Genomic DNA, 57671 nt, shown 5'->3' with positions numbered 1-57671 from the left:
TTCTGGGATATCTGAAAATAGAGCACACATCTCATCTTCGGTACGCAAATATTGTTGAGCACTGTAATTTTTAGGTCTTCGCGGATCGACCAGAGTAAATCCATCATGTATCGCGACACGAATTTCATGTGCATCAAACTGCTCGGTATGCAGGAACACAACTTCATTCGTCGCGACCACTGGCAGTCCTACATTATCAGCTAATTCGAGCGAAAAATGTAAATAACTCTCTTCGTCTGCTCTTCCCGTTCGCGACAGTTCTAAATAAAAATGATCGGGAAAATGGGTATTGTAAAACTCAACACAGCGATCGACCAAGGGTTGATTACCTTTGAGTAACGCTCTACCTATTTCGCCATTTTTACCGCCGGATAGAATGATCAGCCCTTCTTTATGGTTCACTAACCAATCTTTATCAATAACAGGTTGATGTTGTACGTGACCTCTTTGATATGCCTCAGATATAAGCAATGTAAGGTTGTTATATCCCTTATTATCTTTAGCAATAACCGTTATCTGCGTTAACTCATCACCAAAGAGATCGGACTGCATCGCAAAATCTGCACCAATTATTGGCTTTATTCCGCAGGCGTGCGCAGTATTGTAAAATTTCACTAACCCGCATAAGTTAGTAAAGTCAGTGAGCGCCATTGCTGGCATTCCAAGCTCGGCAACCTTTTTCACCAATGGCGGGACTTTAGACAGTCCATCAACCATGGAATAATCACTGTGCACTCTTAGGTGTATAAACTTTGGATCAGACATTATTTTTGGTTACTCGTTCAAGGTTTAGGACTCACAGAGACCTAACGCTTTTTTAACTGGCTTAAAGCTCTTTCTATGCTGTTCTATCACACCATATTTATCAATAGCTTCAAAATGCGCTTTAGTTGGGTAGCCTTTGTGCTTAGCAAAGCCAAATTCTGGATATTGATTATCCAACTCTTCCATCTCTTTGTCTCGTACTACCTTCGCCAATATGGAAGCGGCACTGATTTCCGCTACTCGTAAATCACCTTTCACAATGGCTTGAGCCTGCATTACTATATCAGGTACCCGGTTTCCATCAATCAATACAAAATCGGGTTGAATATGTAACCCTTCTACCGCTCTAGACATAGCAAGCATTGTGGCATGTAAAATATTGAGTTGATCTATTTCAACAGGAGAGCAACGCCCAATAGACCAAGCGAGCGACTTCTCTTTAATCTCAGGAAAAAGTGCTAATCGTTTCTTTTCTGAAAGCTTTTTTGAGTCAGTTAAGCCTTCAATAGGATTATTGGGGTCGAGAATAACGGCGGCGGTGACGACATTACCGACAAGGGGCCCACGACCCACTTCATCAACACCTGCGAATAGACGGAACCCTTGTGGATATTCAAATGGAGGAAATTCTTTAATCATTCAATCTGCCCATTAATTTCAATACTGCCGTTGCGGCTTGTTGATCGGCCCCTTTACGAATCCAATGGTGCATCTCTGTGAATTTTTCTAACATCTCAACATTGTCATCAGAGAGCAACCTATCAACCTCATTGAAGAGATTTTCAGCATGACACTGCTCTAAAATAAATTCTTTCACCATCTCTTTACCCGCAAGGATGTTGGGTAGAGAAACAAATTCACTTTTAACTAAACGTTTAGCGATAAACGCAGTGATAGGATTAACATTATAAGCGACAACCATTGGTCTTTTAACTAGCATGCATTCTAGTGCCACCGTTCCTGAAGCTAACATCACCACATCAGATGCTTGAATCACATTTCTAGCGGTATCATCAACTAAGGTAAATTCCAATTCAGGCGCCAGAGTCTTCCACACTTGTTCAAACTGTTGCCGTCTTTTTTCGTTGACTAACGCAACAACAAAACCGAGGTTGGGATGTTTTTGGTGGAGTTTTTTGCACGTTTCGACAAATGGTTGTGCCAACATTTTCAGTTCTGCACCACGGCTTCCCGGCAATACTGCGAGCCATTTTTTGTCTTGATTCAAGCCAAGTGTTTCTCTGGCTTGCTCTTTGGGGTTTTCTAAAGGGATGGCATCCGCAAGAGTATGGCCAATAAACTCGCATGGTACGTCAAACTTATCGTAAAACGCTTTTTCAAATGGTAAAAATGCCAGCACAAGATTGGTCGCTGCTTCGATTTTAAAAATTCGTTTTTGACGCCAAGCCCATACGGAAGGGCTCACGTAATGGACCGTTTTAATACCCGAATCTTTAAGGTTTTTCTCTAAACGCAGATTAAAGTCAGGCGCATCAATACCAATAAATACATCCGGGGGATTTAATGTATAGTACTTTACTAATTCAGCCTTCACTTTCAAAAGCCTAGGTAATCGGCCTAACACTTCCACCAACCCCATGACCGCAAGCTCTTCCATATCAAACAACGACTGGCAACCTAGCGCATTCATTTTAGGGCCGCCAATGCCAACGAATTGCGCATCAGGCACCTGCTGTTTGATTGCTTTAATAAAGCCTTCGCCCAGAGTATCTCCTGATAGTTCACCAGCAACAATGCCGATAACAAGAGGACGAGATTGAGGCATAAATTCCATTCCCTATAACTGTATAAACAAAAAGTGTATCAACAAAGAAACTGTAAAGACAAAAAAGACCGTAACCAGTGTTACGATCTTTTAAAATGTTCGCCATTTAATATTAATAACTAACGGATAATTCCTCGAGATGAATTCTCTAAAAATTCTAAGAATAGTTTAACACCCGCAAACTCTTCCGCTTCTTTCGCTATCTCTATTTTTGCTTCTTCAACGGTGTTACCGTTACGATATAACGCTTTATATGCTCTGCGTATCGCGTGGATCTCTTTCTTTTCAAAACCACGTCTTTTAAGACCTTCGATATTTATACCGAAAGGCGCGCAATGATTACCTTGCGCCATCACATAAGGCGGTACGTCTTGCACAACGATAGAACCACCACCAAGCATCGCATGGTCTCCTACGTGACAGAACTGGTGGATAGCACACATGCCGCCAATGATTGCTTGCTGACCAATAGTCACATGCCCTGCAAGCGTCGCATTATTAGCAAAAATACAGCGATCACCGACAATACAATCATGCGCAATATGCGCGTTGATCATAAACAGGTTATCATTACCAACTTTAGTAATACCCTTGTCTTGAATCGTACCTCGATGCATGGTCACGCTCTCACGAATTGTGTTGCGATCGCCAATTTCAAGGCGAGTGTCTTCCCCCGCAAACTTGAGATCTTGGCACTCTTCACCTATAGAGGCGAACTGAAAGATACGATTGTCTTTACCTATTCTCGTCGGGCCTTTTACCACTACATGTGATAAAAGCTCGGTTCCTTCGCCAATCTCTACCTTACTATCAACGGTACAAAATGGGCCAATTTTAACATTTGCACCAATAACTGCGCCATCTTCTACGATTGCGCTTGGATGAATCTGAGCAGTTTCATGGATCATAATTGGAATTCTCTACGTGCACATTTTAGGTCAGCAGAACAGACTACAGCGCCATCTACTTTCGCAACGCCAGTAAACACCGCAATGCCTCTGCGTTCTTTTAAAAACTCAACTTCAATAACCAATTGATCACCTGGAACAACGGGTTTACGAAACTTTGCTTTATCAATACTAGCAAAATAATACAATTCGTTCTCTTTTGGCGCACCAAACGTGGCAAAAGCAAGTAAACCTGTGGCTTGTGCCATTGCTTCTAAAATAAGTACACCGGGAAAAATAGGCATCTTTGGAAAGTGGCCGGTGAACTGAGGTTCATTTACTGATACATTTTTCAAGCCAATAAGATATTTGCCTTCTACATACTCAGTCACTCTATCTATCAGTAAAAATGGATAACGATGTGGAAGCAATTCCTGAATTCTTGTGATATCCATTGTTTTCTTTTCAGTAGTCAAAACCATATTCCTATTAACAATTCAATTGGTTGTAATTATAAACGAAAAAGATCCGCTATTTGCAGACCTTTTCAGTAATGAGTAGAGATTGATGGTGATTATGATTCCAACGTCTTCTCTACTGCTTTCAGTCTTTTATTTAGTTCATCGATACGATGCACTCGAGCCGCTGTTTTTCGCCACTCTCTATTGGGTTGCACTGGTATGCCGGACGAAAACATCCCCTTCTCTGGTATGCTTCTCATCACCATACCCATACCCGTTATCGTTACCTGATCTGCAATCTGTATATGACCATTGATAACACTACCACCACCAATAATGCAGTATTTACCAATAGAAGTACTGCCAGCAATGATTGTACCACCCGCAATGGCGGTGCCATATCCGATCTGCACATTATGAGCAATTTGCAGTTGATTATCTAGAATGACATTATCTTCAATAACGGTATCATCTAGTGCACCCCTATCAATAGTAGTACATGCTCCAATTTCTACCCGATTGCCGATCCTAACCGAGCCGACTTGAGGGATTTTAATCCACTCACCTTTGTTATTCGCATAACCAAATCCGTCCGAACCTATCACTGTATTTGATTGGATTAAACATAAGTCACCAATCTGAACACCATGATAAATCGATACATTTGCCCAGAGCTTGCTTCCCTTACCAATCACGCTGTTTTTACCGACAAAACAACCGGCACCAATAGAAGCACTGTCTCCAAGCGTGACTCCGGATTCAATCGTTGCATTGGCACCAATCGTTACCCCTTCCCCCAACGTCACATCGTCTGCGACAACCGCGGACGCATGGATGTCACTCGCCGGATTAGGTGTCGAGTCTAAGGCCTGAGCAACAAGAGCATAGGCTAGATACGGGTCGGATACGACCAATACGTTAGTCTTGCAAAGCTCTAACTCCGACTCTTTCACCATTATCGCAGAAGCTTGGCATTCGCCTAAATGCTTGCGATATTTCACATTAGAAAGAAAGGTAATCTGACCGTCACCGGACGTATCCATCGGGGCAACAGAGGTCACAACGACATCGCCATCACCATGTAATGCACCGCCGGTAATCGCGGCTAATTCAGCAAGCGTCACTCTAGGCATAATATTATTTAAGCTCTGCTAGTACTTTTTCAGTTAGGTTTGATTCTTCATTTGAATAAAGAAGTATTTGGCTATCTATAACCATGTCATAGCCTTCTTTTTCGGCAATTTTAGTGGTCGCTTTTTGAATAACGGCAACCATCTGCTGTCTAGATTTAACGTCTAAAGATTGTGCTTTTTTCTTATAAGCATCTTGCTTAATTTGACCTTCAGCATTGAGTTGGCTGATTTCAATTTTTAGCTTCTGAATACCTTCTTCACCAAGTAGAGCGCCATTACGTTCAATCTCTTGACTTTTTTTGGTCATCGATGCCTGAAGTCGCTCTAACTCAGCTCTATCATCTTTTAATTCTGCCTGAAGTTTCTTCACAATAGCTTCGCGCTGAGGAAACTTACTGATGATATAGCCCGTGCTAACATAACCAATTTTTTGCGCGGCTTCGGCTGCGTTAACAAAAAATGCAGAGCTTGCAACAACAAGACTAAGACCAACAGTTCTAACTAATTTATTCAAAACATTTTCCTTTTAAAAGGTTCTACCTATTGTGAAAGTGAAAAACTCTTCGTCATCACCTTCATAAATTTCAATTGGTTTCGCAACGGAGAATACTAATGGCCCCATCGGAGACATCCATTGTACCGCTGCACCATAAGACGCACGATAATTCATTGGGTCAGAATAATCATAATAATATTTCTCTCCATAAGAAATATTATTCTCTAAATAATTAAACTCTGTATCCCATACACTCGCCATATCAAAAAATACACTAGTGCGAATTTGGGTTTGCATCTCTTCAGAGGCAAAAGGGGTTGGAACAATCAACTCAACACTCGCGAGCGCGACCGCATTACCACCAACCGCATCGTCAGTTGCAGCGTAATTAGGGTTATTACCTACACCTTCATCGTACACTGCTTTTGGCCCCGCAGAGTTAGAACCAAAGCCTCGGAGCGTAGTAAAACCACCCGCATAATAGTTTTCATAGAATGGAAACAGGTTATCATTTCCGTCATCGGAAGCCCCATAACCATTGCCATAGCCAAGGCGTCCTCTAAGGAGCAGTGTGAACTCATGTTTCTTCGTCAATGGATAGTACTGACGAACATCATACTGAGCCTTAAAGTACTGTACATCTGATCCTGGTACTGTCGCTTTATAAGACGCTCTCTGATGATTACCAGCCGTTGGGAAGTACCCTCGGTTTAGATTATTACGCGTCCATGTCAGAGTAATATCAAAATCATCAACTTCTAACTCACCAGAACTACTTATGTTATCTTCTTGAGCTTTCAAAAATTGTTCTATTTGGACATAAGAATCTAGGTTAGAAATTTTGTTGTGTGTATAACCCAAACCTATTTCAAAGAAATTGAGCTCATCAAAAGGGAAACCCCAGGTCAAACTTGTACCATAACTTTGGTTAGTATAATCAACAATACCCGCTTCAGAGGCTTCAAATTCATTATAGAAAACCTTGCCACCCAAACTCACACCATCTAAATTCCAGTATGGGTCTCGGTACTCTAAGGTTATGTTTTTCTGATAGTCATTCATCATTGCATTGATGCCAACACGATTACCAGAACCCGCAAAGTTATCTTGTTGTAAGCCAACCTGGAAGCTAATACCAGATTCGGTACCATAACCAACACCAAAATTGATACTTCCGGAGTTCGCTTCTTTAACCGTATAAACCAAATCGACTTGGTCATCCGTACCCGGTACACGCACGGTCTGTACGTTCACCGTCTCGAAAAAACCCAAACGGTTGAGTCGAGATTTACTGGTCTCGATCGCTTTTGAGTTTAACCAGCTACCTTCCATTTGGCGCATTTCACGTCGAAGGACTTCGTCTTTTGTCGAGTTATTACCCGTAAAACGAATATCTCGAACATAAATACGATTACCAGCCTCAACATTAATGGTTAGGTTTACGGTTTGATTCTCGTCATCGAATTCAGGCTGTGTAAAAACGTTGGGATAAGCATAACCGGCTTCACCCATGGTCTTTTTAACGTTTTCTTCTAATCCCGTTACCAATGCGCCGTTATAGAGATCACCATCTTCAAATGGAACCATCTGTTCGAATTCAGACTCTTTACCAATCAATTCGCCTTTGAAAACGACATTTTCAATGGTATACGGCTTGCCTTCATCCAAGTTTAAAGTGATGTACACGCCTTTTTTATCTGGCGATATTGCTACCTGAGTCGCATCCACTTTAAACTTCAAATAACCCTGATTTAGATAAAATGACTTGAGCGCTTCTAAATCGGCCGCCAGCACTTGTTTCTGATATTTATCGTCGGCAAGAAAATTCCACCAAGAGATATCAACATTCAGATCGAAACGAGATAAAAGTTGTTCGTCATCGTAAACCTCATTACCAATGAAGTTAATCTGCTGAATTTTTGCAGACACCCCTTCAGAAAAGACGAACTTTAGGTCCGCTCGGTTTCGAGGGAGTGGCGTCACTACAGCTTGTACGGTCGCGTTATACTTACCAACGCTGTAGTAGAAATCCTCTAAACCTTTCTCAATTTGACTTAAGGTTGTTCGATCAAGAGCCTCGCCTACCCTTACGCCTGAAGCGTCTAGGTTTTGCTGCAGTTGCTCTTCTTTAATCGCACTATTACCTGAAAACGAGATGTTCGCTACCGTCGGCCTCTCTTGCACTTGAATAACAAGTACACCATCGTCTCTCAATACTTTGACGTTCTCAAAGTTACCGGAGTTGTATAGCGCTTTTATGATATCGGCGACATCTTGTTGATTGATATTATCACCAACACGAACGGGAATCTTCAACAGAGCCGCACCTAATGCAACACGTTGTAATCCTTCCACCTTGATATCTTTCACTGTGAACTGCTCTGCGCTACTCACTGTTGAACTTGCGACTAAAAGAGTAGCGAGTAGTAATTGCTTAATTGCCATACCGGTTCTGACTATTCCTTGATACTTCTGATTGCTTTCTGCTTGGTTGTATTCTCAGGAAAACGCTAAGTAAATCACTTTGCCTTTTCTTGAGTATATCGATATCACAAACGCATAAAATCATTAAAAACAGCTATCGCCATTAGGGAGAAAATAATTGCTCCACCAATTCGAAAGCCCATTTCCTGTACTTTTTCTGGTACAGGTCTTCGGATAACAGCTTCAATAGCATAAAATAGCAGATGGCCACCATCTAAAATAGGTAATGGCATCAAATTAATTATGCCTAGATTCACACTTATCAGCGCTAAAAACCCTAAAAAATAGACAAGGCCATAACCCGCTGTCGCTCCAGCACCCTTGGCGATGGAAATTGGTCCACTTAAGTTATTTAAACCAACATCACCAACCACAAGCTTCTTAAGCATGCTAAATGTAAGAGCGATGACTTGCTCTGTTTTATCAAACGCTTTTCCAACAGATTCAAACACACCATATTGTAGATCAAATCTGTATTCATCAGGCCAGTCTGCCACTTTGGGTCCGATGCCAGCGTAGCCGATTACCTTACCGCTAGACAACTCTTTACTTGCTGGCGTCAATTGTAATGAAGTAGAAACGCCGTTTCGTTCAACAATTAACTCTAGTATCTGGTTCGGTGAAGAACTAATTTCATCAACGACTTGCTGCCAGTCTTGGATTAGCACGCCACCAATCGACACGATTTTGTCACCAACCTCTATTCCAGCCGATTCAGCGGCACTAGCATCCGCGACATTAGCAATAGAGGTGAAAATTTCTGGTCGATAAGGCAAGAAACCCAGCGTTTGCATCGCCGATTCTTTTTCGGGATCATACTTCCAGTTTCTAATATCTAATATTTTGGTCTCTTCGACTCCGTATCCTTTGCTTGGAACCAACGTCATGACCATTTGATCATCCCCGATGTGAGAGACCAGTCTCATATTGACTGATTCCCAATCTAAGGTTTCGGTACCTGCAATAGAAATAAGTTCCATTCCTGGTTCTATCCCTGCCTGTGCAACAATAGAATTTGGAGTAACCTCACCAATAACGGGTTTAATCGCGGGAACACCAATAAGGAATACTAGCCAATAAGCGAAAATCGCGAATAAGAAATTGAATAGTGGTCCCGCGGAGACAACAGCGGTTCTTTGCCAAAGTGGCTTACGATCAAAGGCCTGCGGCAACATTGATTCGGGAACATCATCTACTCGACTATCCAACATTTTGACGTACCCACCTAATGGGATAGCTGATATGTTGTATTCCGTGCCGTCTGCTCCTGTTTTTTTCCAAAGAGACTTACCAAAACCAATGGAAAATTTCTCGACTTTTACTCCGCACTTACGTGCAACCCAAAAGTGACCAAACTCATGTACAGCAACTAAAATGCCTAAAGCAATTATAAAGCTGCCGAAGTTCCATAAAATATCATTCATAATGAGCGTTCTCTAACCACTTCCTGAGCAAGACGACGAGCCATTCTATCTAGCTCAAGCAAGCTTTCCAAGTTATCCGTAACCAAGTGTTGCGATTCTGAACAAACCTTAGAAAGTACTCGTTCATTGACAACAGCAATATCAGTAAAGTTCAGTTGTTTATTCAAAAATGCGCTGACTGCAATTTCGTTTGCTGCATTTATCGCCGTTGTCGCATGTTGCCCTTCATAACAAGCATCAATAGCAAGTTTAAGACAAGGGTATCGGGCATAATCAGGTTCTAAAAATGTTAACTCGCCAACCTTCGTAAAATCGAGTGGCGAAACACCGGAGGATATTCTATCAGGATAAGACATGGTCAGCGCGATAGGAGTACACATGTCCGGTTCCCCCATCTGTGCCAAAACAGAACCATCTCTGTATTGAACCATGGAGTGGATCACCGATTGAGGATGAATAATCACTTTTAACTGCTCTCGTTGGCAATTAAATAACCACTTAGCTTCAATGAACTCCAACCCCTTATTCATCATGGTAGCGGAATCGACAGAGATTTTTGGTCCCATAGACCAGTTGGGATGTGCAATGGCCTGTTGAGGCGTCACTAGTTGTAGTTTATCTACATCGGTATAGCGAAATGGACCACCAGATCCGGTAAGCAAAATCGCATCTATCCCATACTTATCAAGATCACATCGACCAACACTTTTTTGGACTTGCTCTGGTAAACATTGAAAAATAGCGTTGTGTTCACTATCAACGGGAAGTAGTTCTGCACCATATTGCTCAACGGCATCGATGAACAACCTGCCTGACATAACTAATGCTTCTTTGTTTGCCAATAGAATACGTTTGCCCGCTTTGACTGCCGACATTGTAGGCGCTAACCCGGCAGCGCCTACAATGGCCGCCATAACACTATCGACCTCATCTAAAGAAGCAACAAAACTTAAACCCGCTTCACCCGCAACAACCACTGTCGACAAATTAAGAGACTTAAGTTCTTTCTCTAATAAGCTGGCTGCCTTCAGATCAGACATTGCAGCAAACTTAGGTTTCCATTTGATACAAAGCGCCTTCATTGCACTCACATTTGTACCGGCGGTAAGCGCTATGATAGAAAACTTGTCTGGGTTTTCAGAAATAACCTTAAGCGTACTACTACCTATTGAACCTGTTGCACCCAAAATCGTTATGTTTTGCATCAAGAAAAAACCGCCGTAAATAGAATGGTAAGTAGATTACTCAAGAGGTATTTAGAATACCTCTTGAAGCGGCTAAATTGTGAAATAGAGCAGTGTAAATACTGGAAAAGCAGCCGTTAAACTATCAATTCTATCCAGAACACCACCGTGCCCAGGGATAATATTGCTGCTGTCTTTAATTCCAGACACTCGTTTGAACATACTCTCAACAAGATCGCCGAGAACAGAAATAATGACGGTGACCAAAGTGATTATGATCATGCTAGCAACACTTGAAAAATGAATATCAAAAATATTGGCGGTAACTCCCCCCACCATTAGTGCAACAACGATACCACCTACAAGCCCTTCAATCGTTTTATTTGGACTCACATTCGGTGCCATTTTACGTTTACCAATTGCTTTACCAGCAAAATAAGCTCCACTGTCTGCGGCCCAAACAAGTAGGCAGACAAACAGCACTAATTTAGCGCCATGATAAGGCTCTAGCTCAATATTCTGAGCCCTTAATATTAGAAGGCTCCAAAAGAATGGCAAAACAGTTAGGACACCAAATAGCTGTCGTAATACCTTGGAGTGTTGCCAAAAACGGGTCGATTTAGGATAGGTTATTGCTAACGCACTTGCTATCAGCCACCAGGTTGAGGCGACAATCAATAAGGCCATATGAGAAAAAGTTAATTGGTTTAAACTGACAACGTCAGAAGGAATAGCCCAATAACTGATTACCAAACACGTTAAGGTAGGAACCATGGCCAAATAGCGCGACTGACTACCTACAAATTGAGCCCACTCCCAAAGTGCTAAAACGGTAATACCAGTTACAACCAGTAAAAAAAGAGGCAAAGGGAGTTCAAAAATAGCCAACACTGCTAGTGGGGCGAGTATTAACGCTGTAATTATTCGTTGTTTCAAATGCGTTACCTTAGATTTAATCCATTAAAGCTTTTATCTGTCCGCTAGTGCAGCCGAATCTTCTTTCTCGACTGACAAACCAAGAGACGGCGTCCACTAACTTATCTTCATCAAAATCAGGCCAAAGTACATCCGTAAAATACATTTCTGCGTAAGCAAGCTGCCAAAGCATAAAATTGCTTATGCGACATTCACCACTGGTTCTAATGAGAAGATCAACTTCCGGCAAATCGGACATAGTAAGTTCTTTTGCAAATAGTTCTTCAGTAATGTCGCTCGGTTGCAAAGAACCTTCTTGAACCTTTAAAGCGATGGATTTTGCTGCTTCGGCGATATCCCACTTGCCACCATAATTGGCCGCAATATTCACAACCATGCCAGTGTTATTCGTCGTCAATACTTCCGCCTCAGCAATTTTCGCCTGCAACTTCAAATTAAACTGACTGACGTTTCCGATAACCCGTAGTTGCAGATTATTTTTATGTAGTTTTTTAACTTCTCGCGTCAAGGCCGAAATAAAGAGTTCCATAAGTAGGTTCACTTCTTCCTCCGGTCGACGCCAATTTTCACTGCTAAAAGCGAACAGAGTAATGGCTTTAACCCCTAGCTTCGCCGCACCTGATATCGTTTTCCTTACCGCTTTAGCACCTGCTCGATGACCAAAAGCGCGAGGTTTACCTCGTGCTTTTGCCCAACGACCATTTCCGTCCATAATGACGGCTATGTGTTTCGGAAAATGAGATGAGGATACTTGGATATCAGGCATAATTATAAATTGATAAATTTGATTGGTTCAAAATAATAGCATAAAAAAAACGCTGGGCTGTTAGCACAGCGTTTTATCACATTAGACGTAGTTATTAACTACACTTCCATTAAGTCTTTTTCTTTTGCAGCCAGAACATCATCAACGCTCTTTACAGCGGCATCAGTCAACTTTTGAATGTCGTCTTGCGCCCTGCGGTCTTCATCTTCTGAGATCTCTTTGTCTTTTAGTAGCCCTTTAAGATCACCGTTGGCATCACGACGAATATTGCGAATAGCAACACGACCACCTTCCGCTTCGCCACGAACGATCTTAACTAAATCACGACGGCGCTCTTCCGTTAACGGAGGAAGTGGTACGCGAATAACAGTACCAGCAGACATTGGGTTTAAGCCAAGATCAGACTTCATGATAGCTTTCTCAACTAAAGGAGTAAGTGCTTTGTCAAATACGGTTATCGCCAAGCTGCGTGCATCTTCCGCTATCACGTTAGCGACTTGGTTTAACGGTGTTGGTGCACCATAGTACTCGACTGTGATACCAGAAAGTATGCTTGGATGTGCACGGCCAGTACGTACTTTACTAAGCGTACCTTTTAGCGCTTCAACACTTTTTTCCATGCGCTCTTGCGCGTCTTTTTTGATTTCGTTAATCACGTTTTCACCTTAAACTTTTAACTAATTTGAATGAATTAATCAGCGTTACTAATCAGTGTACCTTCTGCTTCACCCATCACCACGCGACGAAGTGCGCCTGGTTTATTCATATTAAATACACGGATTGGCATATTGTGGTCACGTGCCAATGTAAATGCCGCTAAATCCATTACTTTCAGTTCTTTCTCAAGGACTGCGTTGTAAGATAGCTTATCATACAGCTCTGCTTCCGGGTTTTCTACAGGATCGGCCGTAAATACACCATCCACTTTTGTGGCTTTGAGAACTACATCCGCTTCTATTTCAATTCCGCGCAAACAAGCAGCAGAATCCGTCGTGAAAAATGGGTTACCTGTGCCAGCGGCGAAAATGACAACGCGGCCTTGACGTAATTGAGCTATAGCGTCTGCCCAGTTGTAATCATCACACACCCCTTTAAGCGGGATTGCCGACATAACACGTGCATTGACATAAGCACGATGCAGCGCATCACGCATGGCTAGGCCATTCATCACGGTAGCCAACATTCCCATATGGTCACCAACAACACGATTCATTCCCGCTTCAGCAAGTCCAGCGCCACGGAACAGGTTTCCGCCACCGATAACTAAACCAACTTGAACACCCAACTCGACCAACTCTTTAACCTCTTGGGCCATACGCTCAAGAGTTGCTGGGTCGATGCCGAAGCCTTCTTCGCCTTGAAGAGCTTCACCACTAAGTTTTAATAGAATACGTTGATACGCAGGTTTTGGGTTTGTCGTCATGGAGTTTACCTTCCCGTGTAGAGTTATTGATTAGCTGTCATGAATTTACGCTTTAACCAAGCTTCAATTCAAACGTTGATTCATCATAGCTAAATTATCTGATTCAAATTTTACTATATTGCATTCATAAAAAGACCGTAGCCAAGGCCACGGTCTCTTTCAATACGATGACATCAAGGATTACCCTTTTTGTACCGCAGCAACTTCGTCAGCAAAGCTCATTTCTTGAACTTTTTCGATGCCTTCACCAACTTCTAAACGTACGAAGTTAGAAACTGAAGCACCTTTCTCTTTCAACATGTCACCAACTGTTTTCTTCGGTTCCATGATAAACGCTTGACCCGTTAGAGAGATTTCGCCTGTGAATTTCTTCATACGGCCGACAACCATTTTTTCTGCGATTTCCGCTGGTTTTCCTTCGTTAATTGCGATTTCAACTTGAACCGCTTTCTCTCTTTCAACTACGTCAGCTGGTACATCTTCAGGGTTAACAAATTCTGGCTTAGAAGCAGCTACGTGCATAGCTACGTGCTTAAGAGTCTCTTCTTCTGCAGAACCTGCAACAACAACACCGATACGCTCACCGTGACGGTAAGAGGCAAGGCTAACACCTTCAATATACTCGACACGACGGATACTGATGTTTTCACCGATTTTAGCAACAAGCTCAATACGAGTTTCTTCAAATTTAGCTTGAAGAGCAGCCGCGTCTAGCTTCTCAGCGACAGCAGCGTCAGCGACTTCGTTAGCAAACGCTAAGAAGTTGCCATCTTTTGCTACGAAGTCAGTTTGACAGTTAACTTCTAGAAGCGCAGCAAAACCATCAGCTTGTTTAATGATGATAGTACCTTCAGCAGCAACGTTGCCTGCTTTTTTAGCGGCTTTAGCAGCGCCACTTTTACGCATGTTTTCGATCGCTAATTCAACATCAGCATTCGCTTCAACAAGCGCTTTTTTACAATCCATCATGCCAGCGCCAGTACGCTCGCGAAGTTCTTTAACTAGAGCAGCAGTTACAGTTGCCATTCTCTATTCCTCAGTTTATTCAGGATAAGATACAAATAAGGGGCCTAAATTATGGGCCCCTGATTCTAACTATAACTTAGTTAATGCTTAAGGCGCCTTTCAGAAACCATGTTTCTTCAACACACCTATTTTACAAAAACTAAGTTTAACGTCAGAAGTCCGCTATTACTCAGCTTCTTCTACGAAACCGTCTTTTTCGCCAACAGCTACAACAGCGTCTTGGTTACGACCTTCTTTAACAGCGTCAGCAGCAGCGTTTAGATAAAGCTGTACAGCGCGGATTGCGTCGTCGTTACCAGGAATGATGTAATCAATACCGTCTGGGTTAGAGTTAGTATCAACAACAGCGTATACTGGAATACCAAGGTTGTTAGCTTCTTTAACTGCAATATGTTCGTGATCAGCATCGATTACGAATAATGCGTCAGGTAGGCCGCCCATGTCTTTGATACCACCAAGAGATTTCTCTAGCTTCTCCATTTCACGAGTACGCATTAGAGCTTCTTTCTTAGTTAGTTTCTCAAAAGTACCGTCTTGAGCTTGAGCTTCAAGTTCTTTAAGGCGTTTGATAGACTGACGAACAGTTTTATAGTTTGTTAGCATACCGCCTAACCAGCGGGCGTTAACATAGTATTGGTTGCTGTTGATAGCAGCTTCTTTAACAGCTTCAGATGCTGCGCGTTTAGTACCAACGAAAAGAACTTTACCTTTTTTCTCGCCAACTTTGCCTAGCTCAGCTAGTGCTTCGTTGAACATTGGAACCGTTTTTTCTAAGTTGATAATATGTACTTTATTACGAGCGCCAAAAATGAATGGTTTCATTTTTGGGTTCCAGTAACGAGTTTGGTGACCGAAGTGAACACCAGCTTTAAGCATATCGCGCATTGATACAGTTGCCATTTTAAATTCCTCTTACGGGGTTAGGCCTCCACATACCCCATGCATCCGACTTTATTCGTTGGTCTTGCAGACCACAATAAAGCACCCCGGAACATGTGTCGGTACGTGTGTGATTTAAAGATAAAAGTTAATGGAGCAAAAAAGCTTCGCTGACATTCATAATGTCAAAGAGAACAGTTCATAACTCCGGCGCGCTTTATACCATAAATCGACGTCAAAAAGCCAGAAAATTCACCTCACAAAAGTAGATTTCTACTTACCCTTTTGTCCTAAGTAATGCTAAATGATAACGGAATTCAATTGCACTTAGCCTACTCACTGGTAGAATGCGTTGCATAAGTAGCCTGTACGTACAAAAAGAATTAGAGAAAACAGATGACGATTAAGATAAAAAACACCGCAGAAATTGAAAGAATGAGAATTGCAGGCAAATTGGCTGCTGAAGTTCTAGAGATGATTGAACCCTTTGTAAAACCTGGGGTAACAACAGAAGAGCTTGATCAAGTTTGTTATAAGTTCATCATTGATAATGGTGCTTATCCTGCACCACTCGATTATCACGGTTTCCCTAAATCTATCTGTACTTCAGTAAACCATATCGTCTGTCACGGTATACCCGCTACAGAAGATGCAATGGGTTCTACTGGTAAATCAAAACCTGGTGTGCTGAAAGATGGCGACATCGTCAACGTTGACATTACCGTCATCATTCCAAATGACAGCACGGTCTCTCTAGAAACACGTCCGCAGGGGTATCACGGCGACACATCGAAAATGTTCCTTGTAGGTGATGTCCATCCGGCTGATAAACGTCTATGTATGGTTGCTCAAGAGTCACTATATGCAGCAATGCGTAAAGTAAGACCGGGAAACACTATCGGTGATATCGGTACGACAATACAAAAATACATCAAAGGTGTGACACCTCGCTTCTCAATCGTCAAAGATTTCTGTGGTCACGGCATTGGGGATGAGTTTCATGAAGAACCTCAAGTCGTTCACTATAAGAACAACGATCGACGTATACTTCAACCCGGTATGATTTTTACTATTGAACCCATGATCAATGCTGGAAAGTTTGGCTGTAGCGTAGACTCAGAAGATGACTGGACGGTATACACTGGGGATGGGAAAAACTCGGCACAATGGGAACATACCATACTGGTGACTGAGACGGGATGCGAAGTGTTGACTCTTCGCGCTGAAGAGACAATTTCTAGAATATTAATTAACAAGTAATCGTCATCTATGAAAAAATCCTCGCCTATAGTGAGGATTTTTTATGGCCAAAATTTGTCCTTTTATACTATTGAAGCGATGACTTTTCTCCTATTTGAACCCGCCTATTATTTAGCTGTCGCTACATTTCAAATTTATAACCGCTTAGCCTTCGTAGATAAGTGACCTCGACAGACCTTTCCAATGCCTTTATCTACTGTTACATTGGTCTCAATATTGGTTTCAAGCACGGACGGCAAGGAATGCCCAACTTATCTCCACTAAAATTTGACGATTCTCAACTCAATCCTACGGACATTAAGAATCAACTCGACAAATTATCAAATTATCAAAATGAACAATTTCTTAAGCATCAACCAGTCACTGATTTGGTCTTCGCCCGTTCAGAATATATGGACCAGTTATTACAACGGTTATGGCGTTATTACCAGTTTTCAGATGTTGAAAATCTCTGTTTAATTGCGGTTGGTGGTTATGGTAGAAGTGAATTACATCCTTTATCAGATATCGACATTCTCATACTTTCTGACAAACCATTAACCACAGAACTGGGCGCAAAGGTCAGTGAATTTATTACCTTGTTATGGGATTTGAAATTAGAGGTTGGTCACGCGGTACGAACAATAAAGGAATGTTCAGAGGTAGGTAGTGACGACCTTACTGTTGCGACTAACTTGCAGGAAGCTCGCCTTCTTTGCGGTAGTGAAGAGGCCTTCATAAAACTTAAATTGCTTGTCTTATCAGAAAGTTTTTGGCCCAGCGTGGATTTCTGCCAACAAAAGATAACCGAGCAGAAAGAGAGACATGCCCGCTACCACGATACAACCTATAACCTTGAACCAGATATAAAATCGAGCCCAGGTGGCCTGCGAGATATCCATACCTTAAGTTGGATAGCAAGACGGCATTTTGGTGCGACGTCTTTGCTAGAGATGAGTAAATACGGCTTTCTTACCGACGCAGAATATCGTGAATTAGTCGAGTGCCAAGATTATCTTTGGCGTGTTCGGTTTGCCCTTCATATGGAATTAAAACGCTACGACAACCGACTTACATTTGCCCATCAGGCACAGGTTGCTCTACATCTAGGTTTTACTGGGGAATACAACATCCCAGTTGAAATGATGATGAAAGAGTTCTATCGAACACTAAGACGTGTTGCCGAATTAAACAAGATGCTAATTAAGCTTTTTGAGCAGGCGATTATCAACGATGGTGAAGAGTTACCGGCAGAAGATCTTGACGATGATTTTCAGCGTAGAGGCGCGCTTATTGAGGCAAAAAAACCCGCACTTTTCCAAGCGAGACCCGAAACCATATTAGATATGTTCATTCATATCGCTAACGACTCAAGCATAGACAGTGTCGCACCTGCAACACTTCGTCAACTTAGGACTGCTCGGCGACGTCTCAATAAATTTCTCCATACCATACCGGAAGCGAGGGAAAAATTTCTCGCTTTATGTCGCCACCCAAATTCACTGTATCGCGCCTTTCCACTGATGCATAAACTCGGCGTTATCGCCGCCTATATTCCCCAATGGAGTCAAATAGTTGGTCAAATGCAGTTTGATCTCTTCCACGTTTACACCGTGGATGAACACAGCATGCGACTGCTCAAAAACATCCATGCCTTTAGCCATATAGAGAACCACAATAAACACCCCATTTGTTGCGAAGTGTACCCGAGGATGCAGAAAAAAGAATTGCTTATCCTTGCCGCCATTTTCCACGACATAGGTAAAGGCCGCGGAGGGAATCATTCTGAAATTGGTGCCGTTGAAGCTTACGCATTTTGTATTGAACATGGGTTATCGAAACCAGAAGCCAAGCTCGTCTCGTGGTTAGTGAAAAACCATTTACTGATGTCTGTAACCGCTCAACGACGTGATATCTATGATCCCGATGTTATCGCTGAATTTGCTAAAACAGTACGTGATGAAGAGTACCTCGATTATTTAGTTTGCCTGACCGTTTCTGATATATGTGCCACCAACCCTGAACTGTGGAACAGTTGGAAACGAACGCTATTAGCAGAGCTGTATCATTCTACGCAACGAGCGCTTCGTAGAGGACTTGAAAACCCAGTCGATGTTCGCGATAGAATTCGTCACAACCAACAATTATCATCAGCCCTATTAAGAAAAGAAGGTTTTTCTGCTAGAGAGATCGAACTGCTTTGGCAACGATTTAAAGCAGATTATTTTTTAAGGCATACTCACAAACAAATCGCTTGGCATTGCATCCATTTGTTACGACATAGTGATGTGGAACAACCTCTTATACTGGTTAGCAAAAAAGCAACGCGTGGAGGCACAGAGATCTTTGTTTACTCTAAAGATCAGCCCGCACTCTTCGCTAGCGTTGTGGCTGAAATAGATCGCTGTAACCTCAATGTCCATGATGCTCAGGTTATGAGTAGCAAAGATGGGTATATACTCGATACGTTTATGGTCCTCGACCAAAATGGCGATCCTATAAAAGAAGAGTTCCAAGATACCTTGATTACTCGTTTAACTGAAACTCTAAAACATACCGGTCCAAAGAAGGTTCGAGTGAGGCGTGCACCGAGGCAACTCCAGCACTTCAATGTAAAAACTCAGGTTGATTTTATCCCGACTAAAACGGGAAAAAGAACACTGATGGAGTTTGTGGCCTTAGATTTTCCAGGTCTTCTAGCAACGGTAGGTGAATCCTTTTCCCAACTGGATATACATCTCCACGGCGCAAAAATAACCACCTTTGGTGAGCGAGCACAAGACTTGTTTATTATCACCTCTTCTACTGGTAAATCACTGTTAGATCACGAACAGGTAGAACTAAGAAGTATGTTAGTGAAAAATGTTTCAGAACTAGCAGATAGGTAGCATAAAAAACCATGACGAGAGAGCAGATCGCGATCTCGTCCACAACTCTTTTCTACTCGACAAAAATCATCTATCTACTAAGCTTTTACACTGCTAAAGTTATATTAATTAATTCAGTTAATTAATTATCACACACTATATTTGACACAATAATTCAAGAGGTAAGCTATGTATCCAAACCTTACTGGTTTAGGGATTCATGATCCTAAGCAAATAGAGCGCTATTCACTACGCCAAGAAGCTCACAAGGATGTGTTAAAAATTTATTTTCACAAACAAAAAGGAGAACTGTTTGCGAAGAGTGTGAAATTTAAATACCCAAGGCAGATAAAAAATGTTTTGGTTGATGGTGGAACCCATCAATATAAAGAAGTCACAGAGATCAACCGCAACCTGACGCTTGTCATTGATGAACTCAATCAATTGACAAGACCCGCGAAACTCAATGGAAAAGATCTTAAAGAGAAAATTCTATCCGATCTCCGTCATTTAGAAAAAGTGGTATCTAGCAAGATTCACGAAATCGAATCTGATTTAGAAAAACTCAAGTAGCAAAAAGAAACCCTATAGAAAATGGCTCAGACAATCAGTCTGGGCCATTTTTTTATACATCAAATCATTAAATCTATGTATGCGTAAAATAGTTAATTAGTATGCTGCGCTTGGCGTATAGAAATCTTCTACATTACTCTTATCGACAAGTTCGGCCGCGAGTATCACTCGTGAAGGAACAGTGTGGTACATCTTACCTAACTTCTCACCTTTTAAGCCCGTAACCGCTAATGCGACACCTGAGGCAACCATGCTCGGTGGATAGGTAACCGTTGCCCTCACCACTTTGTCTCCATCCATAACCATTTTCATGATGTCTTTAGACCCTGCGCCACCCAATACTGTTTTAATCTCAGTACGACCAGATTCTTTGATTGCTTGCATAATTCCTTTAAGCATATCGTCATCTTGACACCAAACCGCATCAATACGAGAGTGACGTTGCAGCATGTTTTCCATCACGGCTAAGGCTTTTTGCGTTGACCAATCGGCTGGCTGACTGTCTAAAATCTCCATACCTTTATGTTTGGCGATTTCAGCATTGAATGCGTCGACACGTTGCTTGTTAATTGGAATCGACATACCTTCGATGACAACAACCTTACCTTTGCCATCCATCTCTTCCGCTAACCATTTTCCACTCACACTACCGAGACCGGCATTATCCCCTGCAATGAACACGTTTTGTGCTGGGTGAGCAAGTTCTCTATCTACAACAACCGTATAAATACCGCTGTCATAAGCCTCTTCTATAACCTTCTGTAAGGTCGCAGGGTTGTGAGGTAAGATAACCAGTGCATCAATACCACGTATCATTAGATCTTCAACATCACCTACCTGCTTGGAGCCAGAACTCGCCGCAACGACGTAGAATTCAAAATCTTTTTCTGTTTCTTTAAGATCCGCGACTGCTTTTTCTGCCCACCACAACAATCCAGCTGTCCAACCATGGTCTGCTGAAGGTACTGACACACCAACTTTGTATGTTTTTGCGAAGGCTTGTGACGTACCTAAAATAGCAACAAGTGCTATACCAAGACTCAACTGAGCAATTTTTCTTATGAGTTGCATTAGTAGTTCTCCTTTGTTCTTAATAATAGTGTCTGGCTCAACTTGTCCGCTTAAATTGCATCAACACTGCAATTAGTATTACTAAGCCTTTCACTGTTCCTTGTAGGTAGGGGCTAACCCCTAGTAAATTAAGCATGTTATTGATGATGCCCAAAATAATGGCACCAACGACGGTTCCCCAAAGGGACCCTTTTCCTCCTGATAAGGATGTGCCACCGATAACCACAGCAGCAATCGCATCAAGTTCATAAAATAGACCCGCGTCTCCAGGACTGACCGAGTTAAGCCGAGATGACAGCATTACCGCTGATATACCGACGGCAAAACCAAGGATGACAAAGGTGAGAAAATAGATTCGTTCAACATTAATAGCTGAATATGCAGCCACTTTCGGGTTAGAACCCACAGCGCAAACATGACGACCGAATGCCGTATGCTTTAATAAAATATGGCCTAATATTGCGAGGATAAAAAACACCCAAACCGGAACAGGAAGACCCAAAAAGTATCCTGTCCCAACGTCTGGATAGTGTTGATTGTTGGAGACAGCTTCACCTGCGTCGCTTACATACAACGTAAGAGAACGATATACCGACATGGTTGCCAATGTGGCAACAAAGGAGGCAATTTTTCCTTTGGTTGTCAAAAAGCCATTAATCGCACCAAAGAATGCACCTAAAACCATCGCTCCTATGATAGCAATACCAACCGCGCTCCAACCATCGCCTAGGTAATTGAGCAGCATAATAACTAACACGCCAACAAGGGCGAGCATTGACCCGACAGATAAGTCGATGCCACCAGCAATAATCACGAAGGTCATTCCTAACGCGATAATTCCAGTATAAGAAACCTGCCTTAAGACATTCGTTATATTTCTGGGAATAAGAAAGTGTTCACTCGCAATAGCCGATAATATGACCAATACAAATAAAGCAATCAATGGTGCAAGGCTGCCAAAATTGAGTTTACTTAGCCACGATGCCTTTGCAGTCGGAACTCTGTCTTCTGTTTGATTACTCACTAGGGTTTTATTATTCATCTCTGCGGCCTCACTCATGCGCTCACTTTCTCAGAAGGTATGTGTTGGGTCTCGGTCTTTTCGGCTTGCAATCCTGCAGCCAATAGCATTATTTGTTGTTCTGTAATCGCTTCTTTTTCTAACTCTCCTTGCAATTTACCCTCTCGCATAACCATGACTCTATGCGCCAGCCCTATCAGTTCTTCCATTTCAGACGAGATAACAATCACGGCAAGTCCTTGCTCCGTTAAGTTTTGAATAAAGTGGTAAATATCTTTCTTAGTATTCACATCTACCCCTCTTGTCGGTTCATCCAAAATAAGGATTTTCGGTTCGGTATCCATCCATTTCGACAGATACACTTTCTGTTGATTTCCACCGCTTAGGTATTGCAACTCGGTATCCAATGACGCGGCTTTAATATCAAACTGAGAGACATATTGCTTAGCTTTAGTTCGGGCTAATTTGTGTCTAATTAACCCTTTGGTATAGCGCGAAAGAGAAACTAAACTGATGTTCTCTGTAAGATCAAACCCCATGACTAAACCCCGTCCTTGGCGATCTTCACTTAAGTAAGCAAGTCCCTTTTGAACCGCCTGCTTAATATCATGAATATCGACTAACTCTCCAAATACCTCTATCTGTCCAGATTGTCTTTTTCTTATTCCCATTACGGCTTCGGCAACTTCGGTTCGACCACTACCAACCAGTCCAGCAAAACCAAGAACCTCACCTTTATGGACATGAAAATCGATGCGTTCACCCCCACCTTTAAGCGATAAATTAGACACTTTCAACGCAACTTCTTTCGTTGATATCGATTTTTTAGGAAAAATTTGGTTCAGTTCTCGCCCAACCATTTTGGTCGCCATATCTTGCTCATTTATCTCAGACACATTATCAAGAGACACTAAATTTCCATCTCTAAGAATCATTAGTCGATCACATAACCTTTTCACTTCTTTTAGTTTGTGAGAAATAAATAGAACGGTGACACCTTGGGCTTTCAACTTATCAATTAAAGTAAACAAAACATCAACTTCTAAGCTGGTTAGCACGGTCGTAGGTTCATCCATAATTAATATTCGAGCGTCATAAACCAACGCCTTCGCAATTTCAACCATCTGCTTTTCAGCGACGCTAAGATCTTCTATGAGAGCGTCTGGATTAAGCTCTGTATCAAGCATTAATAAGAGTTCAACCGTTCGTTGACGCATAGAATATTTATCTAACAACGCGCCTTTTTTTATTTCTTGTCCCAGAAAAATATTTTCAAACACATTTAGGCTAGCGACTAAATTAAACTCCTGAGGGATCATCGCTATTCCGTGTTTCTTGGCATCAGATGGGGAACGAATCTCCACTTGTGAACCATCAATCGAAATCGTTCCACTGCTCGCGTGGTAGATCCCATTAATTATTTTGAGCAATGTAGACTTACCCGCTCCGTTCTCACCCAGTATTCCAAGAACCTCTCCAGCCACAATATCAATACTGATACCATGAAGTACTTGAACTCCGGAGAAATCCTTCTTGATTGAATCTAAGCATAAAAGTGGTTCGTCTACATGTTTACCCATTTAAAAGTCCTCGATCGAAATCCAATTACTGTTTTGCTCAGATGATGCAATAACAGCATTGATAAAACGCATCCCATCAACGCCATCTTTCAATTGAGGTAGGAGACTTTTACTCAACACTTGCTCTGCTGATTCACCTGCTTTCACTTTTACAATGCAATCCGCAGCCTCATAATAGAGATTGGCAAAGCCTTCTAAGTAACCTTCTGGATGTCCGCCTGGCGTCCTTGTTAAATACGGTGCCGTCTCCAAATAGCCGTTACCCGCTCGTGTCAAAATTTGAACCGCTTGGCCTAACAGGCTAAACACCAATTGATTTGGGTTTTCTTGTGACCATTCCAACCCCCCTTTCTCTCCGTAAACACGAAATCTCAAACCGTTTTCATTACCTGGAGCAACCTGACTACTCCATAGCATTCCTTTCACGTTCTGTTCAAATCTCAGCATTGCACTGACGTTATCATCCAACTGACGACCATCAACAAACGTGGTTAGCTCTGCACTCACCTGCTCCAATTTTAGGCCACTGACAAACCGTACTAAGTTGTAAGCATGTGTTCCTATATCACCAAGGCAACCAGCCGGACCAGATCGTTTTGGGTCCGTTCGCCACTCCGCCTGTTTATTGCCTGAATGTTCGGTATCTGTGCTCATCCAATCTTGCGGATACTCCACTTGAATAACCCGAAGTTTGCCTAATTGACCATCGGCTATCATCTGTTTCGCCTGACGAACTAAAGGATAGCCAGTATAATTATGCGTAAGTACAAACAACTGCCCGCTCTTGCTGGCTATCTCTTGTAGCTTGTATGCATCGGCGAGATCTGAAGTTAAGGGTTTATCGCAAATAACATGAATGCCTGCATCGAGAAATGCCTTCGCGACCGGAAAATGCATATGATTAGGCGTGACAATAGCCACAACATCTATTCCATCATCTCGAGCCGCTTCTCTTTTTGCCATTTCATGAAAATCACTATAAATGCGTTCAGGAGAAAGCCCGAGTTCTATTCCAGACTCTGTTGCCTTTGCAGGATCGGCACTTAATGCACCAGCTACCAACTCATAACGACCATCAATTCGAGAAGCAATTCTATGTACGGCACCTATAAATGCCCCAATACCACCGCCTACCATACCGAGTCTAATCTTCTTCATTACCTCGTCTCCTTTAGCTCAATCCAAGTATGCGTAAATTTGCCGAGTCATCGGTCGCCACGTCTGCAAAATCATCAAATGCCTTATCTGTTACTTTAATGATATTTTCTGAAACAAACCTTGCCCCTTCCGCTGCACCTGATTCTGGATGCTTCAAACAGCATTCCCACTCAACGACGGCCCAACCATCGAAGTTATACTGAGACAGTTTGGAAAAAATACCTTTAAAGTTAACCTGACCGTCACCGAGAGAGCGGAATCGAGCCGCTCTTTCCACCCATCCTTGATAGCCTCCGTAAACGCCTTGCTGCCCAGTAGGATTAAATTCCGCATCCTTGACATGGAACATACGAATACGATCGTGGTATCTATCAATGAAATCGAGATAATCAAGCTGCTGAAGAAGAAAGTGGCTCGGGTCATACAGAATATTGGCTCTTGGATGGTTGTCCACTTCGGCTAAAAACATTTCAAATGTAATACCGTCATGTAAATCTTCACCTGGATGGATTTCATAACATACATCGACACCAGCTTCATCAAACGCATCCAAGATAGGTCTCCAGCGCTTACCCAATTCGGCGAATCCTGCCTCGACCAACCCTGCTGGTCGCTGTGGCCATGGATACATAAATGGCCATAAAAGTGCGCCCGAAAAAGTAGCATGTGCGGTCAACCCTAAATTTTTAGACGCTTTTGCAGAAAGCATTAGTTGATTTACTGCCCACTCTTGTCTTGCGCTAGGATTTTTATGTACCTCAGGAGGAGCAAAGCCATCAAACATCTCATCATAGGCAGGATGAACAGCAACCAGTTGCCCTTGTAGGTGAGTACTTAGTTCGGTAATTTCAACACCATATGAAGCAACCATGGTTTTAAGTTGACGACAATATTCGACATCTACTGCCGCTTTTTCCAGATCAAATAATCGTCCGTCCCAGGTTGGAATTTGGACGCCCTTATAGCCGATACTTGCCGCCCATCTCACCATATTCTCTAACGAATTAAATGGTGCTTCATCCCCTACAAACTGCGCAAGAAACAGTGCTGGGCCTTTAATAGCTTTCATAATATTCCCTTACTTCACAACGCGAGCCAAAACGCACTTTTGTAATCGATTACAAAAAAAACTTAATAAAAATGCGTTGAATATCTTAATAATCCAGTGTCAAAACCAATTAAATCCAACGCATCATTTTTGTGCATGAATTCAAATATAGTCTAATAACTAGACGATTATTAGTCTAAGTAGGACGATAATGTGATGTATGTTGAAAAAATAAACAATTTCACAACAAGATATTTGACCTGATATACAATTAATCTTTTTCATAATTAGAAAACTAATTTTCATAAAATTGTAATCCGTTACAATTGTAATTGCCCAGTATACTGTCACGTAAAACAAGTAGTCATTCAGGTGAAAACATGCCCACAATAAAAGATGTAGCGAAGCTTGCTGGCGTCTCCACCGCTACCGTTTCTAGAGCGATGGCTGCACCAGAAAAAGTATCGGCAAAAAATCGTAAAAAAGTGGAATTAGCGGTAGCTGAATGCGGTTTTACACCGAATGCCATTGCCAGAAATTTGCGTAAAAGCGAATCGAAAACGGTGGTTGTCATTTTACCTGATATCGCCAATATGTTTTTTGCTGATATCGTCAAAGGGATACAATTGGTTGCCCAACAAGAAGGTTATAAAGTTCTTCTCGGTGACTCTGTTCATACTGTACAACAGGCAAAAGAATACATTGATTTGGTTCGAACAAAACAAGCCGATGGGATCATCAGTTTAACATCGGAACTTCCGAGTGATATTCAGAAAGGGGCCAACATTCCGATTGTCATGGCCTGCGAATATTTTAGTGGTTTCCCTATCCCAACCGTCCGCGTAGACAATTTTGACTCCGCCAAGAGAGCAACGGAATACTTAATTGAACTCGGTCATACAAGAATTGGTTGCATCACAGGTCCAATGGGAAATCCGATCTGTGGTGACCGAAAACAAGGCTATATCAAAGCAGAGAGTAACGCCAATATTGACATCAACGACAACGCGTTTGAATCTGGAGATTTTAGTTTTCATTCTGGTTACGCCGCCTTTCAAAGGCTCGCGACCCAATATGAAATGACGGCACTTTTTTGTTTTAACGATATGATGGCACTAGGTGCTATGCGTGCAGCGATAGAGATGGGTATCGACGTTCCAAAACAGCTTTCAATTATCGGCTTTGATGACTTATTGTTTGCGCAGTATACGACCCCTCAATTAACCACGATTCGCCAGCCTCAAAAACAATTAGGCGAAACCGCCATGCAAGTTCTTACAAAGATTCTTAAGGGCGAAAAAGTCCCGCAAGACAGCGTCATACCGACACAACTTATAGTAAGAAGCAGTTCAACTATCGCGGCTAAATAAATGACTATAACTACAAAACCCATCAGGTAATGGACCTTGAGTGCTAACTCATTAACACGTGTTTCCACTCAAATTCTGCCATTAGCCTAAGCCAACAATCATCGAAGCTCGCTTTTATGCAGATGTCAGAATGGGTGTAAGGGTGAACAAACTGCAGTTCCGTTGCGTGTAGAAATAGTCGATGAGCCTGATAGTTTTCGCGAAACAATCGATTATGTTTACCATCACCATGTGACGTATCCCCGACAATAGGATGCCGTAGATGCGCCATATGACGACGTAGCTGATGTTTACGACCTGTATGAGGCTTCAGTTCAACAAGGCAATATCGGCTGGTAGGGAAGCGGCCCGTCGAGTATGGTACTTCAACTTCAGCTAATGGAAGATAATCGGTAACCGCTTCTTGCGGTTCTTTATCTGTTTTAGCGAATTTATCCGCAATTTTATCCAACTCTTGTTTCAGTGGATAATCAAGCGTATCGCCTTCTTCTATCCATCCTCGAACAATCGCATGATAGGTTTTTTTCATTTCATGATTGGCAAACAAAGGCATCATTTCTGATGCAACTTCACTTGATAAAGCAAAAACCAATACACCAGAGGTCGGCCTATCTAACCGATGCAGTGGGAACACATGCTGACCTATTTGATCTCGTAATGTTTGCATGACAAATTGAGTTTCATACTTGTCCAACCAAGAGCGATGAACAAGCATGCCTGCTGGTTTGTTTACCGCAATGATGTACTCATCCTGAAAGAGAATCTCGAGCATTATTGACACTCCTCATCAATCCTATGCAACAGCGTTATCAATTCCAATGTTTTGGTCTCCATTTTCCAAACCTCTTCAAAATAAGGCGAAATAGCAAAACCACTTGGAACGCGCTGCTGCTCTAACATTTCTCTCATTTTCGGGATGAATATCCATTGTAACCATTGCTCAGGTTCTAATGTGTCCAACGCAAAAGGTTCTTTACTCTGCAGCGCACTTTCTTCCGGTTCTTCACTGTCCCAAAGGCACAGTCGTTGTAAGCAGATTTCGGTTTCTTGCAGGAGAGTAAATAGAGGAAGATCGTCAGTCATAAGAATATTGCACGTTGCCACCTTGAAATTTTCGGTAAGAGTACCATTTATTAACCAAAGACCAATAGAGTAATTAACGAAATGGAAAACATTCAGACCCTAACTCAACTACTAAAAAATAGTGGTTGTGAATACAAAATTTTTGATTTAGGGAGACGCATCCTATCGGTTGAGAATACGTTATTTTCTAATGTTGAACTAGGTCAACAACCTTATCCATATCCTCTACAACGACAAGCTCATATCGCTATAGCCTATTGGAATAAAGAAAAACAGCCTTGGATCTGGTTTCTAAAGTTCCCTCTTGATGAAAGAGGTTTGTTGAAGCAATCTGATATTGGTAACTTCATAAAATATGTTATTGAAGCTATGGGGACAAGATTAGGAGGAAAACTGGATGAGCAACAAGAACAAAAGCTTGCGAATAATCCTTACACATTCAAACCTTCCGAAGACAAAATGGCTGTTTTTCACAGCCAGATCCGCGCCCTTTTAAACATGCAAACGAGTCAATACTATGAGCATGCTCAGCACTATTTTAATGGGGGGTTAGGTTGGGATAAATGGCAGACCGTTGGCTTACAGGGTATTGCTGATATCTGTGCTCGAATTCACCAAGAACAGAATGGTGTCATTATTCGAAAATCATTGCGCCATATTCCCAGTGAACCAAAGTACGCATTACTGGGCGTATTAGAACACACCAACCTTTCTGAAAAGCTGTCCAACACACTTTTAGAACTCGCTCAAAAAGAGTGCGCCCTTAACAACCCAGATCTATTTTTGGTATCGGCATACGTTAGAGCCCTATCAGGCGCACATTCAACGCAATTGAGAATACTTGTCAGCGAGATACTACTCAGCCCACTGTTAAGTCATCAAGAGATACTGGTTGGTATTGCAGGTCGATCTTGGCATGCGCTGGAAGACCCAAAAATAGCGGAACAATATCTCTTAAGGCTGGCACAAACTGGCAATCAAAAATTATTTAATCAATTGTTTACTGATCTCGTCATGCAACCCGCGCTTCGCTTAGTGCTTTTGCCGCTGCTCCACAGCCATCCTTCAGACGAATTAGCCACTGCTCTTGTTAGCTTACAACAATCCACCAAATCGAAGGCGAAATAATGATTAGCGATCTATTGGCCATAATTGGACTGGGTTTTGGTTGTTTTCTATTCTGGCAACAACGAAGACAGTCTGAATTAGCAAAAGCCGCGATTGCTAAACGATGTGATCAACTCGATTTACAACTTTTAAGTGTTTCATTTGGTTCGCATAGAATAAAAACGCCAGAAGGAAAACTAAAATGGCATACCGCTTATCAATTTGAGTTTTCTGCCTTAGGTGATGACTGTTATCAAGCAAATGTCATTATGCGAGGGTTTAGACCAGTACGTTTCAACATCCCACCTTACCGGATGGGTGATTCCATTTTATAAAAAAGAAAAGCCCCAATACTTTCGTATCGGGGCTATGATCTTACTTGCAGCAATCCAGCTACCAAATATGCTCCATGCATCATCCATAATAGTGCTGAATCCGTCAGCTTATCCTTTACATCGCCATCCTAGCAGTGTCCTAGTCATCCTAACTACTAACGTTCCTCGTTAGCAAACATCACTTGTTCCTTGAGCGGTGTCCTTTACATCATCCTGATGCTGTTCCTTGCCTGATCCTTTCAGGTGTTCCATCGCAAATCCTTGCCGCTAGCATCCTACTAACGTTGCATCCTGCAATGTCCTTTGTCCTTTTAGATTACTATCCTAGTAATCTCACTTCTTCCTGAAGATAACCAAACCCTTGGTTATTCCTAAATCCTTTGTCAACGTCCTGTTGACGCAGATAAGATTACTACCTTTAGAGTTTCGAACAAGACATTTACAGTATCATTCAGCCAACACAGACAAGTAACATAGGGACAAATATTTATAAAACAATTAGTTAACAACAAAATGGGCACCGATATCTATAGGCGTTATCGACTTCTCTTACACATTTGTAAGAGATCTCTTACACATAACTTCTTGATTAGACATTCTCAATCCACGAGATGTCATTGATAATAATGACCATGGTCTCGAATAATACTTAGAGCGATTGACGAAACATATAGACAGTAAGCTCTAGATAACTCAAGAAGGACAAAGTAGGATATAAACATAAAGAAATAGTGGAGTTCTAAATGCTAACCAAAGACGTATCTGCTGAGCTTGAACAGGCATTGCAAAAAATTCATGCCTCAGGAAAAAAACCAACCATTGCCCTCGTCAAAGCTCAACTGACAACGAGTATCCCCATGCCCGCGATTATCGCCGTCATCAAAAGCTGGAAAGGCAATCAATCTATCCCTAAAATAGAAATTGCAGAAAAAAAGGATCTCGATTTAGAAAAGCGAATAGAGCAACTTGAACATCAAGTTTCTGAGTTAAGTACTCGACTGAATGCATTAGAGGCGACAAAATGAAGATATGGGTTGATGCTGATGCCTGCCCTAAAGTTATTAGGGAAACACTATTTAGAGCCGCAGAAAGAACCGGCGTTGAATGCATATTTGTGGCGAACCATAGAGTACCGGTACCGACGCGCGTGAACATCAAATCCATTCAGGTAGAAAGTGGATTTGATGTGGCAGACAACGAGATTGTTCGACTTGTAGAAAAAGGTGACCTAATCATTACCTCTGATATTCCTTTGGCAGATGAAGTCATCACCAAAGGTGCGCTTGCCCTTAGCCCTAGAGGTGAGCTGTACACCAAGGAAACCATAAAGGCTCGATTAAATATTCGAGATTTTATGGATACCATGCGTTCTAGTGGCATTCAAACAGGCGGACCAAGCGCGCTATCTCAAACAGATCGAAGAGAATTCGCTAATCATTTGGATAAAGTATTAGCGAAACGATAGTCTTAAACCTGCTACTTCAATTGATCCCAGCTGATATTAGATACAATGCGGCATATGTCGCATTTAAAATAAAACACATCATGCAATGGGTTATCTAATAGCCACTCACCATCGCACTTCGGACACCTTCTTTCCCTCTCTTCTTTAAGTCCCTTACCACCAACTCGGTACAAATAGTAGTAAGTCGGGATTTGAGTTAGATATTCAATACGACCTCTGATATCCCACCCTCGACGGAATAGATCACTATCAATCTGGGTAATTTCCGCAAGGGCAGCATGTTCAGCCTTGCAACCACCTGCCATTTGCAATTCATCGCAGGCTTGCCACTCTGTTTGCCATTTAATAACGGCTTTGTGATCGCCATTTAACGTTGCCGGGTTTCTATAAAGCGGGATGGGTAAAAGCGTCTCCCCACTTCGTAGCGGAGAACACGTATGAACATAGGTTGTATACAATACTTGCCAATTTGGTGCCTCTTGCTCTGCAGCCTCTTCAGAATTTAGATCTCTTCCTACCAAGCGAATCTTAGGGGACAACAGACTCGCTTCAGATAACGCTTTTATACAAACATTAACATAATCAGAGTGGTTATCAGGGTGAAGGCTCTCCTCTTCAGGACAAACAGCCCTTACATAAAAGACCCCGTCGCCCATGACGATAGGAAACTCCCTACCGAGGATCTGACCGTTATACCTAAGCGCTTCCATCAGACCATTTACACCTTTGTCGACCGCAGAAACCGTCGTGTTGTCGAAGCATTCAAACTGTAATTCAGCAACAATCATCGTGCTATACCTCTGGTACAATATCAGTCAAGAATTCAGTCACCGTTTGCGCTAAGACATCACGCTTATCTGTTCCCAATCTTTCCAATATGACATTTCCGCTAATATTACAGATAGAAATAACGTCCAATTCGGCGTCAGTCACCCCAATAAATACCGTTGGTTTCAACTTCAATCGCCTTTGTGTTACTAGATGACCCAATATGTTTTCTTGTAAGCGAGTATAATCTTCATCGCTCCAAACTTGCAGTAGAGTAAATGGCTTATCTTGCCAGTTGGCTTCCATATCAGCACTATACTGGCAACCATAAAATGTCTTTATGTCGTCATGTAAATCAATTTCAATGCCATTTTCCACGTTAGAAAAATCGGCCATTTCGTCTCGTTGAACTGGCTGCCAAAAAACCGCATCGCCCCTGTTTTTTTCCACACAGGGGGAAACCAACCCAACGAGTTCTTCATTCATAGGTAATGTTTGATATTTATCTTGCCAGGCTTGTTTATACTGAGCAGAAAAGTGATGCAAAGCATCCGCCACAGGTTGTGTCATGTAGCCTCCTTGACTTGAGTTAATGACAGCGTATACGCGATTAAGTAGAATCTTGGTTATTCTAATCGATAAATGCATTTTAGTATGAGCAAATATTCAAATTCCGCAGAACTTGTTGGTTTAACTCTTGGACAAAAAACAGAATACCGTCAACAGTATGACTCTACATTACTGCAACCTGTCCCAAGAAGCCTAAATCGAGATGACCTCAACCTGACAAATGACCTTCCTTTTAAGGGGTGCGACGTATGGACACTCTATGAGCTATCTTGGCTTAACAACAAAGGACTTCCACAAGTCGCCATCGGCGATGTCTCTATTCCTGCGACCAGTTTGAACCTCATCGAATCGAAGTCCTTCAAACTCTATTTAAACAGTTTCAATCAGACACCGTTTGCAAATTGGGATAAGGTAACGGAAACACTAGAAAAAGACCTGTCATCTTGTGCAGGTGAAGCGGTTCAGGTGGTTCTCAACCCTTTGTCCTCATTCACAAATCAACCCATTCAGACTATGGACGGGGAATGTATTGATGATCAAGATATAGAGGTGAGCGACTATCAATTTGATCCTGAGTTTTTAAATGGGTCCATTTCAAACGAGCAGGTAACTGAAACGTTACACAGTCATCTTTTAAAATCGAATTGCTTGATTACCAATCAACCAGACTGGGGCAGCGTAGAGGTTAAATACACGGGTAAGAGAATCGATAGAGAAGCACTATTAAGGTATCTCGTTTCATTTAGAGAACACAATGAGTTTCATGAACAGTGTGTAGAAAGAATCTTTATGGATATTACTCGATATTGCTCTCCAGATTCTCTAACGGTTTGTGCACGTTATACGCGTCGAGGTGGATTGGATATCAACCCATACCGCTCGTCAGAATCGTCCGCACCACAACACAATCATAGATTAGCTCGCCAATAGCTTAACAAGGTGTAAAACAAACTAATGTCAATATCTGCATTTTCTAGATTCATTATTTCGACTGTATTGTTGTGTGCCACCCTTCTGTATGGAACGGCAGCACTCGCTGAAGGGGCCACAACAACCCTTTTAGAAGAAGCAGAAAAATTGATCGAAATTGTTCCTGAGCGTTCAAAAAAAATTGCTCAACAATTTCTTAGCGCAAGGACGTTAACCGAGAAGAGCCAAGAACAAATCCAAAAGCAGTCCACCGACAATGCCGTTCGTACACCTATTACCAGTATTAAGGCGCTGCAAATCATTTCAAAAGCAAAGTATATTTTGGGTGATTATAAAGGGTCAATAATCAGTATTGAACAAGCAGAAACGCTTGCCAAAACCTATAACTTGCCTAACCAGGTGCTCAAAATTCAATTACTAAAGGCTACTTTACTGTGGCGACTAACCCAGGATGAGCACAAGATAACCCCACTGATAACAAACGTTGAAGAGAAATTAGAAAACAGTGAGCACACCATTTCGATCACGGAGTTAAAGTATCAGTTACTGATGTTAAAGGCAGAAATCGCCATATCACTACAAAACAATACGCTTGCTCTGGATTACTTTTCTCAAGCAAATAACCTGCTAGTCAAACTTGATCAAGAAGAGCTATTAATAAAACATCAGATTATCTTAGGTGAGTATTATTTAACCAATGAGAACTATAATCAGGCCCTTTATCAATTACTATCGGCGTATTGGTCCGCCATCGAGAAAGATAAACCGGTCTTGTTAGCCAAGATAAATCGCATCATCGCCGATCTGTTCATTAAAAAGTCTGTTCTAGACAAAGCGTTAGAGCATCTATCTCAGGCCGCCGATTTTTACGACAACTACGAGAGCTCAAGTAATCTGGCCGATATTCTCAAAAACATGGCTGATATCTACTACTCTCAAGGCCGATACAACCTCGCACTGGTTCATTACTTCAACGTATTAGACACCGATGCGGTAAATAGAAATACGGCAGAAATTATTCAGTTACGCTTGGACTTAGCAAAAACGTATCTTCAGCTTTATAACTACCCGCTTACAGAACAATATCTGCAACGGGCAAACGAATTGCTGGCCTATGCAAAAATAGACAACTTAATGGCCACCTCTTTTTTACTTGGTGCTGAATTAGAGTTTCTGAAAACCAATATTGATAAAAGCTTATCCCTGACAAAAAAAGCGCTTTTAATTGGCCAAAAAATAGACGATAGCAATATTCAGCTCCATGCGTATCTCCTTCTTACAAAAACATATGAATATTTAAATAATTATTCTAAAGCATTTAGTAGTGGAAAAAAGTATGACCAATTAATAACCGCTAAACAGCAACAATTATTAACTATCTCAGAAAATGATTTTAGAGAACAAAAACTATTTATTGAGCAATCTTTACATTATAAAGACCAATCAAAATTGCTGCAAAAAAGCAATGAAAAGCAAGTGCGTTTTAAATATGCAAGCACAACCTTGTTTGCTATTTCATTACTCATTCTAATACTTTTTGTTCGACGCGGTATTGTGAATAAAAGAATGAGAAACCAACTAAATGATCTTTACAATGACCACTATACGCACCCTCGTTCTGGCTTACGTAACTTCCGACTGTTAAATGTAAAATTACCCTCCTCACTAGAGCAAAGTAGTGCCAATTTTGAACAGTGGAAAACGGGTGAACTGATCAATGAACCTCTTCACGATAAACTCCGTTTCATCATGATTGAGTTACCAAGTTTAAGAACCGCTTACCTTCAACAAGGTTACAATGCAGGTCTGCAGCTCGAAGCAGAATTTGGGGCATTTATTAAGACAAAACTGGACAGCCCAGCAAGGCTTTATCATTTTGCTGACGGTATGTTTTTATATGTTGAACCAAACACCAACCCGAATAAAACGGCCAGCGAATTATTTGAACAAATACATAATTGGGTAAAAGAATTTAAACCGGAGAAGTTACTTGATAGAACTATTAGAGCTGGTATTGCCGATTATCCATTTCTACCCAGAGCCTATACGGCTATAAATGACAAAGAATTATTAGATATATTATTAATGGCTTCTAACCTTGCCCGATTACAAAACCACCAACATGGTGGAAATCAATGGGTCTGCTTAAGAGCAATAGAAAATGCACCCGCTGCGAGCTTTGCCAGTAACGATATTCGGTCTGCATGCCTTTCCGCTATCGAAAACGGCCTAATAAAAATTGATTCTAGTGATAAAATTGAGGACAACATCATAAAATTAAGTATCATTGAATAATTTACTGGTTGTTGTACGATAATTTGAATGACCTGCTAGTTATTTTTGTTATTATCATTTAGATGTATTACTCCAAGGATCAATGTGCGCCATCTACTTAATATATGAGTGAACTAAATCTTGCAGGTCGGCAAGAAATTCTCAAGCAGATCGACCAATTTAAATTACAATTAGAAGAGGCAAGGCTTAAACACCGAGATGCCTCATTCAAGCATTCGAGGGAAGCGCAAGTCCTGAAAAGGGTTGTGACAAACTTAAGTACCGCGTGTATGGGGTACAATGTTGAACTTGATGCCGCTGTCTCATCGTTGAAAGCCGCTTTTCAACAACAGCAAGATATATCTAAGTTGATTCCTCGCTTGGCCATTCTCGAGCGCATGCTCAAACAAAACAGTAATACAATGGAAAAACAGAAAATTCATCTAGATGACAGAGTAAGACATAGCGGTGAAACACTGCAACGCATACCTGGGCTACCCGCCCAACTTAAACGTGATCTAAGAAATTTATTGAGTTTTCCGTCAATAAAAAATCATAACCAGCTTGACCAAGCCACTCGACTACTCACTATCTATGAAAAGGCCATCAAAATCATTACGTCGAGTAGTGCTCATTCGTTACAAAAAACACCCGAAGTCAATCAGGAACTACTTAACAAGTTAGCGGAAGAGTTACAACATCTAATCAGTGAGCTTGATTTTGATGGTGAATCTGGTGATTTACTCAATGATATTCGAATCAAGTTATTGGTTGGTGTCGGTACTGAAGCACTTATAGAGCTTACCCTACAGATACTAAAACTGGTCATTGAAGGCACTCATTACGAACGCAAAACATCCGAACTGTTCTTAACTCAAGTTAACAGTTCACTAAGTAATGTCATCAAAAGCTCAAACCAAAATACTGAGCAAACCTATGCCTATTCAGAACATCGAAAACAGATGGCAACGCAGCTACTGGATATCTCCAACGAAAGCCAAGAAGCATTAGATAAAGCCGTCGACCTCAAAAGCGCAAAATCAGCAGTAAAACCATTACTCGACCAAATCACCATGCTGACGGAACGTCTAAAGCACAACGAGCAAAGAGAAAGTTCTGTCATTGAAAGAATGCAGCACAATGGTCGCCAAATAGAAGGGTTGTACGAATTAACTCAGGATCATCGACGCCGCTTAGATGACCAAGCAAAACGCATCCTCATCGATCCTTTGACCAAAGTATTCAACCGAACGGCATTTCTTGAAAAACTCGAACTTGAATATCACAAATGGATTCGCGCACAAAACAAAATTTGTCTTGTTCTTCTCGATATCGACAACTTCAAATCGATCAATGACAGCTTTGGTTATACCGCGGGTGATAAAGCACTCAAAATCATTGCTCGTACCATTACAAAAGAAGCAAGGGATATCGATATCGTTGCTCGTTTTTCTGGTGAAGAGTTTATCTTGATTCTTCCTGATATCGAAATGAAAGAGAGCCGCGCGCTTATTGAGAAAATTCAACTACATATTAGTCGACTACCCTTTAAGTTCAGAGATCAAAGCATCAGCGTGACAGCATCAGCAGCGTGTACATCTCTAAGAGATACCGATACGCCAGAAGAAGTATTAGACCGATTAAATCTTCTACTTAATGAATCCAAGCGCAAAGGCAGCAATCAAATAGTTATCAAGTAACCTCACCCTTCTCTCTTTTTCCTGTTTTAAACCAATTCTTATAGAAAAAACCGTATTTCACTTGTACTCCTGCATCAATGGCGTATATGGTTAAAGCTATAGTTCTTAATCTTCAACAGGTTAAACCACATTCTTTGCAGGGTTACCTATATTATCTCTACAGGTTTAAAACCTACCAATAATAATACTTCCTATCGTAAGGAGGATCATATGATTACACATATTAGCCCAGCCGGCAGTATGGATTTACTTTCTCAACTAGAAGTGAAGCGCCTTAAAAAAGAGGCGACGAGCGATCTCTATCAACTTTACCGAAACTGTACTTTGGCTGTACTTAATTCCGGCAGCCATACCGACAACTCTCAAGAGTTACTCGATAAACACAAGACCTTTGATGTCGATGTAGTTAGCCGAGAACGCGGTATTAAACTCGAACTAACCGATCCCCCAAAAGATGCCTTTGTCGATGGCACCATTATTACCGGAATCCAAGAACATCTCTTCTCTGTGCTTCGCGATATAGTCTATGTCAATATGCATGTTGCTCAAATACATAGAGAAAAACAAAATGACCCCGAACATATTACCAATTTGGTTTTTGCTATTTTAAGAAATGCGGGTGCACTTCATCCCGGTATTGAACCTAACTTAGTTGTATGTTGGGGCGGCCATTCTATCAACCCTAATGAATATCAATATACGCGAGAGGTTGGGCATGAATTAGGGTTACGAGACCTAAATATATGTACTGGATGTGGCCCCGGAGCAATGGAAGGACCAATGAAAGGGGCCGCTATCGGTCATGCCAAACAGCGCAAAGACGAAGCACGGTATATTGGCTTAACCGAGCCTTCCATTATTGCCGCCGAACCACCAAATCCTATCGTCAATGAACTCATCATCATGCCCGATATTGAAAAACGTCTAGAAGCGTTTGTTCGAATGGGGCACGGCATCGTGATTTTCCCCGGAGGACCAGGAACAGCAGAAGAGCTCTTGTATATTCTGGGTATTATGATGCACCCAGATAACGCTGATCAACCTATTCCTATCGTTTTAACCGGACCGAAGGAAAGCGAAGCCTACTTTCGTTCAATCGATGCGTTTGTCGGCGATACACTTGGTGAACAAGCTCGGAAACATTATCAAATCGTTGTCGATGACCCTGAAAAAGCCGCTCGTATTATCAAAGAGGCCATCCCAAATGTTAAAGCACACAGACAGTCGACTGAAGATGCCTACAGCTATAACTGGTCATTAACCGTCTCTCCAGAGTTCCAACATCCCTTTGATCCTACCCATGAAAACATGGCTAATTTAGATCTGCATATGGATCAGCCAACAGAGCGCCTTGCGTCTAATCTGCGAAAGGCATTTTCAGGCATCGTGGCAGGCAATGTTAAAGCAGAAGGTATAAAAGAGATTGAAGAGCACGGCCCATTTATCATCGATGGTGATTCAGAACTAATGGACAAGATGGACAAATTGCTCAATGACTTCGTTACCCAACAAAGAATGAAGTTGCCCGGTTCGGAATATGTCCCATGCTATAAAATCGCAAGTAATTAAGAAAAAAACATCAGAGGTTACTTAGCTAACTAAATTGAGTAGAATAAGGGCTTAACGGTAAGTCCTTATTCTATTGGAAAACTATGTCTATACATCTAGTGATTATTGATGCGCTGAACCTTATAAGGCGAGTACACTCAGCTCAGCCTGATCCTACTGACATAACCAGAACAATAGAGACCACCAAAAGAACCCTCAATCGTATTCTTTCAGAATCAACGCCTACTCATATCATCGCTGTTTTCGATCATCATCTTCAAGACAGGGGTTGGAGAGCAAAGCTGCTACCGAAATATAAGCAAAATCGTAAACCTATGCCAGAAGCGCTACAACAAGGCTTAGACAGCATTCAAGGTGCATGGTGGGAACTGGGAATTGATTCACTCCTATCAGACGGGGATGAAGCGGATGATCTCGTGGCAACACTTGCTGTAAAAGTAGCTCAACACGGGGAAACCGTCACTATCGTCTCGACAGACAAAGGTTATTGCCAACTTTTAGCACCTACATTGCAAATCAGAGATTATTTCCAACATCGTTGGTTAGATGCCTCATTTGTAGAGAATGAATTTGGCGTTAAACCCAGTCAACTTTCTGATTATTGGGGGCTCACTGGAATCAGCTCCAGTCAGGTTTCAGGTATTCCTGGTATTGGGCCAAAAGCGGCAAAAGAGATATTGACCCAGTTTGGCAGTATAGAAGAAGCTTATAATTCAGATGAGTTGGTCGAAAAATACCGCAAAAAATTTGAAGAACATATAGAGCTAGCGAAGATATGTAAGCAAATTTCATCACTCAAAACCGATGTTCAACTCGGGTTTAATCTGCAGGATATTCGATATACCCCTAATTAGTTGCTCAGTTCAACGTGAACCAAGCAACAGACAAAATGTACCTAATCGCAAGCTATCTCGGTGAAATATTCGACAAACATTGAATATGAACCGTGATCTCTTCTCTATCGTGATATAAATGTTTCGCCTGAAGTCGATATTTGACCTCATGTTCTTCGAGAAATTTCTTCAAGTTCTCAATATCTTCTAAAACTTCATCATAGCGGCCCTTCATAGGCAGCTTAAGGTTGAATATCGCCTCTTTCGCTAAACCACGAATGATCCACTCTCCCATCAACTGAGCTACGCGAGAGGGCTTCTCTATCATATCGCACACAAGCCACGTCACATTCTTCTTCTGGGGCTCAAACTTGAAACCATCGACCATGTGATGTTTAACCTGCCCCGTGTCCATCAAGCTATCCGCCATCATGCCATTATCAATGGCGTGAACAAACATAGAACGTTTAACCAATTGATACGTCCATCCTCCTGGACAAGCACCAAGGTCAACAGCCCACATGCCCGGAGCCAACCGCGTATCCCATTCATCTCTTGGAATAAATACGTGGAACGCTTCTTCCAGCTTTAAGGTTGACCGACTCGGCGCATCCGATGGGAACTTAAGCCTAGGAATACCCATAAAAAAAGCAGAACTATTATCTGGGTATGAATAACCAAGATAACAATGTCCCGGAGCCACAAAGCAGATATGTAACATCGGCTTTTTGGTATTCTCTTTTTTGTATAGCAGGCCTTTCCCTCTCATCGCTTGACGAAGAGGAACCGTGAATTTACGACAAAATTTAAGCAATTCTTTTGCTTCATTTGTATCTGGTGTTTCTATGCGGATGTCGCCACAGGTAGGAAAAGCGTCAATACCATCTAATGTGGTCAATATCGGCGAAATTCGATCATCACTTGGTAGAGCTTGAAACTCCGTTGCAACAGCAAACATTTGACGAGCAAATATCAGGGTCTGAAAGTCTATTTTTTTGATCAGATTTTCAGCATCACCCTCTTGGTAACACTCAAATAGAACATAACCTTGGTTGTTCTTCACGCGGGGAAAACCAAAAATCTCTAGTTGATTAGCCTTATCCTGAATCTCACCTGCACATTCTTTTTCAAAACCAGAACGGCAATAAAGCATCACTTGTTTCACTGAGCAACCTCATTTATATGTAATGCTGAGTACACAAAGAAAACCCAGCCAATCAGAAACATTACCCCACCTATTGGAGTAATAGGACCAAACCATTTCATCCCTGTCAGCGCGAGACCATACAGACTGCCGCTAAAACAAAGGATGCCGATAATAAAGCAAATTGCCGCTCTGAAAAGCCCTTTTTGCACTTTTTCGTTAGAATTAGACCTTAATAATATGGCGCACGCCATAACTGCTAAGGTATGTAGCGCTTGATATTGCACGCCAGTCTTAAACACGGCAATGAAATAGTCCGATAATATAGACGATAGACTATGGGCAGCAAACGCTCCCAGAGCGACAAAAATGAAGCCTGAGACACCGGAAATAACCAGTAGTTTAGCGGATCGCCTGTGGTGCAATTTGATTGCCTCATTTGCCATCATAAAGCGCCTCTTGTTCACTCGCCGCCTTCGCTATCATCCAGTCTCGAAATGTTGCAATACGTCCGGTATCCGCCTGGCTTTCATGACAAACGACATAAAATGCATTCTTGCTAAGCAAGACTTCATCAAATGGGGAAACCAATCTACCTGCATCTAATTCTGGTTGAGCCAACACATTGTTTCCAAGCGCAACACCCTGACCATGAATAGCGGCTTGCAGTACCATCGTCGAATGGCTAAAGATTGGGCCATGGTTGACATTAACCCCTTCTATCGCATTATTCCTCACAAACTGCTTCCACTCTTTTCTCGACGTATCGTGCAATAGAGTGTGATTTTTTAGATCCATTAAGCCTGTAAGTGATTTAGTCGACATCAATAAACTGGGTGAGCATAGCGGGATCAAAAATTCCTGATATAGTTTATCTATTCTTAATCCGGGCCAACTACCTCGTCCATAGTAGATAGCGACATCAACATCATCGGTTAAGAAATTGTCATCTGAATCCACGGCTTTAATGCGAACATCGATATCAGGCTCTTGCTGATTAAAATCGGCTAGACGAGGAACCAACCACTGAATAGCAAAACTCGGAGGCAGACTAATCGTAAGCGCTCCTTTCTCACTTCTCTCCAGTACTTTGTCTGTCGCTTCGGCAATTGCACTAAAGATATCCTTAATATCAAGGAAATAACTTTGACCTTCTTCCGTTAGCAATAAAGAACGGTTTCTACGCCTGAATAATTTCAGGCCAAGAAACTCTTCGATCGATTTAATTTGATGGCTTACCGCTGCCTGCGTAACAAACAATTCTTCTGCGGCACGAGTAAAACTGAGATGTCGTGCAGCCGCTTCAAAAACCTTTAAAGAGTTTAGCGGAGGTAATCTTCTAGACATTCTAGACCTTAGTTTCCATGCATTAGTTTTTATTATCTGAAGCATTATAAAATGTCGATTGCCTGACGGCTAGAGAAATTCTATATTTCATCCCGCAACGATAGCCTGAACGGCTTGGTTTCTTACCAATTGGTTATTCGTTGCAATGTTGTGTTTGCAAATCTCGAATTCGAGTTGGGTATAACTTACCTAGGTTTCCATCAATCAAATTGATGCAAACCAATCTTTCTGTATTAATTTGACCTGTCTGTCAAAGTATTTATTTTTGCACTGTCTCTATGGCAGTGCTTTTTTTTGAATATTTTAAGCAAAAAAAAAACCAACAAATAGATGCTGGCTTTTCTACACTTACAAACGGTTCACTACAAACACGCTAAGGCCTGTATACCTTCACGTTATCAAAGCCTTGTTCTTTCAAGTAAAGCGCTTGCAGACGACTCATCACACCACGATCACAATAAAGTAGGTAACTCTTAGACTGATCTAAATCACCAAACTTGGTCGCTAACTTATAGAAAGGTAAATGCTTAACCTCTACATCATCAATGACGAGCGAATTGTCCTCGGTTTCATCAGGGCTGCGGATATCCAATACAATGGCATTTCCGTCCACATTAGCAACCATTTCAACGTCTGGCACCTTCGCTTGGCTCTCTTTCTCAATATCACGGATATCCATCATACGAGCGTTATAAACCACATCATCTAAGATAGAGAAATCGAAGTTTTCTTCCTCTTTCTCTAGCTTTTCTTTAATCGCTTTTATCGTTGGTTTTTTCGAAATAACACCGCAATACTCAGGCATTACCTTAGCAAAGTCTTCAGTGCCAATAACACGAGCCAAATCGATAATATCTTCTTTGTCCCAGTTGATTAGTGGTCTGAGTATTAGCGTATCGGTAACGCCGTCAATATGACGCAGATTCGTCAATGTCTGGCTTGAAACCTGCCCTAATGCTTCACCCGTAATCAAGGCTTGAATACCAAACTTTTCTGCCAGCATGCCACCTGCACGCATAAACATACGTTTTAGAACAACACCCATTTGGCCATCATCAACTTTCTCTAAGATTTCCGCCACGACGGGTTCAAAATCGACCGAGATAAACTTAACTTTGGCTGATGACCCATATTTGTTCCACAAAAAGTGAGACACTTGCTTCACGCCAATTTCGTGTGCTGGACCACCTAAATTAAAGAAGCAGTAATGCGTCTTTGAACCACGTTTAATATGCAGATAACTAGAGACACCAGAATCAAAACCACCTGAAATCAAGCTCAACACGTCTTCTTGTGTTCCTAGAGGAAAGCCACCGAGCCCTTTGTATCTAGCAATAACTTGATTTAGCTTTTCGTGCTCTACTTCAATATTAACCGTCACATCAGGGTTTCTAAGCTTAACTTTTGCACTTTCAACCGCTTGATTTAAACCACCACCGACATATTGCTCCAGCGCGACTGATGTAAACTCATGTTTACCACGACGTTTCGCACGAACAACAAATGTTTTGTTTTCGATTAACTTACCACTTAGTTTCAATACCTTTTCATAGATATCATGCATATCGGTAAATTCAGACTGCTGAACTTCCAATACATGATGGATACCTGGAGTATGAGTAAGAATCGTTAAAACTTCTTGGAAATATTCATCACTAGTAGCTGTCACTTCAATGTGATCACGACGATTGAATACAGCAACAGATTTTGTTCTACGTTGGATAATAATTCGAAGGTTACATTCCAAAATACGAGTAAAACGCTTACGCACTGATTCACTCTTAACAAAAATCTCTGGATGGGGCTTAACAATAAATTTCATAAGTAGTTCACTAATAGATGGATGGTTCACTCGTAATTTGATGGTTCGTTAGAATGTGGAGCGCCCTGTAACCACGCAGCCAAATCACAAACGTAGACAAGCACAAAGCTATAAAACCAAGGCGCAACACTATACACGAATTCACGAAAAAATTAAGAAAATAAAAGCCCCAAGAGCCAAAGAATCAAGGACGCAACTACGGCAACTTTTTAAGCACCATGAGATAGAATCACTAGGAGCAAGCGATAACAACTACATATCCACTTACAAAAGTTACAAAAGGTGCAATTAGTTACAATAACTCGCGACACTGATTTCCTTCTTTGATCAATTGATAAACTGTATTAATAAAAAATAACCATATGAATTTTACTAGTTTTTCTCTCAAAAAAACAAAGGAAGAGTTAGGCGAATTTATATAAAAACACAATTTAAAATAAGGATAAATGATGTTATATCTTGAGTTTTTGTTTCTATTGCTGATGCTCTATATGGGCTCACGCTATGGTGGCATTGGGCTAGGGGTCGTCTCTGGTATTGGATTGGTTGTGGAAGTATTTATTTTCCGAATGCCACCTACATCTCCACCAGTCACCGTTATGTTAATCATTCTTGCTGTAGTGACCTGTGCATCCATTCTTGAAGCTGCTGGCGGATTGAAATTTATGCTTCAAGTCGCGGAAAGAATACTGCGTAAGAACCCGAAAAATGTCACTCTTATCGCCCCTTTTGTTACTTATACCATGACTTTTATGTTAGGTACGGGACACGCAGTATATTCAATTATGCCGATCATTGGTGATGTTGCCCTTAAAAATGGCATTCGTCCTGAACGACCTATGGCAGCGGCTTCAGTGGCATCGCAGATCGCAATATCAGCTTCACCAATTTCTGCGGCAGTGGTCTATTACCTTGCACAGATCTCTAATATTCAAGCAGATATTACATTAGTTTCTATTCTCATGGTCACGGTACCTTCAACACTTGCGGGTACGTTCTTGATGGCGTTGTATAGCGTACGCCGTGGTAAAGAACTAAATGACGATCCAGAATATCAACGTCGCCTAAAAGATCCGGTTTGGCGCGATAAAATTCTTAAAACAACGTCAACGACATTAGATGAAGTTCTTCCTGCATCTGCTCGCAACTCAGTTCTTATCTTTATTACCGCTTTGTTGACCATTGTCGCTGTCGCAATGCTTCCAGAACTTAGGACTATTGTTGAGGGTGAAAAGCCCATCAAAATGTCAGTAATCATTCAAATGATGATGCTTGCTTTTGGTGGCGTTATTTTATTGGCAACCAAAACCGATCCTCGTAAAGTGCCTGAAGGCGTGGTATTTAAGTCCGGTATGGTCGCCGCAATCGCTATTTTTGGTATTGCCTGGATGTCTGATACGTACTTTAAGTACGCATTACCACAATTTAAAGACGGCATCATTGGAATGGTTACAGACTACCCTTGGTCATTCGCATTTGCTCTATTTATTGTTTCCGTTGTGGTTAACTCTCAAGCGGCAACTGCGCGTATGATGCTACCCGTTGGTATTGGTCTAGGGTTAGACCCTGCACTGCTCATTGGTATTATGCCAGCAATATATGGCTACTTCTTTATACCTAATTACCCGTCCGATATCGCCACAGTGAATTTCGATTCATCAGGCACGACTAAAATTGGTAAGTGGTACTTTAACCACTCATTCATGTCTGTCGGTATAATCGGGGTCGTGTCTGCATGTATAGTGGGTTATTTACTAGGGCAAGTATTCCTCACCTAGTGGGTTATATTTAACCTCTGAGTATACTGAGTTAAAAAGCCATTCATTAAAAATGAATGGCTTTTTAACTTCTAAATCACAAACAAAAAAACACCAACGTAATAGATTGGTAATTCAGCCTGAGAAAGACGGCATAAATGTACAGAGATGCACATTTACTGATTCAACACATATCAGATCAACCATAAAGCTCGCTATACTCATATTTCGTGATCAAATGATATTTATTGAAGTCGCTATCCGTAAGTTGAGTCCTCATTATGAAACTGAAGAGCTATCTAGCATTAACAACAATCGCCACGTCTTCCTTTATTGTTATTATCGTGACAACGGCTATTTTGTTATTACTGCAAACCTCTCACCAAGAAGGCTTTCAAGCGAGAGGGTTAGAGCTCGCTCGCGTACTTGCCCATAACCCGGTCGTCATTAACGCTGTCGATGCAAAAAATAAAAATCAAGAACATGATCTTCAAGACTACATTGAAGACATAAGAACAAGCACGGATGCCTCCTACATCGTTGTTGTAGATAGAAATGCAATGCGGTTAAGCCACCCTACTCCAAACAAGATTGGCAAACACTTTATTGGAGACGATATCTATCCTGCTCTGGAAAGTGGTCAAGAATACAGCAGTGTTGCATCCGGTTCTCTGGGTGAAGCCATTCGCAACTTTTCCCCTGTTCGCCTTAATGGCGAAGTCATAGGTGCGATTTGTATTGGCTATTTATCAGTAAAAACCTCGAGTATTCTTCTGAAGAAATTCAGTGATATAGGCCTAATAGTGGGGAGTGTTTACCTATTGGGAATTGCGGCCATTTTTGCCTTTGTATTTAAGATAAAACGAACCTTTCTAGACTATGAACCTGAATTTATAGTCAACAAATTTCACGAACATGAGATGGTGTTTGACAGTATTCGAGACGCCATTATCGCTGTCGATAGCAATATGAATATCACCACCATCAACAATAGTGCCATTACACTGCTTTCCATGGGTGCATCTAACCGATACGACTATATAAACCACTCCTTAGCGCACTATTCTTCCTCATTAAGTCACCTTGTACTTTCAAAGCAAAGTATGTTTCATCAGGGCGAGTTTATGATTGGAAAATTGAAATATCGAGCCAACATTTACCCTATTAACACCCCTAAGGGCCTACTCGGTCACGCCATCGTCTTTTTTGCAAACCTCAGCCATGACGAACTAGAACGTGAGGTCAATTACCTAAAGAATTACTCCGAAATATTGCGAAGCAAGACACATGAATACTCCAATAAACTTAATGTGATATCAGGCATGCTACAAACAGGCAAGTACGACGAGACCATTGATTTTATTCAACAAGAGACGGATCGCTATCAATCCGTTCTCCGCAACATTGTTATGTCGATTACAGACAGTGCCGTAGCCAGTATATTACTCGCGAAATTTAATAAGGCATCAGAAATTGGCGTAAAATACACCGTCGATGTGGACAGTAATCTATCGAATTACGAAAAAAATGCATCAGAGAAACTCGTTACTATAATTGGAAACCTGATTGACAATGCGTTACTGGCCTCATGGCAAAACCGAAAGAATGTCAGCCCTGAAGTCTGTGTGTACCTAAGTGATCGTAGCAGTCACATCATTCTTGAGGTTCAGGATAGCGGCGCAGGCATACCCGATAAGATAGCGGAACACATTCTCGAATTCGGGGTGAGCTCCAAACACGATGATGAGCATAGTGGAATAGGTCTGTATTTAGTCAAGCAACTTGTTGATTACTTTCATGGAAGCATTGATTGGGAACGTACCGATAAGCAGACCACACTTTTTAGTATTTACTTGGTTAAGAGTGATGTAGAAAATGACAATTAAATACACCGTAATGATTCTCGAAGACGATGTTAGGGCAAGCTACACACTTGAGTCCACCATCAATCAGCTCCCTGAATTTAACGTGGTTGCGGTCAGCGAAACCTGCGCAGAAGCTCTATTACAATTTGAATTGTACAAACCAATGCTTGTCTTTGTAGACATTTCATTGCCTGATGGCAACGGTATTGACGTTATACGCCAGCTACGTAAAAAAAAGGCGCAATGCGACTTTGTAATGACAACAGCTGAAAGAGAGACCGCAACCATTGAGAAAGTCGTTCAACTTGGTGTGATCGACTATCTCGTCAAACCAATTCGAATGTCTCGAGTCCACCAAACATTAACCGACTATAAGCAATTCAAACAACAGCTATCTCAAAGAGCAACCGTTGACCAAGGTGAGATAGATCAGATACTACGAAAAGTGCCGGAAAAAAAGCTGCGCATAACCCCTAAAGGTATCGATATCACGACGCTAAACTCTCTCAAAACAATCCTTCACGAAGAAGCGTTGATTGATTTCTCAGCAGAGGATGTCGGTAAACGAATGAATGTGAGCCGTGTTACGGCTCGACGTTATCTGGAGTTTTTGGAATCAGAAGGCCTGATCCGCCTAGTGTTGAATTACAATACAGGCGGTAGGCCTCGTCGGTTATATCAAGTTGTAGAGAGACAAATTAGCCACTACTGACCAACACTCACCTCATCGCTATACTGCGGTTTGCCTTGCAATATACCGATTTCAACTCGTCGATTTTTTGCTCTCTGTGCAGATGTTGCGTTGCCATTTAGTGGCTCAGTATCCGCCATCCCCCGAACTCTCAATCTTGCATGGTCAAAGCCTGCCACTTTTTCCATCTCATGTGCAACTGACACCGCACGTTGTGATGATAAGTCCCAGTTCGAACGATATAATTCTGACTCTAAAATCTGATCATCCGTATGCCCAGAAACGCGAACAATTCCCGGAACATCTTTCACGAGATCGGCAATCTGCCTTACCAGTGGTCTGAATTTCGGTTGTAAGAACGCCGACCCTCCAGGAAAAGCCCCTTTCTCTCGAATTCGAATGACAATTTCCTGACCGAGGTTTTCAACTTCAATGGCACCTTGGTCAATTTCGCGCTCGAGTGCCTTCTTAATGGTCTCTTCTAGTGCGTCGGTCTCTTGCGCCAACGCTTCTGCTTGCGCGTCAGACTGCGATTGCTGATCTTGCTCTTGCTCTGATTCCGATTGGGTGTTTTGATTCATCTTTGTTGACGTTTCTGGCGACTGCCCACCCGTCTGCTCACCAGCTTCTCTATTTTTACCACCCGCCCTTGCTGACTCCCCTTCGTGGAAGTTAAGGTTAGACTGAGTGATATCAATGGTTTGCTGCATTATAACGTCGATAGGCGTAGGCTCTGGTCTACCTGGCCTAAACTCTAACGCGATAACACTTGTCCCTTTAGGGATGTCTTTTACTTCCAATCGGTTTTGCACACCAAATGCAAACTTCATAGAACCAGCAATTTGCTTGAATTTCAGTACATCCATCTCGGAAAACGAGAGTAGAAGTACGAAAAAACACATCAGAAGTGACATCAAATCTGAGAAGGTTGCCAACCATAAAGGTGCGCCGGGGGGCGGACATTTGCAATCATCTTCTTCATCCATTGTTCCGCTTCCTTACTCGTTATCGATGTCTAGAACACGTCTCTTCTCGTTAAGATAGTTCTTAAGGTAACTATCAATAACGCGTGGGTTTTGACCATCTTGAATGGCGAGTACACCATCCATAATAAGGCGGCGATTTAATTTTTCTTGCTCTCGACGTAAAGAAAGTTTATCGGCAATAGGGAAGAACACCATGTTAGCTAACACAGCACCATATAATGTTGTTAAGAGCGCAACCGCCATCGCAGGTCCAATAGATTTAGGGTCATCCATGTTTGAAAGCATGGCTACCAGACCAACCAATGTACCAATCATGCCCATTGCGGGAGCAACGTCACCGTAGGCTCGGAATGCCGAACTACCTTGAACATGGCGTTCATCGGTTAATGCGATATCCTTTTGCATTGCGGCTCTCACCACTTCAGCATCGTGACCATCAACGAGCAGATCAATGCCTTTCTGCATAAAGCTGCTGGAAATTTCCATCTCTTCAAGGGCCAGAAATCCACCTTTACGCGCGGCGTCTGCCATTTCAACAACTTTAGCGATCAATTCTTCAGGATCATCCGTCTTGAAGATGAACGCTTTACCGGCAATCTTAAAGGCACTAAAGAATTGACCCATGGTAAATTTCATTAAAACTACGCAAGTCGAACCGCCGACAACGATCAAGATGGAGACAGTATCGACAAACATGCCAATGCTACCACCAAGCACCATTGCCATTATCACGAAGGCAAACCCTCCGATCAGACCTATTAATGTTGCTAAATCCACTAAGCACCTCTTATGCTAAATTGTTCAATGCAATCAACATGGGATAGTCACTCTATCGGCCACTAGTCGCGATCTTTTAATGATTTGTTTGAAAAATATCAATATTTGCAAAATCCGAATCGTTCTCAGGATAAGCCCTGCATAGAAAATTTCCAAGTAAGTCTTCTTAATTCAACGAATAAACACACAGTTTCGCTTGGTTTATTTGTAGATAAGCCATAAACCCAACGTTACCTTTACTCTTTAGACCATGAAATTAACTTATACCAAACTGGGTATGGATTATATTCTCCGGACGCGAGATAATGTTTACAGTATGTGAGAAAAGTTTGTCACTTGTGACCGTTCCAATTGACCATCAATCCACTCTAGAGTAAGTTTCGTTCACCTCAATAAAAGCAGACAGATCATGGCCACAAAAAAACCTGAAAATATGACCTTCGAAGCAACGCTAGAAGAGCTCGATTCCATTGTAGAACAGCTTGAAGGCGGCGATCTTGCTCTAGAAGACTCATTGAAGCACTTTGAACGCGGTATCTCGTTAGCACGTGAAGGCCAAACCAAGCTTACTCAGGCAGAACAACGCGTCTCTATCTTATTAGAAAAAGATGATAATGCCCCGCTGTCCGATTTTCAAAATGAGCATTCAAGAGAAGATTAATCCATGTTGGCATCATTATCATTCTATCAAGAACGCAACCAAGCTCAGTTAGATTCATGGTTAGATAAGCTGGACTATCAAGCGCTACCTCTTGTCCAAGCGATGCGTTATGGATTGCTACTGGGTGGAAAAAGAGCGAGACCGTTTTTAGTTTATGCTACGGGTGAAATGCTCGGCTGTTCGCTAGACGCGCTGGACACACCAGCCTCTGCCATAGAATGTATACATGCCTACTCTTTGATTCACGATGACCTTCCCGCAATGGACGACGATGAACTTAGGCGTGGGCACGCTACCTGTCATATCGAATTTGACGAAGCTACCGCCATTCTTACTGGTGACTCGCTTCAAACGCTGGCATTTACTATCTTGGCGGAAGGGCCTCTTTCCGATTCAGGTGAAACAAAGCGAGTATCGATGATACAAGCGCTAGCGAAAGCGTCTGGCGCACAAGGGATGTGTGTCGGACAAGCACTCGATCTCTATGCCGAAAACAGAAGCGTATCTCTTGAAGAGCTCGAAGCCATTCATAAAAACAAAACCGGCGCGTTACTAAAATGTGCCATTCAACTTGGTGCATTGGCAGCCGGAGATAAAGGGTTATCTATCCTTCCTTTGCTAGACCGATACGCAGAAGCCATTGGCTTGGCCTTTCAGGTACAAGACGATATATTGGACGTTGTTAGCGATACGGAAACCCTTGGGAAACCGCAAGGTTCGGATCAAAACTTGAATAAAGCCACCTATCCATCTTTACTTGGATTAGAAAGTGCTCAGCAAAAAGCTCAAACTCTTTTGCAAGAAGCACTTCATGCATTGGATACAATCCCTTACAATACGCAGTTACTCGAAGAGTTCGCCCGATACGTTGTCGAGCGCAAAAACTAACATTATAAGCGCTGAATATTTTATGACTCTTGATATTTCGAAATACCCTACATTGGTTCTTGCTGATACGCCTGAAGAACTACGTACCCTTCCAAAGGAAATTTTACCAACACTTTGTGACGAATTGCGTACGTATTTATTAAATTCTGTGAGCCAATCAAGTGGGCATTTAGCGTCTGGCTTAGGCACCGTTGAATTAACCGTTGCACTGCATTATGTTTACAATACACCATTTGACCAGCTCATTTGGGATGTTGGCCATCAGGCTTACCCTCATAAAATTTTAACGGGTCGTCGTGATAAACTCCCGACCATTCGTCAAAAAGATGGTCTTCATCCATTCCCTTGGAGAGAAGAGAGCAAATACGACACACTTTCCGTGGGACACTCATCAACGTCCATAAGTGCCGCATTAGGCATGGCTATTTGTGCCGAAAAAGAAGGGAAAGAGAGAAAAATAGTCAGTGTTATTGGTGATGGTGCCATTACAGCAGGCATAGCATTTGAAGCAATGAATCATGCTGGGGATATCCATTCGGATATGTTGGTTATACTGAACGACAACGAGATGTCGATATCGGAGAATGTTGGAGCGCTTAATAATCATCTTGCTCAGGTTCTTTCCGGTAGCCTATACACCTCTATTAGAGAAGGGGGCAAAAAAGTACTTTCTGGTTTGCCGCCAATCAAAGAGCTGGTTCGAAAAACCGAAGAACACCTTAAAGGCATGGTCGTCCCAGGAACCATGTTTGAAGAACTAGGTTTTAACTATATCGGTCCTGTGGATGGCCACGATGTTAATGAGTTAGTTAAGACACTGAAGAACATGCGAGGGTTAAAAGGCCCGCAGTTCTTGCATATTATGACGAAGAAAGGCAAAGGCTACGAGCCTGCCGAAAAAGATCCTATCGGATACCACGGCGTACCTAAATTTAACCCAGCGGAAACCAGCTTGCCGAAAAGCAATGGCACTAAGCCAAGCTTCTCTAAAATATTTGGCGACTTCCTCTGCGACATGGCAGCACAAGATCCAAAACTCATGGCAATCACACCCGCTATGCGTGAAGGTTCAGGCATGGTTCGTTTTTCTAAAACATACCCTAAGCAATATTTTGATGTTGCTATTGCAGAGCAACATTCAATCACCTTAGCCACAGGGATGGCCATCGCTGGTTACAACCCTATTGTCGCTATCTATTCTACCTTCTTACAGCGTGGTTACGACCAGTTTATCCATGATGTGGCGATTATGAACTTGCCTGTCATGTTTGCGATAGATCGTGCAGGTATAGTCGGTGCTGATGGCCAAACTCACCAAGGTGCATTTGACCTCAGCTTTATGCGTTGCATTCCAAATCTAGTGATCATGGCACCAAGTAACGAAAACGAGTGCCGTCAGATGTTATATACCGGGCACAAACATCAAGGCCCAAGCGCGGTACGTTATCCTAGAGGGACAAGTATCGGTGAGCCTCTAGAAGACACGATGACAGCAATAGAGATAGGTAAAGGGCTTATTGTCCGGGAAAACAGCCCGCAAAAGGCGGCCTCTAACGAATTGAAGGTGGCTATCTTAAGCTTTGGCACCATGCTAGAAAGCGCCGTTATCGCAGCCGAAAACATCGATGCTACTGTTGCGGATATGCGCTTTGTTAAACCATTAGATGAAGCGCTCATCAAAGAATTAGTTAGCAACCACGATATCATCGTAACAGTAGAAGAGAACGCAATTGCCGGTGGTGCTGGTGCAGGTGTCGTTGAATTTATGATGCAACAAAAGCTCATCAAACCGGTGCTCAACATCGGCCTGCCTGATAAGTTCATCGCTCAAGGAACACAAGAAGAGCTGCATATCGAACTCGGTTTGGATGCCGCCGGTATTGAAGCTAAAATTCAAGAATATATCGCGAAGTAACAATAAAAAAGCGAGGTAATACCATTACCTCGCTTTTTTATCACTTAACCTTGTTTATTTAAACATATCGCCTAAATCCAACCGGCGTAGGTTCCAACCAAGAACAGAGCAATCCAAGCCATTACACCGGCAACAATATCGTCAATCATAATACCAAAGCCTCCGTGTACACGCTTATCGAGCCAGCCAATCGGCCACGGTTTTACCATATCAAAAAAGCGAAATAGTACAAATCCTGACACCAACCATTTCCACTCGGTCACGGGAAGGTTCATCATAGGCACAAAGCTCATGGTGATCCAAAAGCCTGAAAACTCATCCCAAACAATTGAGCCATGATCGTGTGTGCCCATATCATCCGACGTGATTTGGCATATCTTTACCCCGATGAAACAGGAAATAACAACCAGAATAATATAAAGAGGTAAAGGCAACTGAACCAATAAAAAATAGAATGGAATGGCCGCCAATGTTCCCATCGTCCCAGGAATAATCGGTGATAACCCACTACCAAATCCAGTAGCAAGTAGATGCCAAGGATTCGCCAAAGATATTTTATCTAACGGATTTGTCATTCTGCGTCCTTAAAATGGTCATAACCACTAAGCTGCCAATCTACTCTCTTGCCATCTCTAATAAGGTCAAACATCCCTTCAGGGCGGATCTGACCGATACAAGTAACCTTGGTGCCAATATGGGCCAACGCGCTCTCTAAGCCGCCTTTATGCTCTTCTGGAACAGTAAAGCAAAGCTCATACTCTTCACCACTCATCAGAGCAAACTTTTGTGCTTTTTCCCTGTCAGCGCAAAAGTCCAGTAACTCACTTGAAAGTGGCAGCGCACTGATATCAATCATCGCACCCACATGGGAGCGTCTAAGTATATGTTGAACGTCGGAAATTAAACCATCAGAAATATCAATGCAACTTGAGGCAATGTTAATCAGGGCTTGTCCGGCTAATATCCTTGGTGTGGCAATGTAATGGTGACGCTCTAGTTTTTCGGCGAACGGCTTGCTTCGATCTTCGTTGCCTAAAATAACCTCAAGCCCTGCTTTACTGTCGCCCAATTGTCCTGTCACGTAAAGCCAATCACCAACACGAGCACCAGTGCGACAAAGAACTCTGTTCTCAGGCACAAACCCTTGAACCGTTAGGGTTATGCTCAAAGGCCCTTTGGTTGTATCACCACCAATCAGTTGAACGCCGAAATAGTCTGCTAATTCAAAGAATGCATCGCAAAAAGGCGCTAACCAAGATTCATCTTGTTCTGGAAGAGTTAACGCCAATGAAACCCAAGCGGGTGTTGCTCCCATTGCGGCTAAATCACTTAGATTGGAGGCCAACGCTTTATGGGCAACCCAAGCTGGGTTTGCGTCTGGGAGAAAGTGAGTACCAGCAACTAAGGTATCCGTACTTATTGCAATACGAACGTTATCTGGCGATCGAACAACCGCACAATCATCTCCAAGCGAGATTTGAACATCTTTACGTTGGGTCTGACGATTGGCAAAATATTTTTCTATTAAACTAAATTCACCGGACATTTTTAGCGACTCTCGATTCTCTAGTTTGACTCATGACTTAGGGCTTGTTGAATAGAAACAAAAAAGGCCAGCAAAGCCGACCTTTTTATCTATTCAATTTTTATTTTTTACGTACGTGCGGTGCGGCTTTATCTAACACACCGTTGACAAACTTATGACTGTCTTCGGCAGCAAATACTTTAGCCAACTCAATCGCTTCGTTGATAACCACTTTATATGGCACATCTGCGCGTTGAGTCATTTCATACATAGCAAGACGTAAAAGCGCTAACTCCATCATATCCAAATCTTGCATTGGACGAGATAGGTAAGGGCGTAGTTTGCTATCTAACTTAGTGTGATTTAGTACAACACCTGACAATAAGTCACGAAAGTAAGCAACGTCTGTTTCTGGCGCAACCAGTGCAGGTTCGTCAGCATGATGTTCTTCTTCATCATACTTGCCACCAGATAAAAATTGTTCTTCAATTGTGGCAACATTATCTTTCGATATTTGCCAAGAATATATTGCTTGTAAAGCAAATTGACGTGCATTACGACGTGCGGCTGGTTTCACACTTGCCCCCATTAGGAATCGATTTCTGAAAGAACGTTGATCATCTCAAGTGCGCTTAGTGCAGCCTCTGCACCTTTATTACCAGCCTTGGTTCCCGCGCGCTCAATAGCCTGATCGATGGTATCTACGGTTAACACACCGAATGCAACTGGAAGACTGTACTCCAGAGAAACTTGTGCAAGACCTTTGTTACATTCACTACAAACATAATCGAAGTGAGGTGTACCACCACGAATAACCGTACCTAAAGATACGATAGCATCAAATTTCCCTGTCTTCGCTACGCGTTGAGCGACAAGAGGTAATTCAACGGCACCAGGGCAGCGAACAACAGTAATGTTATCTTCTGACACTTGTCCGTGACGCTTTAAAGTATCGATAGCACCAGAAAGTAAACTTTCATTTATAAAGCTATTAAAACGAGAAATAACAATAGCAATTTTCGCATTTGGAGCAGGGAAACCGCCCTCGATCACTTTCATAAGCCTTCCTTCAACTATATTCATCCAGTAAGAATCGCCGGATTCTAGCACAATTTTGTGAGCAATATCTATACCCACAACAATTGAAGTTGCCATGAGACAACAAACGAATGAATAAAAATTATTCTGTCACGTACTCAACCACTTCTAAACCAAAACCACCAAGAGCGTGGTAGCGTTTATCTGTCGAAGATAATAATTTCATTTTGCTCACACCCATATCAGCTAGTATCTGCGAACCGATACCAACCCGGCGAGACGTGCCCTGCTTTTTAGCCATGGTAGGTGCTTGACCTTTATCTTGTTGTTCAAACATTTTCACACGGTGGACAAGTAGATCGCTAGACTCTTCATGACCCAAAATAACTAAAATACCACCCTCATCACCGATACGTTTCATCGCGGTGTCTAATGTCCAGCTACGATCGGCATTTCTATTTGAACGAAGCAGATCCGTAAATACATCATGCAAATGAACACGAACTAAACATGCTTCATTGGCGCTAACCGAACCTTTACGCAGTGCATAGTGAATTTCATTATCAATCGTGTCGCGATATGTCACCAAATCAAAATCACCAAACTCTGTTGGGAGCTTGCATTCTGCAACGCGTTCAATCGTTGTTTCAGTGTTGTTTCGATACTCGATAAGGTCAGCAATTGTGCCTACCTTGATATCATGTTTTTCTGAGAATATTTCCAAGTCAGGACGGCGAGCCATGCTGCCATCTTCATTAAGAATCTCTACAATGACCGATGAAGGTTCAAGACCCGCTAAACGCGCTAAATCGCAACCCGCCTCTGTATGACCTGCGCGAGTCAATACACCGCCGTCTTGAGCGGTCAGTGGGAATATATGCCCCGGCTGTACAAGATCCGCCGCTTTTGCGTCTTTTCCTACCGCAGCAAGCACAGTCACTGCGCGATCAGAGGCTGAAATTCCGGTGGTCACCCCTTCTGCGGCTTCAATAGAAACCGTGAAATTCGTGGTGTATTGAGCGTTGTTGTCTTGCACCATTGGAG

55 protein-coding genes (2 of these 55 only partly in view) are annotated in these 57671 nt (G+C 42.0%); 19 read left to right on the top strand and 36 right to left on the bottom strand.

What is annotated here, in order from left to right; genetic code table 11:
* The 16 genes from dnaE to rpsB all read right to left on the bottom strand — a co-directional run.
* Positions 1–765, bottom strand: the start of a protein-coding gene (gene dnaE / locus IUZ65_RS03895; protein ID WP_195702488.1) for a DNA polymerase III subunit alpha. It extends 2715 nt beyond the left edge of the window; only the first 765 of its 3480 coding nucleotides appear in the window; the start codon lies at positions 763–765; the stop codon falls past the left edge of the window.
* A 24-nt stretch (positions 766–789) separates the two neighbouring features.
* Positions 790–1404, bottom strand: a complete 615-nt coding sequence (rnhB, locus tag IUZ65_RS03890) for a ribonuclease HII (RefSeq protein WP_195702487.1) — start codon at positions 1402–1404, stop codon at positions 790–792.
* A complete protein-coding gene (gene lpxB / locus IUZ65_RS03885) occupies positions 1397–2551 on the bottom strand; it encodes a lipid-A-disaccharide synthase (protein WP_195702486.1) in 1155 nt (384 codons plus the stop codon). The genes rnhB and lpxB overlap by 8 nt, the downstream gene beginning before the upstream one ends.
* 119 nt (positions 2552–2670) lie before the next feature.
* Positions 2671–3459 (bottom strand): acyl-ACP--UDP-N-acetylglucosamine O-acyltransferase, encoded by a 789-nt coding sequence (gene lpxA, locus IUZ65_RS03880; RefSeq protein ID WP_195702485.1) that lies wholly within the window; start codon positions 3457–3459, stop codon positions 2671–2673.
* Complete coding sequence (gene fabZ / locus IUZ65_RS03875) at positions 3456–3893, bottom strand: 3-hydroxyacyl-ACP dehydratase FabZ (RefSeq protein ID WP_195704987.1); 438 nt, start codon at positions 3891–3893, stop codon at positions 3456–3458. The genes lpxA and fabZ overlap by 4 nt, the downstream gene beginning before the upstream one ends.
* Positions 3894–4012: 119 nt before the next feature.
* Positions 4013–5032, bottom strand: a complete 1020-nt coding sequence (gene lpxD, locus IUZ65_RS03870) for a UDP-3-O-(3-hydroxymyristoyl)glucosamine N-acyltransferase (RefSeq protein ID WP_195702484.1) — start codon at positions 5030–5032, stop codon at positions 4013–4015.
* 4 nt (positions 5033–5036) lie between these two features.
* A complete protein-coding gene (locus IUZ65_RS03865; protein ID WP_195702483.1) occupies positions 5037–5546 on the bottom strand; it encodes an OmpH family outer membrane protein in 510 nt (169 codons plus the stop codon).
* A gap of 12 nt (positions 5547–5558) precedes the next feature.
* A complete protein-coding gene (gene bamA / locus IUZ65_RS03860; RefSeq protein ID WP_195702482.1) occupies positions 5559–7973 on the bottom strand; it encodes an outer membrane protein assembly factor BamA in 2415 nt (804 codons plus the stop codon).
* 104 nt (positions 7974–8077) lie between these two features.
* Positions 8078–9436 carry a sigma E protease regulator RseP gene (gene rseP, locus IUZ65_RS03855; protein ID WP_195702481.1) on the bottom strand — a complete coding sequence of 453 codons (1359 nt, stop codon included), beginning with the start codon at positions 9434–9436 and terminating at the stop codon, positions 8078–8080.
* Positions 9433–10641: a 1-deoxy-D-xylulose-5-phosphate reductoisomerase gene (ispC, locus tag IUZ65_RS03850; RefSeq protein WP_195702480.1), complete on the bottom strand. Its 1209-nt coding sequence runs from the start codon at positions 10639–10641 to the stop codon at positions 9433–9435. Before ispC ends, rseP begins: the two co-directional genes overlap by 4 nt.
* A gap of 72 nt (positions 10642–10713) precedes the next feature.
* Entirely contained in the window at positions 10714–11556 is an 843-nt protein-coding gene (locus tag IUZ65_RS03845; RefSeq protein ID WP_195702479.1) for a phosphatidate cytidylyltransferase, read from the bottom strand.
* A gap of 16 nt (positions 11557–11572) precedes the next feature.
* Complete coding sequence (locus IUZ65_RS03840) at positions 11573–12322, bottom strand: isoprenyl transferase (protein WP_195702478.1); 750 nt, start codon at positions 12320–12322, stop codon at positions 11573–11575.
* Between the two features lie 98 nt (positions 12323–12420).
* On the bottom strand, positions 12421–12978 hold the full coding sequence (frr, locus tag IUZ65_RS03835) for a ribosome recycling factor (protein WP_195702477.1): 558 nt from the start codon (positions 12976–12978) through the stop codon (positions 12421–12423).
* A gap of 35 nt (positions 12979–13013) precedes the next feature.
* A complete protein-coding gene (gene pyrH / locus IUZ65_RS03830) occupies positions 13014–13745 on the bottom strand; it encodes a UMP kinase (RefSeq protein WP_195702476.1) in 732 nt (243 codons plus the stop codon).
* A 180-nt stretch (positions 13746–13925) separates the two neighbouring features.
* Entirely contained in the window at positions 13926–14771 is an 846-nt protein-coding gene (gene tsf, locus IUZ65_RS03825) for a translation elongation factor Ts (protein ID WP_195702475.1), read from the bottom strand.
* Between the two features lie 165 nt (positions 14772–14936).
* Positions 14937–15671 carry a 30S ribosomal protein S2 gene (rpsB, locus tag IUZ65_RS03820; RefSeq protein ID WP_195702474.1) on the bottom strand — a complete coding sequence of 245 codons (735 nt, stop codon included), beginning with the start codon at positions 15669–15671 and terminating at the stop codon, positions 14937–14939.
* 375 nt (positions 15672–16046) lie between these two features.
* Between rpsB and map the strand changes: the two genes are divergently transcribed.
* From map to IUZ65_RS03805, 3 genes are all read left to right on the top strand, one after another.
* Complete coding sequence (gene map, locus IUZ65_RS03815; protein ID WP_195702473.1) at positions 16047–16910, top strand: type I methionyl aminopeptidase; 864 nt, start codon at positions 16047–16049, stop codon at positions 16908–16910.
* Positions 16911–17152: 242 nt separating this feature from the next.
* Positions 17153–19777, top strand: a complete 2625-nt coding sequence (glnD, locus tag IUZ65_RS03810) for a bifunctional uridylyltransferase/uridylyl-removing protein GlnD (protein ID WP_195702472.1) — start codon at positions 17153–17155, stop codon at positions 19775–19777.
* A gap of 168 nt (positions 19778–19945) precedes the next feature.
* Complete coding sequence (locus tag IUZ65_RS03805) at positions 19946–20329, top strand: DUF3461 family protein (RefSeq protein ID WP_195702471.1); 384 nt, start codon at positions 19946–19948, stop codon at positions 20327–20329.
* A gap of 96 nt (positions 20330–20425) precedes the next feature.
* Here the strand turns inward: IUZ65_RS03805 and IUZ65_RS03800 are convergent, their stop codons facing one another.
* Genes IUZ65_RS03800 through IUZ65_RS03780 form a run of 5 tightly spaced genes read right to left on the bottom strand, consistent with a single transcriptional unit; the run spans position 20426 to position 26228 of the window.
* Positions 20426–21400: a substrate-binding domain-containing protein gene (locus IUZ65_RS03800; RefSeq protein ID WP_195702470.1), complete on the bottom strand. Its 975-nt coding sequence runs from the start codon at positions 21398–21400 to the stop codon at positions 20426–20428.
* 37 nt (positions 21401–21437) lie between these two features.
* The gene (locus IUZ65_RS03795) at positions 21438–22460 is read right to left on the bottom strand and encodes an ABC transporter permease (RefSeq protein WP_229637974.1); all 1023 of its coding nucleotides are present in this window, start codon (positions 22458–22460) and stop codon (positions 21438–21440) included.
* On the bottom strand, positions 22457–24001 hold the full coding sequence (locus IUZ65_RS03790; protein ID WP_195702469.1) for a sugar ABC transporter ATP-binding protein: 1545 nt from the start codon (positions 23999–24001) through the stop codon (positions 22457–22459). The genes IUZ65_RS03795 and IUZ65_RS03790 overlap by 4 nt, the downstream gene beginning before the upstream one ends.
* Positions 24002–25159, bottom strand: a complete 1158-nt coding sequence (locus tag IUZ65_RS03785) for a Gfo/Idh/MocA family protein (protein WP_195702468.1) — start codon at positions 25157–25159, stop codon at positions 24002–24004.
* Between the two features lie 13 nt (positions 25160–25172).
* A complete protein-coding gene (locus IUZ65_RS03780) occupies positions 25173–26228 on the bottom strand; it encodes a sugar phosphate isomerase/epimerase family protein (protein WP_195702467.1) in 1056 nt (351 codons plus the stop codon).
* A gap of 359 nt (positions 26229–26587) precedes the next feature.
* On the opposite strand from IUZ65_RS03780, the gene IUZ65_RS03775 reads away from it, so the two are divergent.
* The gene (locus IUZ65_RS03775) at positions 26588–27577 is read left to right on the top strand and encodes a LacI family DNA-binding transcriptional regulator (protein ID WP_195702466.1); all 990 of its coding nucleotides are present in this window, start codon (positions 26588–26590) and stop codon (positions 27575–27577) included.
* Between the two features lie 43 nt (positions 27578–27620).
* Here IUZ65_RS03775 and truC read toward each other — a convergent pair whose 3' ends face one another.
* On the bottom strand, positions 27621–28349 hold the full coding sequence (gene truC, locus IUZ65_RS03770) for a tRNA pseudouridine(65) synthase TruC (RefSeq protein WP_195702465.1): 729 nt from the start codon (positions 28347–28349) through the stop codon (positions 27621–27623).
* Positions 28349–28660 (bottom strand): YqcC family protein, encoded by a 312-nt coding sequence (locus tag IUZ65_RS03765; protein WP_195702464.1) that lies wholly within the window; start codon positions 28658–28660, stop codon positions 28349–28351. Before IUZ65_RS03765 ends, truC begins: the two co-directional genes overlap by 1 nt.
* Positions 28661–28741: 81 nt before the next feature.
* Between IUZ65_RS03765 and IUZ65_RS03760 the strand changes: the two genes are divergently transcribed.
* The 4 genes from IUZ65_RS03760 to IUZ65_RS03745 all read left to right on the top strand — a co-directional run bounded on the left by IUZ65_RS03760 (position 28742) and on the right by IUZ65_RS03745 (position 31567).
* Entirely contained in the window at positions 28742–29788 is a 1047-nt protein-coding gene (locus tag IUZ65_RS03760) for a DUF3549 family protein (protein ID WP_195702463.1), read from the top strand.
* Positions 29788–30102, top strand: coding sequence for a DUF3301 domain-containing protein (locus IUZ65_RS03755; protein WP_195702462.1), 315 nt, complete (start codon positions 29788–29790; stop codon positions 30100–30102). Before IUZ65_RS03760 ends, IUZ65_RS03755 begins: the two co-directional genes overlap by 1 nt.
* A 743-nt stretch (positions 30103–30845) precedes the next feature.
* Complete coding sequence (locus IUZ65_RS03750; protein WP_195702461.1) at positions 30846–31127, top strand: hypothetical protein; 282 nt, start codon at positions 30846–30848, stop codon at positions 31125–31127.
* Positions 31124–31567 carry a YaiI/YqxD family protein gene (locus IUZ65_RS03745; RefSeq protein WP_195702460.1) on the top strand — a complete coding sequence of 148 codons (444 nt, stop codon included), beginning with the start codon at positions 31124–31126 and terminating at the stop codon, positions 31565–31567. The genes IUZ65_RS03750 and IUZ65_RS03745 overlap by 4 nt, the downstream gene beginning before the upstream one ends.
* An 11-nt stretch (positions 31568–31578) precedes the next feature.
* On the opposite strand, the gene IUZ65_RS03740 is transcribed toward IUZ65_RS03745, so the two are convergent.
* Together IUZ65_RS03740 and syd are read right to left on the bottom strand one after the other, a co-directional pair.
* Positions 31579–32355, bottom strand: a complete 777-nt coding sequence (locus IUZ65_RS03740; RefSeq protein WP_195702459.1) for a Zn-ribbon-containing protein — start codon at positions 32353–32355, stop codon at positions 31579–31581.
* A 4-nt stretch (positions 32356–32359) separates the two neighbouring features.
* Positions 32360–32905, bottom strand: a complete 546-nt coding sequence (gene syd / locus IUZ65_RS03735) for a SecY-interacting protein (protein ID WP_195702458.1) — start codon at positions 32903–32905, stop codon at positions 32360–32362.
* An 84-nt stretch (positions 32906–32989) separates the two neighbouring features.
* Between syd and queF the strand changes: the two genes are divergently transcribed.
* From queF to xni, 5 genes are all read left to right on the top strand, one after another.
* Positions 32990–33835: an NADPH-dependent 7-cyano-7-deazaguanine reductase QueF gene (gene queF / locus IUZ65_RS03730; RefSeq protein WP_195702457.1), complete on the top strand. Its 846-nt coding sequence runs from the start codon at positions 32990–32992 to the stop codon at positions 33833–33835.
* A gap of 24 nt (positions 33836–33859) precedes the next feature.
* Positions 33860–36130 carry a tetratricopeptide repeat protein gene (locus tag IUZ65_RS03725; protein WP_195702456.1) on the top strand — a complete coding sequence of 757 codons (2271 nt, stop codon included), beginning with the start codon at positions 33860–33862 and terminating at the stop codon, positions 36128–36130.
* Positions 36131–36234: 104 nt separating this feature from the next.
* Positions 36235–37809, top strand: coding sequence for a GGDEF domain-containing protein (locus IUZ65_RS03720; RefSeq protein ID WP_195702455.1), 1575 nt, complete (start codon positions 36235–36237; stop codon positions 37807–37809).
* A 210-nt stretch (positions 37810–38019) separates the two neighbouring features.
* On the top strand, positions 38020–39378 hold the full coding sequence (gene ppnN / locus IUZ65_RS03715) for a nucleotide 5'-monophosphate nucleosidase PpnN (RefSeq protein ID WP_195702454.1): 1359 nt from the start codon (positions 38020–38022) through the stop codon (positions 39376–39378).
* Between the two features lie 83 nt (positions 39379–39461).
* Positions 39462–40232, top strand: coding sequence for a flap endonuclease Xni (gene xni / locus IUZ65_RS03710; protein WP_195702453.1), 771 nt, complete (start codon positions 39462–39464; stop codon positions 40230–40232).
* Between the two features lie 52 nt (positions 40233–40284).
* Here the strand turns inward: xni and rlmM are convergent, their stop codons facing one another.
* From rlmM to thiI, 4 genes are all read right to left on the bottom strand, one after another.
* Complete coding sequence (gene rlmM / locus IUZ65_RS03705) at positions 40285–41376, bottom strand: 23S rRNA (cytidine(2498)-2'-O)-methyltransferase RlmM (RefSeq protein WP_195702452.1); 1092 nt, start codon at positions 41374–41376, stop codon at positions 40285–40287.
* Entirely contained in the window at positions 41373–41801 is a 429-nt protein-coding gene (locus tag IUZ65_RS03700; protein ID WP_195704985.1) for a DUF423 domain-containing protein, read from the bottom strand. Before IUZ65_RS03700 ends, rlmM begins: the two co-directional genes overlap by 4 nt.
* Complete coding sequence (locus IUZ65_RS03695; RefSeq protein ID WP_195702451.1) at positions 41791–42702, bottom strand: transcriptional regulator GcvA; 912 nt, start codon at positions 42700–42702, stop codon at positions 41791–41793. The genes IUZ65_RS03700 and IUZ65_RS03695 overlap by 11 nt, the downstream gene beginning before the upstream one ends.
* Positions 42703–43075: 373 nt before the next feature.
* Positions 43076–44524 (bottom strand): tRNA uracil 4-sulfurtransferase ThiI, encoded by a 1449-nt coding sequence (gene thiI / locus IUZ65_RS03690; RefSeq protein ID WP_195702450.1) that lies wholly within the window; start codon positions 44522–44524, stop codon positions 43076–43078.
* Between the two features lie 449 nt (positions 44525–44973).
* Here thiI and IUZ65_RS03685 point away from each other — a divergent pair, with 449 nt between their 5' ends.
* From IUZ65_RS03685 to IUZ65_RS03675, 3 genes are all read left to right on the top strand, one after another.
* Positions 44974–46302, top strand: coding sequence for an anaerobic C4-dicarboxylate transporter (locus IUZ65_RS03685; protein ID WP_195704984.1), 1329 nt, complete (start codon positions 44974–44976; stop codon positions 46300–46302).
* A 260-nt stretch (positions 46303–46562) separates the two neighbouring features.
* Entirely contained in the window at positions 46563–48167 is a 1605-nt protein-coding gene (locus IUZ65_RS03680; RefSeq protein WP_195702449.1) for an ATP-binding protein, read from the top strand.
* Positions 48157–48858 (top strand): response regulator, encoded by a 702-nt coding sequence (locus IUZ65_RS03675; protein WP_195702448.1) that lies wholly within the window; start codon positions 48157–48159, stop codon positions 48856–48858. The genes IUZ65_RS03680 and IUZ65_RS03675 overlap by 11 nt, the downstream gene beginning before the upstream one ends.
* On the opposite strand, the gene IUZ65_RS03670 is transcribed toward IUZ65_RS03675, so the two are convergent.
* Both IUZ65_RS03670 and pomA read right to left on the bottom strand, forming a co-directional pair.
* On the bottom strand, positions 48852–49823 hold the full coding sequence (locus IUZ65_RS03670; protein ID WP_195702447.1) for a flagellar motor protein MotB: 972 nt from the start codon (positions 49821–49823) through the stop codon (positions 48852–48854). The genes IUZ65_RS03675 and IUZ65_RS03670 overlap by 7 nt on opposite strands.
* Positions 49824–49835: 12 nt before the next feature.
* Positions 49836–50600 carry a flagellar motor protein PomA gene (gene pomA, locus IUZ65_RS03665; RefSeq protein ID WP_195702446.1) on the bottom strand — a complete coding sequence of 255 codons (765 nt, stop codon included), beginning with the start codon at positions 50598–50600 and terminating at the stop codon, positions 49836–49838.
* 409 nt (positions 50601–51009) lie between these two features.
* Between pomA and xseB the strand changes: the two genes are divergently transcribed.
* The 3 genes from xseB to dxs are packed head-to-tail and all read left to right on the top strand — an operon-like array spanning position 51010 to position 54064.
* Positions 51010–51261, top strand: a complete 252-nt coding sequence (xseB, locus tag IUZ65_RS03660; RefSeq protein WP_195702445.1) for an exodeoxyribonuclease VII small subunit — start codon at positions 51010–51012, stop codon at positions 51259–51261.
* 3 nt (positions 51262–51264) lie between these two features.
* Positions 51265–52149, top strand: a complete 885-nt coding sequence (gene ispA, locus IUZ65_RS03655; protein ID WP_195702444.1) for a (2E,6E)-farnesyl diphosphate synthase — start codon at positions 51265–51267, stop codon at positions 52147–52149.
* Positions 52150–52171: 22 nt separating this feature from the next.
* Positions 52172–54064 carry a 1-deoxy-D-xylulose-5-phosphate synthase gene (dxs, locus tag IUZ65_RS03650; RefSeq protein ID WP_195702443.1) on the top strand — a complete coding sequence of 631 codons (1893 nt, stop codon included), beginning with the start codon at positions 52172–52174 and terminating at the stop codon, positions 54062–54064.
* 71 nt (positions 54065–54135) lie between these two features.
* Here dxs and pgpA read toward each other — a convergent pair whose 3' ends face one another.
* The 5 genes from pgpA to ribBA all read right to left on the bottom strand — a co-directional run.
* On the bottom strand, positions 54136–54639 hold the full coding sequence (gene pgpA / locus IUZ65_RS03645) for a phosphatidylglycerophosphatase A (RefSeq protein ID WP_195702442.1): 504 nt from the start codon (positions 54637–54639) through the stop codon (positions 54136–54138).
* Positions 54636–55610, bottom strand: coding sequence for a thiamine-phosphate kinase (thiL, locus tag IUZ65_RS03640; RefSeq protein ID WP_195702441.1), 975 nt, complete (start codon positions 55608–55610; stop codon positions 54636–54638). Before thiL ends, pgpA begins: the two co-directional genes overlap by 4 nt.
* A gap of 100 nt (positions 55611–55710) precedes the next feature.
* Complete coding sequence (gene nusB, locus IUZ65_RS03635) at positions 55711–56178, bottom strand: transcription antitermination factor NusB (protein WP_195702440.1); 468 nt, start codon at positions 56176–56178, stop codon at positions 55711–55713.
* The gene (ribH, locus tag IUZ65_RS03630) at positions 56178–56648 is read right to left on the bottom strand and encodes a 6,7-dimethyl-8-ribityllumazine synthase (protein WP_004415274.1); all 471 of its coding nucleotides are present in this window, start codon (positions 56646–56648) and stop codon (positions 56178–56180) included. Before ribH ends, nusB begins: the two co-directional genes overlap by 1 nt.
* Positions 56649–56769: 121 nt before the next feature.
* Positions 56770–57671, bottom strand: partial view of a bifunctional 3,4-dihydroxy-2-butanone-4-phosphate synthase/GTP cyclohydrolase II gene (ribBA, locus tag IUZ65_RS03625; RefSeq protein ID WP_195702439.1) — the 3' portion only. 211 nt of this gene lie beyond the right edge of the window; only the last 902 of its 1113 coding nucleotides appear in the window; its start codon lies off the right edge, out of view — the gene reads right to left on this strand; it ends in the stop codon at positions 56770–56772.

The organism is Vibrio sp. VB16 (assembly GCF_015594925.2).
In the GTDB taxonomy this organism is placed as follows: Bacteria; Pseudomonadota; Gammaproteobacteria; order Enterobacterales; family Vibrionaceae; genus Vibrio.
The sequence above is the reverse complement of the archived record's forward strand: the minus strand, read 5'-3'. Positions and strand labels throughout refer to the sequence as shown.

Coding starts and splice junctions, on each gene's coding strand:
- rnhB (WP_195702487.1), bottom strand. CDS start 1,404: ATGATTAAAGAATTTCCTCCATTTGAATATCCACAAGGGTTCCGTCTA.
- lpxB (WP_195702486.1), bottom strand. CDS start 2,551: ATGCCTCAATCTCGTCCTCTTGTTATCGGCATTGTTGCTGGTGAACTA.
- lpxA (WP_195702485.1), bottom strand. CDS start 3,459: ATGATCCATGAAACTGCTCAGATTCATCCAAGCGCAATCGTAGAAGAT.
- fabZ (WP_195704987.1), bottom strand. CDS start 3,893: ATGGATATCACAAGAATTCAGGAATTGCTTCCACATCGTTATCCATTT.
- lpxD (WP_195702484.1), bottom strand. CDS start 5,032: ATGCCTAGAGTGACGCTTGCTGAATTAGCCGCGATTACCGGCGGTGCA.
- bamA (WP_195702482.1), bottom strand. CDS start 7,973: ATGGCAATTAAGCAATTACTACTCGCTACTCTTTTAGTCGCAAGTTCA.
- rseP (WP_195702481.1), bottom strand. CDS start 9,436: ATGAATGATATTTTATGGAACTTCGGCAGCTTTATAATTGCTTTAGGC.
- ispC (WP_195702480.1), bottom strand. CDS start 10,641: ATGCAAAACATAACGATTTTGGGTGCAACAGGTTCAATAGGTAGTAGT.
- IUZ65_RS03840 (WP_195702478.1), bottom strand. CDS start 12,322: ATGCCTGATATCCAAGTATCCTCATCTCATTTTCCGAAACACATAGCC.
- pyrH (WP_195702476.1), bottom strand. CDS start 13,745: ATGACGACAAACCCAAAACCTGCGTATCAACGTATTCTATTAAAACTT.
- tsf (WP_195702475.1), bottom strand. CDS start 14,771: ATGGCAACTGTAACTGCTGCTCTAGTTAAAGAACTTCGCGAGCGTACT.
- rpsB (WP_195702474.1), bottom strand. CDS start 15,671: ATGGCAACTGTATCAATGCGCGATATGCTTAAAGCTGGTGTTCACTTC.
- map (WP_195702473.1), top strand. CDS start 16,047: ATGACGATTAAGATAAAAAACACCGCAGAAATTGAAAGAATGAGAATT.
- glnD (WP_195702472.1), top strand. CDS start 17,153: ATGCCCAACTTATCTCCACTAAAATTTGACGATTCTCAACTCAATCCT.
- IUZ65_RS03805 (WP_195702471.1), top strand. CDS start 19,946: ATGTATCCAAACCTTACTGGTTTAGGGATTCATGATCCTAAGCAAATA.
- IUZ65_RS03800 (WP_195702470.1), bottom strand. CDS start 21,400: ATGCAACTCATAAGAAAAATTGCTCAGTTGAGTCTTGGTATAGCACTT.
- IUZ65_RS03795 (WP_229637974.1), bottom strand. CDS start 22,460: ATGAGTGAGGCCGCAGAGATGAATAATAAAACCCTAGTGAGTAATCAA.
- IUZ65_RS03790 (WP_195702469.1), bottom strand. CDS start 24,001: ATGGGTAAACATGTAGACGAACCACTTTTATGCTTAGATTCAATCAAG.
- IUZ65_RS03785 (WP_195702468.1), bottom strand. CDS start 25,159: ATGAAGAAGATTAGACTCGGTATGGTAGGCGGTGGTATTGGGGCATTT.
- IUZ65_RS03780 (WP_195702467.1), bottom strand. CDS start 26,228: ATGAAAGCTATTAAAGGCCCAGCACTGTTTCTTGCGCAGTTTGTAGGG.
- IUZ65_RS03775 (WP_195702466.1), top strand. CDS start 26,588: ATGCCCACAATAAAAGATGTAGCGAAGCTTGCTGGCGTCTCCACCGCT.
- truC (WP_195702465.1), bottom strand. CDS start 28,349: ATGCTCGAGATTCTCTTTCAGGATGAGTACATCATTGCGGTAAACAAA.
- IUZ65_RS03765 (WP_195702464.1), bottom strand. CDS start 28,660: ATGACTGACGATCTTCCTCTATTTACTCTCCTGCAAGAAACCGAAATC.
- IUZ65_RS03760 (WP_195702463.1), top strand. CDS start 28,742: ATGGAAAACATTCAGACCCTAACTCAACTACTAAAAAATAGTGGTTGT.
- IUZ65_RS03755 (WP_195702462.1), top strand. CDS start 29,788: ATGATTAGCGATCTATTGGCCATAATTGGACTGGGTTTTGGTTGTTTT.
- IUZ65_RS03750 (WP_195702461.1), top strand. CDS start 30,846: ATGCTAACCAAAGACGTATCTGCTGAGCTTGAACAGGCATTGCAAAAA.
- IUZ65_RS03745 (WP_195702460.1), top strand. CDS start 31,124: ATGAAGATATGGGTTGATGCTGATGCCTGCCCTAAAGTTATTAGGGAA.
- IUZ65_RS03740 (WP_195702459.1), bottom strand. CDS start 32,355: ATGATTGTTGCTGAATTACAGTTTGAATGCTTCGACAACACGACGGTT.
- syd (WP_195702458.1), bottom strand. CDS start 32,905: ATGACACAACCTGTGGCGGATGCTTTGCATCACTTTTCTGCTCAGTAT.
- queF (WP_195702457.1), top strand. CDS start 32,990: ATGAGCAAATATTCAAATTCCGCAGAACTTGTTGGTTTAACTCTTGGA.
- IUZ65_RS03725 (WP_195702456.1), top strand. CDS start 33,860: ATGTCAATATCTGCATTTTCTAGATTCATTATTTCGACTGTATTGTTG.
- IUZ65_RS03720 (WP_195702455.1), top strand. CDS start 36,235: ATGAGTGAACTAAATCTTGCAGGTCGGCAAGAAATTCTCAAGCAGATC.
- ppnN (WP_195702454.1), top strand. CDS start 38,020: ATGATTACACATATTAGCCCAGCCGGCAGTATGGATTTACTTTCTCAA.
- xni (WP_195702453.1), top strand. CDS start 39,462: ATGTCTATACATCTAGTGATTATTGATGCGCTGAACCTTATAAGGCGA.
- IUZ65_RS03700 (WP_195704985.1), bottom strand. CDS start 41,801: ATGGCAAATGAGGCAATCAAATTGCACCACAGGCGATCCGCTAAACTA.
- IUZ65_RS03695 (WP_195702451.1), bottom strand. CDS start 42,702: ATGTCTAGAAGATTACCTCCGCTAAACTCTTTAAAGGTTTTTGAAGCG.
- thiI (WP_195702450.1), bottom strand. CDS start 44,524: ATGAAATTTATTGTTAAGCCCCATCCAGAGATTTTTGTTAAGAGTGAA.
- IUZ65_RS03685 (WP_195704984.1), top strand. CDS start 44,974: ATGTTATATCTTGAGTTTTTGTTTCTATTGCTGATGCTCTATATGGGC.
- IUZ65_RS03680 (WP_195702449.1), top strand. CDS start 46,563: ATGAAACTGAAGAGCTATCTAGCATTAACAACAATCGCCACGTCTTCC.
- IUZ65_RS03675 (WP_195702448.1), top strand. CDS start 48,157: ATGACAATTAAATACACCGTAATGATTCTCGAAGACGATGTTAGGGCA.
- IUZ65_RS03670 (WP_195702447.1), bottom strand. CDS start 49,823: ATGGATGAAGAAGATGATTGCAAATGTCCGCCCCCCGGCGCACCTTTA.
- xseB (WP_195702445.1), top strand. CDS start 51,010: ATGGCCACAAAAAAACCTGAAAATATGACCTTCGAAGCAACGCTAGAA.
- ispA (WP_195702444.1), top strand. CDS start 51,265: ATGTTGGCATCATTATCATTCTATCAAGAACGCAACCAAGCTCAGTTA.
- dxs (WP_195702443.1), top strand. CDS start 52,172: ATGACTCTTGATATTTCGAAATACCCTACATTGGTTCTTGCTGATACG.
- pgpA (WP_195702442.1), bottom strand. CDS start 54,639: ATGACAAATCCGTTAGATAAAATATCTTTGGCGAATCCTTGGCATCTA.
- thiL (WP_195702441.1), bottom strand. CDS start 55,610: ATGTCCGGTGAATTTAGTTTAATAGAAAAATATTTTGCCAATCGTCAG.
- nusB (WP_195702440.1), bottom strand. CDS start 56,178: ATGGGGGCAAGTGTGAAACCAGCCGCACGTCGTAATGCACGTCAATTT.
- ribH (WP_004415274.1), bottom strand. CDS start 56,648: ATGAAAGTGATCGAGGGCGGTTTCCCTGCTCCAAATGCGAAAATTGCT.